The organism is Hyphomicrobium sp. 01T421 (assembly GCF_056398805.1).
This window is the reverse complement of sequence record NZ_JBFTQC010000001.1, coordinates 3,001,391-3,056,814: the sequence shown is the minus strand read 5'-3', so window position 1 is coordinate 3,056,814 and position 55,424 is coordinate 3,001,391. Positions and strand designations below refer to the sequence as shown.

58 protein-coding genes, 1 tRNA gene and 1 pseudogene (1 of these 60 cut by a window edge) are annotated in these 55,424 nt (G+C 59.2%); 29 read left to right on the top strand and 31 right to left on the bottom strand.

The annotated features are described in order from the left end of the window. On the top strand, window positions 1-258 hold a 258-nt coding region (locus tag AC1DK3_RS14270; protein WP_477192836.1), incomplete at its 5' end, for a hypothetical protein. Between the two features lie 26 nt (window positions 259-284). On the opposite strand, the gene AC1DK3_RS14265 is transcribed toward AC1DK3_RS14270, so the two are convergent. After that, the gene (locus AC1DK3_RS14265; RefSeq protein WP_477192835.1) at window positions 285-1,268 is read right to left on the bottom strand and encodes a GlxA family transcriptional regulator; all 984 of its coding nucleotides are present in this window, start codon (window positions 1,266-1,268) and stop codon (window positions 285-287) included. 177 nt (window positions 1,269-1,445) lie between these two features. Here AC1DK3_RS14265 and AC1DK3_RS14260 point away from each other — a divergent pair, with 177 nt between their 5' ends. The 6 genes from AC1DK3_RS14260 to AC1DK3_RS14235 all read left to right on the top strand — a co-directional run bounded on the left by AC1DK3_RS14260 (window position 1,446) and on the right by AC1DK3_RS14235 (window position 7,711). Continuing rightward, window positions 1,446-2,105 (top strand): HD domain-containing protein, encoded by a 660-nt coding sequence (locus tag AC1DK3_RS14260; RefSeq protein WP_477192924.1) that lies wholly within the window; start codon window positions 1,446-1,448, stop codon window positions 2,103-2,105. A gap of 96 nt (window positions 2,106-2,201) precedes the next feature. Then, the gene (locus AC1DK3_RS14255; protein ID WP_477192834.1) at window positions 2,202-2,840 is read left to right on the top strand and encodes an HD domain-containing protein; all 639 of its coding nucleotides are present in this window, start codon (window positions 2,202-2,204) and stop codon (window positions 2,838-2,840) included. Between the two features lie 117 nt (window positions 2,841-2,957). Beyond that, window positions 2,958-3,377: a cupin domain-containing protein gene (locus AC1DK3_RS14250; RefSeq protein ID WP_477192833.1), complete on the top strand. Its 420-nt coding sequence runs from the start codon at window positions 2,958-2,960 to the stop codon at window positions 3,375-3,377. A 9-nt stretch (window positions 3,378-3,386) separates the two neighbouring features. Further along, the gene (locus AC1DK3_RS14245; protein WP_477192832.1) at window positions 3,387-4,316 is read left to right on the top strand and encodes an NADP-dependent oxidoreductase; all 930 of its coding nucleotides are present in this window, start codon (window positions 3,387-3,389) and stop codon (window positions 4,314-4,316) included. A gap of 558 nt (window positions 4,317-4,874) precedes the next feature. Further along, entirely contained in the window at window positions 4,875-5,984 is a 1,110-nt protein-coding gene (locus AC1DK3_RS14240) for an alkene reductase (protein WP_477192831.1), read from the top strand. Window positions 5,985-6,280: 296 nt separating this feature from the next. Beyond that, window positions 6,281-7,711: an IS1182 family transposase gene (locus AC1DK3_RS14235; RefSeq protein ID WP_477192830.1), complete on the top strand. Its 1,431-nt coding sequence runs from the start codon at window positions 6,281-6,283 to the stop codon at window positions 7,709-7,711. A gap of 283 nt (window positions 7,712-7,994) precedes the next feature. Here the strand turns inward: AC1DK3_RS14235 and AC1DK3_RS14230 are convergent, their stop codons facing one another. Continuing rightward, window positions 7,995-8,741, bottom strand: coding sequence for a hypothetical protein (locus AC1DK3_RS14230; RefSeq protein WP_477192829.1), 747 nt, complete (start codon window positions 8,739-8,741; stop codon window positions 7,995-7,997). Window positions 8,742-8,971: 230 nt separating this feature from the next. After that, window positions 8,972-9,487, bottom strand: coding sequence for a hypothetical protein (locus AC1DK3_RS14225; RefSeq protein WP_477192828.1), 516 nt, complete (start codon window positions 9,485-9,487; stop codon window positions 8,972-8,974). Between AC1DK3_RS14225 and AC1DK3_RS14220 the strand changes: the two genes are divergently transcribed. Further along, window positions 9,392-10,156 carry a TIGR01458 family HAD-type hydrolase gene (locus AC1DK3_RS14220; RefSeq protein WP_477192827.1) on the top strand — a complete coding sequence of 255 codons (765 nt, stop codon included), beginning with the start codon at window positions 9,392-9,394 and terminating at the stop codon, window positions 10,154-10,156. The two genes, AC1DK3_RS14225 and AC1DK3_RS14220, sit on opposite strands and share 96 nt — an antisense overlap. 136 nt (window positions 10,157-10,292) lie before the next feature. On the opposite strand, the gene AC1DK3_RS14215 is transcribed toward AC1DK3_RS14220, so the two are convergent. The 7 genes and pseudogenes from AC1DK3_RS14215 to AC1DK3_RS14185 all read right to left on the bottom strand — a co-directional run bounded on the left by AC1DK3_RS14215 (window position 10,293) and on the right by AC1DK3_RS14185 (window position 17,006). Next, a complete protein-coding gene (locus AC1DK3_RS14215) occupies window positions 10,293-10,541 on the bottom strand; it encodes a hypothetical protein (protein WP_477192826.1) in 249 nt (82 codons plus the stop codon). 153 nt (window positions 10,542-10,694) lie between these two features. After that, window positions 10,695-11,123: a CBS domain-containing protein gene (locus AC1DK3_RS14210; RefSeq protein WP_477192825.1), complete on the bottom strand. Its 429-nt coding sequence runs from the start codon at window positions 11,121-11,123 to the stop codon at window positions 10,695-10,697. Window positions 11,124-11,407: 284 nt separating this feature from the next. After that, the gene (locus AC1DK3_RS14205) at window positions 11,408-13,471 is read right to left on the bottom strand and encodes an ATP-dependent helicase (protein ID WP_477192824.1); all 2,064 of its coding nucleotides are present in this window, start codon (window positions 13,469-13,471) and stop codon (window positions 11,408-11,410) included. A 125-nt stretch (window positions 13,472-13,596) separates the two neighbouring features. Beyond that, window positions 13,597-14,157: a hypothetical protein gene (locus AC1DK3_RS14200; RefSeq protein WP_477192823.1), complete on the bottom strand. Its 561-nt coding sequence runs from the start codon at window positions 14,155-14,157 to the stop codon at window positions 13,597-13,599. A gap of 14 nt (window positions 14,158-14,171) precedes the next feature. Beyond that, window positions 14,172-15,346: pseudogene (locus AC1DK3_RS14195) on the bottom strand (zinc-dependent alcohol dehydrogenase). Between the two features lie 268 nt (window positions 15,347-15,614). Continuing rightward, entirely contained in the window at window positions 15,615-15,899 is a 285-nt protein-coding gene (locus AC1DK3_RS14190; RefSeq protein ID WP_477192822.1) for a hypothetical protein, read from the bottom strand. Between the two features lie 456 nt (window positions 15,900-16,355). Next, window positions 16,356-17,006: an SOS response-associated peptidase gene (locus AC1DK3_RS14185; protein ID WP_477192821.1), complete on the bottom strand. Its 651-nt coding sequence runs from the start codon at window positions 17,004-17,006 to the stop codon at window positions 16,356-16,358. Window positions 17,007-17,115: 109 nt separating this feature from the next. On the opposite strand from AC1DK3_RS14185, the gene AC1DK3_RS14180 reads away from it, so the two are divergent. Together AC1DK3_RS14180 and AC1DK3_RS14175 are read left to right on the top strand one after the other, a co-directional pair. After that, entirely contained in the window at window positions 17,116-17,610 is a 495-nt protein-coding gene (locus tag AC1DK3_RS14180) for a hypothetical protein (RefSeq protein WP_477192820.1), read from the top strand. Between the two features lie 604 nt (window positions 17,611-18,214). After that, complete coding sequence (locus AC1DK3_RS14175; protein ID WP_477192819.1) at window positions 18,215-18,781, top strand: hypothetical protein; 567 nt, start codon at window positions 18,215-18,217, stop codon at window positions 18,779-18,781. Window positions 18,782-18,953: 172 nt separating this feature from the next. Here AC1DK3_RS14175 and AC1DK3_RS14170 read toward each other — a convergent pair. After that, window positions 18,954-19,028, bottom strand: a tRNA-Lys gene (locus AC1DK3_RS14170). Window positions 19,029-19,312: 284 nt separating this feature from the next. On the opposite strand from AC1DK3_RS14170, the gene AC1DK3_RS14165 reads away from it, so the two are divergent. Both AC1DK3_RS14165 and AC1DK3_RS14160 read left to right on the top strand, forming a co-directional pair. Then, window positions 19,313-19,510: a hypothetical protein gene (locus tag AC1DK3_RS14165; RefSeq protein WP_477192818.1), complete on the top strand. Its 198-nt coding sequence runs from the start codon at window positions 19,313-19,315 to the stop codon at window positions 19,508-19,510. 125 nt (window positions 19,511-19,635) lie between these two features. After that, a complete protein-coding gene (locus tag AC1DK3_RS14160) occupies window positions 19,636-20,538 on the top strand; it encodes a DMT family transporter (protein ID WP_477192817.1) in 903 nt (300 codons plus the stop codon). Here AC1DK3_RS14160 and tgt read toward each other — a convergent pair. The 10 genes from tgt to AC1DK3_RS14110 all read right to left on the bottom strand — a co-directional run bounded on the left by tgt (window position 20,507) and on the right by AC1DK3_RS14110 (window position 28,021). After that, the gene (gene tgt / locus AC1DK3_RS14155) at window positions 20,507-21,697 is read right to left on the bottom strand and encodes a tRNA guanosine(34) transglycosylase Tgt (RefSeq protein WP_477192816.1); all 1,191 of its coding nucleotides are present in this window, start codon (window positions 21,695-21,697) and stop codon (window positions 20,507-20,509) included. The genes AC1DK3_RS14160 and tgt overlap by 32 nt on opposite strands. Before the next feature lie 75 nt (window positions 21,698-21,772). Next, window positions 21,773-22,948, bottom strand: a complete 1,176-nt coding sequence (locus tag AC1DK3_RS14150) for an alpha/beta fold hydrolase (protein WP_477192815.1) — start codon at window positions 22,946-22,948, stop codon at window positions 21,773-21,775. Window positions 22,949-23,034: 86 nt separating this feature from the next. Then, window positions 23,035-24,135, bottom strand: coding sequence for a tRNA preQ1(34) S-adenosylmethionine ribosyltransferase-isomerase QueA (queA, locus tag AC1DK3_RS14145; protein ID WP_477192814.1), 1,101 nt, complete (start codon window positions 24,133-24,135; stop codon window positions 23,035-23,037). Window positions 24,136-24,157: 22 nt separating this feature from the next. Then, entirely contained in the window at window positions 24,158-24,565 is a 408-nt protein-coding gene (locus AC1DK3_RS14140; RefSeq protein ID WP_477192813.1) for a DUF423 domain-containing protein, read from the bottom strand. Then, the gene (locus AC1DK3_RS14135) at window positions 24,565-25,041 is read right to left on the bottom strand and encodes a peptidylprolyl isomerase (RefSeq protein WP_477192812.1); all 477 of its coding nucleotides are present in this window, start codon (window positions 25,039-25,041) and stop codon (window positions 24,565-24,567) included. The genes AC1DK3_RS14140 and AC1DK3_RS14135 overlap by 1 nt, the downstream gene beginning before the upstream one ends. A 78-nt stretch (window positions 25,042-25,119) precedes the next feature. Continuing rightward, window positions 25,120-25,659, bottom strand: a complete 540-nt coding sequence (locus AC1DK3_RS14130) for a peptidylprolyl isomerase (RefSeq protein WP_477192811.1) — start codon at window positions 25,657-25,659, stop codon at window positions 25,120-25,122. A gap of 140 nt (window positions 25,660-25,799) precedes the next feature. Further along, complete coding sequence (locus AC1DK3_RS14125; protein WP_477192810.1) at window positions 25,800-26,201, bottom strand: MGMT family protein; 402 nt, start codon at window positions 26,199-26,201, stop codon at window positions 25,800-25,802. A 9-nt stretch (window positions 26,202-26,210) separates the two neighbouring features. Continuing rightward, a complete protein-coding gene (coaD, locus tag AC1DK3_RS14120; RefSeq protein ID WP_477192809.1) occupies window positions 26,211-26,714 on the bottom strand; it encodes a pantetheine-phosphate adenylyltransferase in 504 nt (167 codons plus the stop codon). 168 nt (window positions 26,715-26,882) lie between these two features. Continuing rightward, window positions 26,883-27,281: a c-type cytochrome gene (locus AC1DK3_RS14115; RefSeq protein ID WP_477192808.1), complete on the bottom strand. Its 399-nt coding sequence runs from the start codon at window positions 27,279-27,281 to the stop codon at window positions 26,883-26,885. 146 nt (window positions 27,282-27,427) lie between these two features. Next, on the bottom strand, window positions 27,428-28,021 hold the full coding sequence (locus AC1DK3_RS14110; protein ID WP_477192807.1) for a PRC-barrel domain-containing protein: 594 nt from the start codon (window positions 28,019-28,021) through the stop codon (window positions 27,428-27,430). Between the two features lie 323 nt (window positions 28,022-28,344). Here AC1DK3_RS14110 and gyrA point away from each other — a divergent pair, with 323 nt between their 5' ends. Further along, window positions 28,345-31,089, top strand: a complete 2,745-nt coding sequence (gene gyrA, locus AC1DK3_RS14105; RefSeq protein WP_477192806.1) for a DNA gyrase subunit A — start codon at window positions 28,345-28,347, stop codon at window positions 31,087-31,089. A 167-nt stretch (window positions 31,090-31,256) separates the two neighbouring features. On the opposite strand, the gene AC1DK3_RS14100 is transcribed toward gyrA, so the two are convergent. Then, window positions 31,257-32,006 (bottom strand): Crp/Fnr family transcriptional regulator, encoded by a 750-nt coding sequence (locus AC1DK3_RS14100; RefSeq protein WP_477192805.1) that lies wholly within the window; start codon window positions 32,004-32,006, stop codon window positions 31,257-31,259. 261 nt (window positions 32,007-32,267) lie between these two features. Between AC1DK3_RS14100 and AC1DK3_RS14095 the strand changes: the two genes are divergently transcribed. Beyond that, window positions 32,268-32,948, top strand: coding sequence for an OmpW/AlkL family protein (locus AC1DK3_RS14095; RefSeq protein WP_477192804.1), 681 nt, complete (start codon window positions 32,268-32,270; stop codon window positions 32,946-32,948). Window positions 32,949-33,104: 156 nt separating this feature from the next. Then, window positions 33,105-34,088 (top strand): cation diffusion facilitator family transporter, encoded by a 984-nt coding sequence (locus AC1DK3_RS14090; RefSeq protein ID WP_477192803.1) that lies wholly within the window; start codon window positions 33,105-33,107, stop codon window positions 34,086-34,088. 444 nt (window positions 34,089-34,532) lie between these two features. Here AC1DK3_RS14090 and AC1DK3_RS14085 read toward each other — a convergent pair whose 3' ends face one another. Beyond that, the gene (locus AC1DK3_RS14085; RefSeq protein ID WP_477192802.1) at window positions 34,533-35,069 is read right to left on the bottom strand and encodes a single-stranded DNA-binding protein; all 537 of its coding nucleotides are present in this window, start codon (window positions 35,067-35,069) and stop codon (window positions 34,533-34,535) included. A gap of 448 nt (window positions 35,070-35,517) precedes the next feature. Between AC1DK3_RS14085 and AC1DK3_RS14080 the strand changes: the two genes are divergently transcribed. Beyond that, window positions 35,518-35,886, top strand: a complete 369-nt coding sequence (locus AC1DK3_RS14080; protein WP_092865282.1) for a YkgJ family cysteine cluster protein — start codon at window positions 35,518-35,520, stop codon at window positions 35,884-35,886. 657 nt (window positions 35,887-36,543) lie between these two features. Beyond that, the gene (locus tag AC1DK3_RS14075; protein WP_477192801.1) at window positions 36,544-36,936 is read left to right on the top strand and encodes a GFA family protein; all 393 of its coding nucleotides are present in this window, start codon (window positions 36,544-36,546) and stop codon (window positions 36,934-36,936) included. A 21-nt stretch (window positions 36,937-36,957) separates the two neighbouring features. Here the strand turns inward: AC1DK3_RS14075 and AC1DK3_RS14070 are convergent, their stop codons facing one another. The 3 genes from AC1DK3_RS14070 to AC1DK3_RS14060 form a co-directional block, all read right to left on the bottom strand. Then, the gene (locus AC1DK3_RS14070; RefSeq protein ID WP_477192800.1) at window positions 36,958-38,508 is read right to left on the bottom strand and encodes a DHA2 family efflux MFS transporter permease subunit; all 1,551 of its coding nucleotides are present in this window, start codon (window positions 38,506-38,508) and stop codon (window positions 36,958-36,960) included. Then, window positions 38,508-39,551, bottom strand: a complete 1,044-nt coding sequence (locus tag AC1DK3_RS14065) for an HlyD family secretion protein (RefSeq protein WP_477192923.1) — start codon at window positions 39,549-39,551, stop codon at window positions 38,508-38,510. Before AC1DK3_RS14065 ends, AC1DK3_RS14070 begins: the two co-directional genes overlap by 1 nt. A 482-nt stretch (window positions 39,552-40,033) precedes the next feature. Further along, complete coding sequence (locus AC1DK3_RS14060) at window positions 40,034-40,651, bottom strand: hypothetical protein (protein ID WP_477192799.1); 618 nt, start codon at window positions 40,649-40,651, stop codon at window positions 40,034-40,036. A 289-nt stretch (window positions 40,652-40,940) separates the two neighbouring features. Here AC1DK3_RS14060 and uvrA point away from each other — a divergent pair, with 289 nt between their 5' ends. The 6 genes from uvrA (at window position 40,941) to AC1DK3_RS14030 (ending at window position 48,732) form a co-directional block, all read left to right on the top strand. Then, complete coding sequence (gene uvrA / locus AC1DK3_RS14055) at window positions 40,941-43,907, top strand: excinuclease ABC subunit UvrA (protein ID WP_477192798.1); 2,967 nt, start codon at window positions 40,941-40,943, stop codon at window positions 43,905-43,907. A 198-nt stretch (window positions 43,908-44,105) separates the two neighbouring features. Continuing rightward, window positions 44,106-45,524 carry an AAA family ATPase gene (locus AC1DK3_RS14050; protein ID WP_477192797.1) on the top strand — a complete coding sequence of 473 codons (1,419 nt, stop codon included), beginning with the start codon at window positions 44,106-44,108 and terminating at the stop codon, window positions 45,522-45,524. A gap of 51 nt (window positions 45,525-45,575) precedes the next feature. Next, entirely contained in the window at window positions 45,576-46,448 is an 873-nt protein-coding gene (locus tag AC1DK3_RS14045; protein WP_477192796.1) for a DUF4435 domain-containing protein, read from the top strand. A gap of 384 nt (window positions 46,449-46,832) precedes the next feature. After that, a complete protein-coding gene (locus AC1DK3_RS14040) occupies window positions 46,833-47,132 on the top strand; it encodes a hypothetical protein (RefSeq protein ID WP_477192795.1) in 300 nt (99 codons plus the stop codon). A gap of 690 nt (window positions 47,133-47,822) precedes the next feature. Beyond that, the gene (locus AC1DK3_RS14035) at window positions 47,823-48,302 is read left to right on the top strand and encodes a VOC family protein (RefSeq protein ID WP_477192794.1); all 480 of its coding nucleotides are present in this window, start codon (window positions 47,823-47,825) and stop codon (window positions 48,300-48,302) included. Between the two features lie 37 nt (window positions 48,303-48,339). After that, the gene (locus AC1DK3_RS14030; RefSeq protein WP_477192793.1) at window positions 48,340-48,732 is read left to right on the top strand and encodes an ester cyclase; all 393 of its coding nucleotides are present in this window, start codon (window positions 48,340-48,342) and stop codon (window positions 48,730-48,732) included. Here the strand turns inward: AC1DK3_RS14030 and AC1DK3_RS14025 are convergent. From AC1DK3_RS14025 to AC1DK3_RS14015, 3 genes are all read right to left on the bottom strand, one after another. After that, window positions 48,729-48,962: a hypothetical protein gene (locus AC1DK3_RS14025; protein WP_477192792.1), complete on the bottom strand. Its 234-nt coding sequence runs from the start codon at window positions 48,960-48,962 to the stop codon at window positions 48,729-48,731. The genes AC1DK3_RS14030 and AC1DK3_RS14025 overlap by 4 nt on opposite strands. Before the next feature lie 190 nt (window positions 48,963-49,152). Then, window positions 49,153-49,437 (bottom strand): hypothetical protein, encoded by a 285-nt coding sequence (locus AC1DK3_RS14020; protein WP_477192922.1) that lies wholly within the window; start codon window positions 49,435-49,437, stop codon window positions 49,153-49,155. Between the two features lie 237 nt (window positions 49,438-49,674). Beyond that, window positions 49,675-49,914 carry a hypothetical protein gene (locus tag AC1DK3_RS14015; RefSeq protein WP_477192791.1) on the bottom strand — a complete coding sequence of 80 codons (240 nt, stop codon included), beginning with the start codon at window positions 49,912-49,914 and terminating at the stop codon, window positions 49,675-49,677. 127 nt (window positions 49,915-50,041) lie between these two features. Here AC1DK3_RS14015 and AC1DK3_RS14010 point away from each other — a divergent pair, with 127 nt between their 5' ends. Then, on the top strand, window positions 50,042-50,422 hold the full coding sequence (locus tag AC1DK3_RS14010; protein ID WP_477192790.1) for a hypothetical protein: 381 nt from the start codon (window positions 50,042-50,044) through the stop codon (window positions 50,420-50,422). A gap of 23 nt (window positions 50,423-50,445) precedes the next feature. On the opposite strand, the gene AC1DK3_RS14005 is transcribed toward AC1DK3_RS14010, so the two are convergent. Next, window positions 50,446-50,811, bottom strand: a complete 366-nt coding sequence (locus AC1DK3_RS14005; RefSeq protein WP_477192789.1) for a c-type cytochrome — start codon at window positions 50,809-50,811, stop codon at window positions 50,446-50,448. Between the two features lie 264 nt (window positions 50,812-51,075). On the opposite strand from AC1DK3_RS14005, the gene AC1DK3_RS14000 reads away from it, so the two are divergent. After that, a complete protein-coding gene (locus AC1DK3_RS14000) occupies window positions 51,076-52,248 on the top strand; it encodes a serine hydrolase domain-containing protein (RefSeq protein WP_477192788.1) in 1,173 nt (390 codons plus the stop codon). A 134-nt stretch (window positions 52,249-52,382) separates the two neighbouring features. Then, complete coding sequence (locus AC1DK3_RS13995) at window positions 52,383-52,577, top strand: hypothetical protein (protein ID WP_477192787.1); 195 nt, start codon at window positions 52,383-52,385, stop codon at window positions 52,575-52,577. Between the two features lie 64 nt (window positions 52,578-52,641). On the opposite strand, the gene AC1DK3_RS13990 is transcribed toward AC1DK3_RS13995, so the two are convergent. Beyond that, entirely contained in the window at window positions 52,642-52,929 is a 288-nt protein-coding gene (locus AC1DK3_RS13990) for a hypothetical protein (RefSeq protein WP_477192786.1), read from the bottom strand. Between the two features lie 199 nt (window positions 52,930-53,128). Between AC1DK3_RS13990 and AC1DK3_RS13985 the strand changes: the two genes are divergently transcribed. From AC1DK3_RS13985 to AC1DK3_RS13975, 3 genes are all read left to right on the top strand, one after another. Then, window positions 53,129-53,482, top strand: a complete 354-nt coding sequence (locus tag AC1DK3_RS13985; RefSeq protein ID WP_477192785.1) for a bactofilin family protein — start codon at window positions 53,129-53,131, stop codon at window positions 53,480-53,482. A gap of 165 nt (window positions 53,483-53,647) precedes the next feature. After that, complete coding sequence (locus AC1DK3_RS13980) at window positions 53,648-54,355, top strand: carbonic anhydrase family protein (RefSeq protein ID WP_477192784.1); 708 nt, start codon at window positions 53,648-53,650, stop codon at window positions 54,353-54,355. 242 nt (window positions 54,356-54,597) lie between these two features. Further along, window positions 54,598-55,424, top strand: the 5' portion of a protein-coding gene (locus tag AC1DK3_RS13975) for an SDR family NAD(P)-dependent oxidoreductase (protein ID WP_477192783.1). 19 nt of this gene lie beyond the right edge of the window; only the first 827 of its 846 coding nucleotides appear in the window; the start codon lies at window positions 54,598-54,600; the stop codon falls past the right edge of the window.

The window sequence follows — 55,424 nt, the reverse complement described above, 5'->3', positions numbered from 1 at the left end:
TCGACTGAAATCAATGGGGTTTTACACTTCCATGTCGTCACGAGCGCTCATCGAGCGTCAAGAGTGGTCACGGGCACTCAATCGTTTTACATCAATCGCAACGCAACCCCGAATTGGTCGACGTCCGTCCGCTTTGCCGAGAAAGCGGAAGTCGCATCTTTGAAATCGCATACTCTTCTGATGAGCGGATACGACGTCACGAAGATCGCCGAGAGCAGACATCGGAGAATTGCCACGATTGGCCAGAAGCAGAAATGACCATCGGGATGCGCGCTCCGTTCGTCTCACACCTGTCGACTTGCATTTCCTTGCCGGAAGCTCTCGCGATAGCGTTGCGGACTGATGCCAATTCGGCGCTGGAAAGCCGCGCGCATCTGCTCTGGACCGGCAAAGCCACAGTCGAATGCAACAGTTTTTAGCGCCAGATCGGTCGCTTCGAGCAAGTTGCGGGCGTGATCGAGACGCACCCCTTCTATGTAATCGTGCGGCGTCAGCGCGAGTTCTTTGACGAAGAGACGCGCGATTGTCCGCGAGCTCGTACCGGCGATATTTGCAAGCTTCTCCACTGGAAATGGTTCGCTTACATGCTCCAGCACATAGGCCTGCACCTTGCCTATCGGTGTCGCCGGGTTGCAGTGGGCGTGAAGCAATGGACTGAACTGCGATTGCCCGCCTTGTCGCTGCGCGACGACGACTAAGCGCTTTGCGCAGGCAAGTGCGATTGCCGCTCCATGATCTTCGCTGACCAGCTCAAGGGCGAGATCAATTCCGGCCGTGACGCCGGCCGAGGTGACTAGCGCCCCATCCCGCAGATATATCCGATCATGCTCGACGCGGGCCTTGGGAAACTCAGCAGCAAGACGTGCAGCAATCTGCCAATGGGTGGTGACGCACTTTCCATCGAGCATCCCGGCTCGCCCGAGAGCGAATGCACCCGTGCAAATCGATCCGTAACGAACGGACTCCGGCGCCCGTTCCTGAAGCCAGCGAGAAAGGGCCTCGTCTTTCGGCGCATTTGGTAAGGCAGGCCCGCCCGCCACCAACACAGTGTGAAACCGCCGGGCCGCCTCTGCAAAAGTCAGGTGCGCGCCGAGTGGCATCCCATTCGACGCCCGGATTGGCTTCCTGTGGGATGCTACGATGAAGCACGCGTATCCCTCGTCGGCCGGCAACAGAGCGTTGGCCTCGGCAAACACATCGAGCGGACCAGCGACATCCAGCGCCTGCACGCCCTCGTGGATGATCAGCGCAACGTCTTTTTTCGCCATCGGCGAACCTGCCTTGAGTGGTCACTAGTGATGACGTTTCGAATCCCGGGCAACGGGAGCTGTCCGGCCGGGCAGTATATCGCTGGCGGTTGGCAGGATTTCAATGGTCGTTCCGATTGCTGCCAACCGGCGACGGATTATCAAGAGGGGCGGAAGCATACAAGAGGAGCAACGAGCATGAGAGACGCTCTCCTTCCGGCCGCAAGCATCAAAGGCATCAAGGTGCCCGACAGCAAGCTCGGCCGCGCCATCACGGAATTCGTTCGCGACAGCGAAAACGAACTGCTCTTCAACCATTCAGTCCGGGTTTACTTCTTCGGCGCGATTGCTGGCCAGCAGCGCGAAGTGACCTTCAATCATGAGCTCCTCTACGCGGCCGCGATGTTCCATGACATCGGCCTGATGCCAGCCCATAGCAGCCAAAATCTGCGCTTCGAAGTGGATGGTGCGAACGCGGCACGCGATTTCCTAAGAAACCATGGCGTGGATGCGTCGGATTTAGAGAAAGTCTGGACGGGAATCGCGCTTCACACAACGCCGGGAGTGCCTGAATTCATGCACCCCATCATCGCACTCACCACCGCCGGCGTTGAAATGGACGTGCTCGGCCTGACATATGGCCAATATGACGATGACGTGCGCGAGGCGGTTGTCGCGGCTTTTCCGAGAACACCGAACTTCAAAGAAGATATCATTCAAGCCTTCTACGATGGCATCAAGCATAAGCCGGATACGACTTTCGGTAACGTCAAGGCAGATGTGATCGCGGATAAGGACGTTCACTTCCATCGCCGTAACTTCTGCTCAATTATTCGCAGTTCGTGTTGGAAAGCATGACAAAACCAGGACATGGATTGAAGCGTACTTGAGCGCGCCGGTGGCCAGTTGCCCTTAGTGGCATCGTGCTTGGTCGCGCCTGCAAAGGAGTTCCAAATGGAACAAGTGATCTCGGGCATTGCAATTCCCGATAGCAAGCTCGCGCAAGAAGCAGCCGATCTTGTGCGCCAATACGAAAGTGAGATGTTGTTTAATCACTCCGTGCGCGTCTACTTGTTCGGAGCGATGAAGGGCATTCGCCAGAAACTCAACTTCGACCGCGAATTGCTCTACATATCGGCTCTGTTTCACGACATGGGCCTCATCGCTGCCTACTCGACGAACCAGAAGCGGTTCGAGGTGGATGGCGCTGACGCCGCTCGCGATTTCCTCAAGACCCACGGTATCGCTGACGCTGACGCGGACTTGGTATGGGAAGCGATCGCCCTCCATACTACGCCGGGCATTCCTCAGTACATGCGGCCGGAAATCAACCTAACGAACGCTGGCGTTCTAGTTGACGTTGTCGGCATCGGATACGATGAATACTCATCCGAGCAACGCGATCAGGTCGTCGGCGCCTTTCCACGTGGCAATTTCAAAAACGAGTTCATTGAGGTCCAGGCGCGTTCCGCCCTTAAAAAACCCGAGACAACTTACGGTACGGTCAATGCCGGCTATGTTGAAGCTTTCGATCCCAATTTCCGCAGCCCTAACGTCTGCACTCGCATCCACGGCGCGCCTTGGCATAGCTAACGCGCACCTAACTGCATCTCGCTGCCCGCAAACATCATTGCCTCTGCCCGTGCCTGCCACGCGCACGCTGATGACTAACGCTTCCAAACCTATGAGGCTTTGAAAGGAGACATCGTGATGAATTATCCTCTTGCGATACTTACGGGCGCGATCCTTGCCCTCACCGCCGCTATCCTGAGCTTGCCAATTGCAGCGAACGAGACAGGCGACGAGACAGTGCAGCCGGTCATATCGGTCAAACTCCCGAACGTTCCCGGTAAAAGCCTGTCGGCGGTGCTCGTAAAATATCCACCAGGGGGCAAATCGAACAAACATCATCACGCGGGCAGCGTATTCGCCTTCGTTATATCAGGCGCTATTCGGTCGGAGAACTCAGCCACTGGGCCAGACAAAGTTTACAAAGCCGGCGAAGCATTCTTCGAGCCTGCGGGCAGTCAGCATCTCGTCAGTGAAAATGCCAGTGCAAGCGAGCCGGCGAGCCTCCTTGCCGTCTTCGTAGCTGATGATGGGGCGAAACTGACGACCCTCGACAAGTGAGCACGCACCATGAAGGCCAACATCATCCATCGCTTCGGGCCGCCGGACGTGATCATGTTCGACGAAGCCGAACTGCCCCGTCCTGGCAATGGCGAAGTGCTCGTTCGCGTCATGGCGAGCGGAGTGGGCCCTTGGGACGGCTGGATCCGGGAGGGCAAAAGCGTTTTGCCCCAACCGCTACCTTTGACACTCGGCTCTGATCTTTCGGGCATCGTCCAGGAAATCGGAGAAGGCGTTGACGATATCAGAGTTGGTGACGAAGTTTTCGGCGTGACCAATCCGAGGTTCACTGGCGCCAACGCGGAATATGCCTTGGCGTCGGCGGGAATGATTGCAGCCAAACCTGACGACATCACCCATATCGAAGCTGCATCGATACCCGTTGTGGCGGTAACGGCTTGGCAGATGCTGTTCGATCACGGCGGTATCCAACCGAACCAGAAAGTCCTCGTTCTCGGCGCGGCGGGTAATGTCGGAAGTTATGCCGTTCAACTTGCACATGGAGCCGGCGCGCAGGTCTTCGCAAGCGCCGCACACGATAAAGCGGACTGTGTGCGCGGCCTTGGCGCAGCCCAAGTCTTCGATGGCCGGACCGAGGATTTACCGGCCGAAATAGGAGACATTGATCTCGTCATCGACGCTGTCGGTGGTGAGGCGCAGACGCAAGCACTGGAAGCATTGTCTCCGGGTGGAGTCCTGATCTCAGCGGTATCTCAGCCTGATCAAAATGCGGCTAAGCGGCTTGGCGTCAAAGCCACGTTCATGCTCGTTGACGTCACATCCGCCGCGCTAAAGTCGATCACAAAGTTGCTCGACGCAAAGGAACTCAGAACCAACGTCGGAACTGTTCTGGGCCTTTCTGAGCTCCGACGTGCTCACGAAATGCTTGAGAGTGTGCGGGCACACAAAGCTGGAAAGATCGTTTTAGAAGGTTCGTGAGACGTCTGGCGTCGCAGCCTCTACTCGGGGTTAAGGCCGCACATTTCGGTCAAGCCGACACCGTGATCCAGCGTCTGTTCCGCTTCTCGTTTAAAACCAGACATCTGATTTATCTCTCTTATGACGTCTTCGCGCATTGAAAGTCAGCTTTTGTAAACGAAGGGACATAGTGACGAGCGAGCCGGCATTTGAGCTGAGGTCTGTTATGGCCCAGAAGCTGACATGTTTGCTGCACGCTGCATTTAGCGGATCGACTACTTGATCTCAGTAACCGAGATTGCCCCGGCGTTCGAAAACCTGAGCCGGCTAGAGCTTCCAATTCTCGATTTGGATTCGCAAGCGCTTCGCGGCGGGTAGGATGCCACCGACGTTAGGTCAAATTGCAGAGACCCTTGCGTCAAGGTCGGTCAAATTGCCGTCCTTCTCATGTGTCTGGTGCCCTTCGGGTAAAACGGCCGGAGGAGGCAAGATCGTCTCCGACGGACGTCCGCCCAAACTCCTGGGGCGCCCGCTCATCAGGTGTGGAAACGCCGCTAAAATTGAGAAAAGGAAGTCGGAATGTCGGAGAGCAATGCCACGAATGAAGCGGCTGAAATCGGTCTGTTTCAGCCTATGTCATTTGGTCGCCTGACGCTGAAAAACCGCATCGCGATGGCGCCTCTCACCCGGTCGCGCGCGCATGAAGACGGCACTCCGAGCGAACTTCAAACCACTTATTATGCCCAACGTGCGTCCGCCGGCATCATTGTTACCGAAGCAACGAATATTAGCGCGCAAGGCAGGGGTTATATTCGAACACCGGGCATCTGGACACCAAGCCATGTTGCTGGCTGGAAAAACGTGACCGAAGCGGTGCACGCGCGAGGCGGTCGGATCTTCTTACAGCTCTGGCACGTAGGCCGCATCTCCCACTCAGAATTACAGCCCAATGGCGAGCTTCCCGTGGCGCCCAGTGCGGTGCGCGCCGAGGGCGTTCAAGCCTATACCCCGGCGGGCTTCAAGCCGCTCGAGACGCCGCGCGCCCTTGATCTCGATGAAATGCCGGGAATTATCGAACAGTATATGCACGGCGCGATATGCGCCAAGGAGGCTGGTTTCGATGGTGTCGAGGTTCATGCAGGGAACGGCTACCTTCTTCAACAATTCCTCTCGGACAAGACGAACAAACGGACCGACCGTTACGGAGGCTCTATCGAGAACCGTACCCGCCTAGCGATCGAGGTCTTGGACGCTGTCACGAAGGTGTGGAATTCCGATCAAGTCGGCATTCGCCTGTCTCCTCTCACCAAATTCGGCGACATCGGCGACTCCGATCCGGAGCCAGTCTACCTGGGTTTGATCTCTCGATTAAATCCCCTCAAACTCTGTTACATTCACCTGATCGAAGGCGACACAGGAGCCGAACGGCAGCCAGCCGGAAGTTTCGATCTGCAGAAGTTGCGGGTCGCGTTTAACGGTTTCTATATCGCGAACAACGGTTATGACCTCGAGCTCGCAATTGACGCCCGAGCGAACAACCGTGCGGATATCATATGTTTCGGCCGCCCTTATATCGCCAATCCCGACCTCGTTGAACGGTTGAAGACTGGCGCGACATTGTCGAGACCGGATCCGGAGACATTCTATGCCGGCGATGCTCACGGTTACACGGATTATCCTTCGCTATGATCGGCGCGCGGTCGGAGAGTTCGCACACGCCGACCGCTTCCGTCCGGCGAATAGCGCTGACAATCCACCTCGGGCTTTTCCAGTGGCGCCGAAATTTGGTGCGCGAAGGTTTGAGGTCGGCTTCGGGTCAAGAGTGGATGCCGTCTCGAGCCGCAGCACATCTGCATTTCCATTGTAAGCAGACTTCGCACTACTGCAATCATCACGGTTCATAACGCCTACGTCCGCTTATGGGAGTGGCTGTGTGAAAAGAGCAAATCAGTCCATGCTTTTCGCAACCGACCGGGGAGGCTTGGATGGGCCGATTTGTGGAAGGAGAAAACCGGCGTCAGCAGACGATGCTGCCCGCCTGCCTCGAAGACTACATTGCCGAAGATAATCCGATCCGCGTGGTCGATGCCTTCGTAGAGGAGCTCGACTTAGCCGCTCTTGGGTTCGAGCGCATTCAGCCAGCGGCGACCGGTCGTCCAGCCTATCATCCAGCGACGCTTCTGAAGATCTATCTTTACGGCTATCTCAATCGCATCCAGTCGAGCCGTCGGCTGGAGCGCGAGGCCGCTCGCAACGTCGAGCTGATGTGGCTAACCGGTCGCCTTGCACCCGACTTCAAGACCATCGCCGACTTTCGAAAAGCGAATGGCATTGCCATCCGCGCGGCCTGCGCACGCTTCATCGTGATCTGCGGCCAGCTCGGTCTCTTCTCGCATGCGGTTGCCGCCATCGACGGCGCTAAGTTCAAGGGCGTCAACTCTCGGGACCGCAACTTCACGAGAGGCAAGCTGAAACGGCGTGTCGAGCAGGTGGAAGCGAGCATCGAGCGTTACCTCGCTTCGTTGGAGGCCGCCGACCTTCAGGAGGGCGAGAACGCGGAGGCGAAAGCCACGCGATTGAGAGACAAGATCACGGCGATGAAGGCGAAGCTTGCTGAGCTCAAGCGGCTGGAGACGGCCGTTCAGGAGGCGCCGGATCAGCAAATCTCACTCACCGATCCTGACGCTCGATCGATGGCTACGAGCATGCGTGGCGCCGGCGTTGTCGGCTATAATGTGCAGGCGGCGGTCGATACCGAACACCATCTGATCGTTGCCCACGAGGTTACCAACGTCGTCGTCGACCGAACTCTGCTCTCTCCCATGGCGCGCCTGGCAAAAGAAGCGATGGCCGTCGAGAAGATCGATGTCCTGGCTGACCGCGGTTACTTCAGCGGCGATGAGGTTCTTGCCTGCGAGGCCATTGGCGCCACGCCTCACGTGCCCAAGCCACTTACATCGAATGCCAAGGCAGCCGGCCGGTTCGGCAAGGACGACTTCGTCTACCTTGCTGATCAGAATGCCTATCGCTGCCCGGCAGGCGAGATCCTCCCCTACCGGTTCACGCGCTTGGAGGAAGGGCGAACGCTGCACAGCTACTGGACAAACAAGTGTGGCGCCTGCGCGCTGCAGGCGAAGTGCACGACAAGCAAGGAACGCCGTGTGCGATGGGAGCATGAAGGCGTCATCGAAGCGATGCAGAAGCGGCTCGACGCTGGCAACGCCATGACCGTCCGCCGAAGGACCGTGGAGCACACGTTCGGCACGATCAAAGCGTGGATGGGCTACACGCACTTCCTGACGAGAGGCCTGGAGGGCGTGAAAGCCGAGATGAGCCTCTGCGTGTTGGCCTACAACATCAAACGGATGATCGCGATCCTGGGCGTTCAGCCGCTCATCGCTGCGGTGCGCGGTTGAGGTTGAGAAGGGCGGCGCACTTCACTTGCACTGGCGTCCGGCAGGACGGATGGTTCTCACACAGCCACGGGATTGAGCAGTCGCTCTCGCCAGCAGACCGCGTGCAGTCTCCATATCCGCATCTGGCCCATATGGGACGTCGCCGGGACATTCGCTCGGTCGAACTTTATGCCCCCTTCAGAAGCTTCGGAATGTCCGCTTTCGCGTAGTCAGCCGTCAAGCCGCGCGAAATCCAGATCGTCCGTGAACGCCTCGAGTGGCTCTGCGGTCGCATCGCAGAAAGTTACAAAGTTACAATGTCGCTCCACAATGGCCAGCCGCTCTTGAGGTTCCGGATGCGCACGGCAGCCTTCGGCCCCATGTCAGTGTCAATCTGGTCGACGTCGCCGAGGCCATAGGCGTCAAGTTGGTTCGCGCGCTCGGCAATAGCATGTTCGCTAAGATTAAACGCGCCTTTCAGATCGGCAGTAAGAATCAGGGTGGCGTGCCCGGCGGTTTGGACAACCCGACTATTGACCATCTTCACGGCCCGCCTCATGACGGCCCCGAGAAACTTGCGAAGCTCGATCGGCACGTTCCGCAGGCCGGCGACATAGACGTTTAGCTCTCCAAGTACCTCGTCTAGGCGCTTGAGATTCCGGACCTCAGTCGGGGCGTCAAGCTCGGTCCAGTCGGTGAGGGTTTCGAGGATGGCGCGGTCGGGGCGCGAGAAGCGGCGCTCGTGATCGGCCTTCATCTGCTTGAGCTTCTCCGCCGGAAAGGCAGCAACGTCGTTTGTCTTCTGGTGATGCGGGTAACACATCAGCATGAGGTTCGGGGTCGCCCGCCGGTCCTCGTTACTCATCGTTGGATTGAAGCGCTCGCCGTCCTCTTCGGCCGCCTCGATGTGGCACACTTGGCCGATGAACACGCCCTCTGCGTCCATCATCAGCTGACCGCAGCCGGGAAAGGCCCACAGATTGCCAGATTTCAGGAATGGTTCCCGCAATGCAGCGGGCTTCGGCGCAAGTCGTTTTGCCTCCTCGAGCATGGCTGGCCTTTCTGAGTTGAAGCGACACCGGTAGAGACGCTGACCTTCCGACCAGTGTCCGTTGTCCGGCAAGTATCTGAGATCCGCTCCTGGTGCCAACCAGAGGAAAATGGCCGGAGCCGCCGACCTCAGATTAACGGTGAGCCAAAATCCATCGCGCTGCCTCTTTGAGATTTTCGGCGACAAGGTCGGGCGCAGAGGGCAATTTGGATTCATCTCCAGGACGATACTTACCGGAAAATCGAGTCGCCGGTTTCCGCAATGACCGTCGTGGTCTCACCGATGAAGGCATTGATCCGCTTTGCGACGTGGCTCACCGTAAGGGCGCGGCCGGGCTCGACAGTAAAGCTAGTATCCAATAAGCGCGAAACGCTCGTGAAGGGAGGATGAGATAGACCGCCCTTTGGCATGCGGTCCGCCAACCCCGCGACCACATCGCCGATCCACACTTGTTCGTATACATGTTGGCTGATCTTCAAGCGCCCGGAGTTCGCGAGGATCATGTGACGCCCCTCAAGTCGGCCGGTGTACACGCCGAAGTTGATATCACTGATCCAGGCACCAAGGCACAGCAAGACATCACAATTCTCAACAATGTCTCGGATCGTCGGACGCGAGGTTCCGCCCTCGTAGACACCGATCGCCTGCGGATGAAGTTCGGAAATTACCGTCTTTCCGAGGAGCGTAGTCGCGACCGGCAGGGCGCTCGCGAAGGAGCACTTGCGGCTGTCGAGCGGCTTCGCCATGCCGGTCTACCGCTCCGCTTCATCACAAATACGACCAGACGCTCAAAGCGTCAGGTGACGGACGATTTGTGCCGAATGGGTCTGCGTGTCTCAAACGACGAGCTGTTTACGCCGGCCATTCTAGTGCGGGCATACTTGGAAAAGTATATGCTATCGCCATTCCTGGTCGTTCATCGCGAATTGGAAGAGGACTTTGCCGATCTCCCTTCTGACCGCGCAGAGGCTGTCGTCGTCGGAGACGCAGGAGAATACTTCACCTACGACCGTCTCAATTGCGCTTACCGAAAGGTCACGGAAGGCGCAGCACTTCTAGCGCTCGCAAAGAACCGAAACTTCAAGGACGCAGATGGCGAATTGAGCCTCGACGCCGGTCCATTCGTGGCTGCACTCGAATTTGCGACTAACAGCAGGGCCTTACTTTTTGGCAAACCGTCATCGGAGTTCTTCAGTGCTGCCGTCGAAGATCTCGGATATCCCGCGAGCAAGATAATCATGATAGGCGACGATGCAGAAGCCGATGTTGAAGGCGCGATCTCTGCAGGCTTGATGGGCATTCTCGTTCGAACCGGTAAGTATCGTCCTGGAGATGAATCCAAATTGCCCTCTGCGCCCGACCTTGTCGCCGAAAATCTCGAGGAGGCAGCTCAATGGATTTTGGCTCACCGTTAATCTGAGGTCGGCGGCTCCGGCCATTTTTCCTCTCGGATGTGAAGTGAGAATCACGCTGACGATGTGGCTAGAACAATCGCAAGAGGACGCTTCGCGGGCGAACCCCTGTCGCCCATGATCTGAACCGAACCTCCCGTCACGGCACGCCCATTGCCCACGCACTTTTCGCATCGCTTGGGAGGGCTTCTAGAGCCAAAATCGCATTGTCGACAAAACGATCAATCTCGTCTGCCGTCATCAAATGCGGAGAAATGGGAAGATCAGCCACCCGGCTCATGGAGCTGGATTTCACATAGATTTGGACGAACGCCGCTGACGGACGGGCGTCGTCATCGAATGCTGAAAAGTGAAACCCAAACCGGCCTTTTGTTTCTTCGATTTGCATGTCGGATCTCCGACAATCTAGGTACGCCAGTGCTTCGGACGAACCGGCCGGTATGCTTCAGCTCGACATCTGTCCGCACTTACGCGACCACTGCGGGTAGCCCGCCTCCATTGTAGAACAATAGCGCCCGCCTCCCGCTCACCCGCTTGTGAATCAGCGGCCGCCTTGGATGAAATGTTCGAGCTGCTCGATAATGAATTTTTGATCTGCGATGACGTTTTTGACGGGATCGCCGATCGAAACCAAGCCAATAACCTTCGTGTGCTCAAGGACCGGGAGATGGCGAACGGCCTTCGCGGTCATGATTGCCATGCAATCTTCGACGGCTTGATCGAGTCGGGTGCAGATGACTGTAGTGGACATGATCTCCCGTACCAGCGTCCTAGGAGAGGTCCGCCCCTTCAACACGATCTTTCGAACGTAGTCTCGTTCGGTGATGATCCCGGTGAGATTGCCACCGTCGAATACGACTAACGCCCCAATCTGATGCTTCGCCATCATCTCAAGCACGGAAGCGTCTGGATGAATGTGATAGACGCCGCGCCCTTTCTGATCGAGTACATCTCGTACGGTTGCCATCATCGAAGCAGGTCTCGGACGCGCAACAATGAAAGGCCGCAGATCTCTTCGTTCCAGTCGACACGCATGCATTTCGCTTTTACACGCGATCATCATCGCGCCTACCGGCGGCGTGCATTTGACTCTGGCGCGTTCGAGACGTGACCAGGTAGGCGCATTGCTGATTGACCATCGCCATGATGCTCTTCAAGATTGAAGGGGCAAACCTGCTCATTCCCAAGCCGAGGTCGGCAAGCGCTCAGCTGATGCGTTGGAAAATCAGTGGCCAGCCCGCTGTCGGCCTCCAGCTACTGCCACCGTTGTCGCATTTTGGCGGCTGGATCCACAGGTTGAATGTTGTCGGCTCGTACTGCGGTGTCGGCGACACTTACCCTCGGCGATGCGACGCTCTCAAAACACCCAAGGAGGGCGTTCGGAATGAAACGCGATCGCGATGCGTAGACGTGACGGTCGCCCTTGGCGCTTTGACCGTGCGTATAGAAGCGCTGCGGTATGATAAGGTGCAAATCATCTTTTGCCCGTGTCATCGCGACGTAGAGAAGTCGCCGCTCTTCTTCGAGTTCTGCTGTCGTGCCGGCGCCCAGGTCTGATGGAATACAGCCGTCGACGACGTTCAATATGAAAACAGACTTCCATTCCTGACCCTTGGCCGAATGGATCGTCGAGAGGATCAGATAATCTTCGTCGAGTGTTGGCACACCCGCCTGGTCGCTTGTGGCGTCTGGTGGATCGAGGGTCAATTCCGTCAAGAACCGTTCACGAGAAGGGTACCCGCTCGCAATCTGTTGCAATTGAACGAGGTCCGCTTGTCGCATGACCGCATCCTCCTCATGGATACGTTCAAGGTGCGGTTCATACCAAAGCCGTGCGCGTTCGATCTCACTTGGCCAACTGCTGCACGCCTTGGCTAGGTCCACTACGACGTTGACGAAATTTGACCAGTCGTCACCAACACGCGGTGGCGGAGGCGCCAACGGAAGTGCGGCGATGGGATCGGGCGCCCCCGCGATATAGTCTAGCACCCGCTGCGCAGAGGTCGGACCTACCCCCGCCATGAGTTGCATCACCCTAAACCCAGCAACGCGATCACGAGGGTTTTCAGCAAAACGCAAGATTGCGAGCAGGTCCTTGACGTGCGCGGCGTCGAGGAATTTGAGAACGAACGGGATGTTGCGGCGCGTGAGTTCGATCTCTAGAGGGCCACTGTGCGAAGAAGTGCGGAACAAGATCGCCTGCTGCTTGAGGGCTGATCCGGCTTCCCTGTTTTCAAGAACCCGATCGACGATGTATCGGGCCTGGATGATCTCGTCTCTGACGTTGACCAGGCGCGGCAGTTGTCCGATTGCGCGCTCAGTCCACAGGTTCTTTGTAAACCGCTCTGCGGCGAGTCCAATCACAGCGTTCGACGCCGAAAGAATAGCCTGTGTTGAACGGTAGTTGCGTTCCAGCGCAATGACTTCTGCTGATGGCGTGAAAGCTGAAGGAAACTCCAGAATGTTTCGAACGGTCGCGGCGCGAAACGAATAGATTGATTGCGCATCATCCCCGACGACGGTCAGACCAGCGCCATCAGGCCTTAAGCCCAGCAAGATCGAAGATTGAAGGCGATTGGTGTCTTGGTATTCGTCGACCATGACGTGATCGAAGCGGCTGGACATGTTCGCCGCAAGCGCGGACTCGTTGATGGCCTGGGCCCAATAGGCGAGCAAATCGTCGTAATCGAGAACGTTTTGACTTTGCTTTGCCTCGACGTAAGCACCGAATAGCTTCTTGAGTTCAGGCGCCCACATCGCGCACCACGGAAACGCTAACAGAGCTTCCTCGACCGACACTTCGGCGTTGACGCAGCGAGAATAGATCGCAAGGCACGTGCCCTTGGCCGGAAAGCGGGTTTCAGTCTTCGAAAACCCAAGCTCATGGCGAACCAAGCTTAAAAGGTCGGCAGAGTCTTCGCGGTCGTGGATTGTGAATTCTTTTTTCAATCCGATTTGTTCGGCGTAGTCGCGCAAGAGGCGAGCGCCGATGCCATGAAACGTACCTGCCCATGTGAGGGCGTCGGTGATGCTGCCGGCATTTTGGCCCATGACGCGGCGAGCGATGCGCTCGACGCGTCGTGACATTTCCGAGGCTGCGCGGCGAGAAAACGTCATCAGCAGTATGCGTCGTGGATCGGCGCCGTTAACAACCAAATGCGCAACGCGATGTGCAAGTGTATTGGTCTTGCCCGACCCGGCGCCGGCAATTACCAGCAGAGGGCCGTTCGTCGAGCCTTCGCCAACGCCGACACCGTGCTCGACTGCGCGGCGTTGTTCAGGGTTGAGATGGTCCAGATAGGTCGCTTGAGCGCCCATGGCGGAGATCCGAAGCTGAGAGAAGCTTCCAGAGTCCGTGATTCGTCCGGGATCCGCAACTTCGCACAGAGAGCCAAAGGCCGCGTGCTCGTGGCCATATCTGGACTCCTTTACAGATCGCTTACTCAGCATCCTTCGGGATAATGCGCCGTCACTCGAGGTTCTCGCGCCCCCAAGCGGAGCGACTGCCGGGCCCGATCCAAGCCTTGAGGAAAGCCGGAGCGGTCCGAATAAATGCGTGGCGGCTCACTTCTCAGGGATCGCGCAGACACTCGTCGAGCGGCGAAAAGATCTAGTGCTGCCGCTCCCAGAACCGTGAACAGCGCGAGCTTTACATTGCCGCGCATGCCATTGGACGCCGGCAGCGCCGCAAGGAGAGCTGCTGTATCCATTCCGTCGCCGGCGACCCGCATCCAAAGGCCGAGTTTTTTCTCGGTCGAAAGCGTCACGACCCCGGCCCCGATCTCGCGTGCGCCAAAAGCGCGAATCGTTGCCTCCGAACCCGTTCCCTCGACTCCGAGAAATCGCGAAATGCGCTTCGCGGCCACAAGTTCTAACACTCCGAGCCCTATTCCGAACCACCCCAAGGATTTGGCAAGGCGATCGACTCCTGTCGCGCTGCTTGGACCGGTCTCGATGACTTTGGGATCGCCTTTTGCTCTCGTGTAATTGATCATTTTATTCATCGGAAGGTTCTCAGTTATGGCTTCAAGACGACCTTGATGCAGCTGTCACGCTTGTCACGGAACACGTTGTACATCTCGGGTCCGTCCTCGAGATTTGCTGTGTGGGTGATCACGAAGGAAGGATCGATCTGCCCTTCCGCGATCCGGTTGAGAAGATCGTCGGTCCAGCGCTTGACGTCGGTCTGACCCATCTTGAACGTCAGCCCCTTATTCATCGCAATTCCCATTGGAAATTTATCTATGAGACCGCTGTAAACGCCGGGAACGGAAATCACCCCGGCCGGGCGACACGCGTAGATCATCTCGCGCAATACATGGGGCCGATCGCTTTCCAGCATCATCATTTGTTTTGCGCGATCGTAGATTGTATCGGGTTGCGAGAACGAGACATGGCTCTCCATCCCTGTCGCATCGATGCATTTTTCTGGGCCTTTGCCGTCCGTGAGGTCGTTCAGTCTCTCAACGACACTCTCTTCCTCGAAATTTATCGTTGTGGCGCCCCCTGCTTCAGCCATGCTGAGACGCTCGGGCAAACGGTCGATGGCGATGACTTGTTCGGCACCCAGCAGCATAGCGCTGCGGATCGCCATCTGGCCGACGGGGCCGCATCCCCAAATCGCGACTGTGTCCGTCTTCTGAATGTCGCACTGTTCGGCGGCCTGCCAGCCGGTGGGAAAGATGTCGCCGAGGAAGAGGACCTGCTCATCGCTTAGGCTGTCCGGGACCTTGATGTGAGTAGTATCCGCGAACGGCACGCGCAAATACTCCGCCTGTCCGCCGGGGTAGCCGCCGGTCAGATGGCTATATCCGAAAAGCCCGGCGGTGCCGTGGCCGAATACCTTATTGGCAACTGCCTTCGATCGGTTCGATCGCTCGCAAACGGAGTAATGTCCCGCTTTGCACTGATCGCATTCACCGCAGAAGATCGTGAATGGAACAACGATCCGTTCGCCCTTCTTGAGACGCCCGTTTACGCCGTTTCCGGTCTCGACCACCTCCCCCATCATCTCGTGGCCCATGATGTCTCCGGGCATCATGGCGGGAATGAAGTTATGAAAGAGGTGAGGTCCGAGCCACAAATCGCGCAGCTCGTCACTTTGATGATCGCGTCGCGCGGATCTTCGATTTCTGGATCCGATACCGTATCGCAGCGAATGTCTTCCTTACCGTGCCAGACTAATGCTTTCATGTGATCCCATCGCGTTTGCCGTTTTTCGGAATCGGTCAACAAGCCCACTGGGGACGACGCGAGGAAGGGTGCAGTGCGAAAACGCTCGCAGTTGCAAACCAAAATCGAAGGTGAAGAAACCTGGACGAAGCACAGCAAAGAAGACGGGACAATTCATGGATCAGAAAAAAGCCCCTTCCGACAAGCCCTACAAGGGCGTTCGCAAAGAGCGATAGTTTCTCCTAACTCGGATGATGGGGAACCGCTCGTCGCGGCTCCCCGATGTAGCTTAATCCATTGATTTCTGCTTGCTGGGGTCTGGGGTACGGGTGGACGTACCTTCCGGTGTCTTGGCGGCACCGGTGCCAGCGGCGCCCGACGTTCCGGCTCCTGCTCCGCGGTCAGGTGTTTCCGTCCCTGGCGTGCGATCCGAAGTCTTACCGCCAGGTTGGTTAGTTACCGCGCCATTCTCATTCATCTTCAGTTTGTCACTACTGTCATCAGCCAGGGCTGAGCCTGCGAACAGCGATGCTGCGAGCAATCCCGCATAGATGCAGGGAGTAGAAAAGCGCATCGAACATCTCCTTGGTTGTTGTTGACGGACAGGTGCCCGCCAATCGGGAAATGAACCTGACGCGCTTAGTGTTCCCGCTGAGACGACCCGCTAAGAGTGCTGCAACGCCACATCGGTGATCACGCGAGGGACATTGAAAAGGGAGGGCGGCCCGTCTGGCCCCGAGGAATTGGTTTAAGCCGCAATTGCACCTCGACGAGCGCCCAATGGCAATTTTGCAGTGCAAATTTGACAAGCGCGAGGCCAAACTTTCAACTGTCGGAAACAATACCGACACAACAGTGCCGCCCGCGTCGCGCTTGATCACGCGGGATTTTAATTGCTTGCGCTGCTCTGTTGGACCGTTCTCAAGACGGGTGATCGAGCTCGAGAAGAGGAAGGCTCACGCTATCTCTCGGTGCAGGCCGCAAACGTGACCTCTCAGAGCTCGGAGTTTTGATCCGCTATGCCCATACGCTAGGCAACCAGAAAGTCTTTCTTTTCAAATCCGGACTGTACGACACGCATCGCGCCGGGATCGTAGCTCCGCGCGAGCGCGAAGGCGTCAACGGGCGAACCTGAGAGCCACGTTTCGAAGTCCGCTTCTTCGCTAAGCAGCACCGGCATCCGTTCGTGGTTGATCGAGTCCGTGAGGGCGTTCGGCGCCGTCGTCATGAAGCTGTAGACGTCTAGCTCGACATTGGGGCCGTCCTTCTTCACCGGGCCCTTCCAGCGCTGCCAGATGCCCGGAAACGCGAACAGACGGCGATCCTCGTCGCCATTGACGGCGAACCAATGCCACTTCGCGGGCGTGCCGCTATCGGGCTCACAGTAACTCGACGCCGGTACGAGGCAGCGCCGCTGCTCGAATGACGGCTTCCAGAACCGGCTCGTAAGGATCTTGTCATCGCGGACGTTGGTGACACGGCGCGGCGCCTTGCCCGGCTGCAGCAGCACGAAGCCCCAGCTCATCGTGACCAGCTCGCGCTCGCCGTCCTCGGCTTTGCGGATGACGCTGCCGTTCCAACCCGGAAAAATCGCGGGCTGCGGCTCGATCGCGGTCGCGCGGTTGTGCGCCACGCGGAAGAGCCGCCGGATGGCTTCGACGTTCCGGGTTTGAGAATACAAGTTGCACATAATTGGAGATGTAGCCGCGGCGAGGGTTGATCGCAAGGCGATGGCCAGGTTAGACCGTGGCGGGGAATTTAGGGAACGGCAGCACCGACAGGAGCTGACCGTGAAAATCTATCTCGACGAGACCGACGCGCCTAATCCACTCGATCGTGAAGCAGCCGAGCGCGTCATCACCGAGATCGTGAGCAACGACGTCATCACCAAAGGCTCGTTCGTCATCGAAGGCTACAGCGCCGCCCGCCGGATCGCGGGTGCACTTACAGCGGCGCGCGCCGACGAGCGGCGTCTGGGCTTCGAGACCCCCATGCCGATGCGGGACCTAGCGCCAGCGCCAGGGGCTCCTGCCGTGATGGCGAAATGGCCGACGCTGCATCCGCTCTATCATTGGCTGACCGTGGACGGTGTGCGGCTTCAGAGTTACCGCGAGGGCGTACACCGCACGCCCCTGATCTCAGATGATGCCCGGATCAGAATCGAGCACCACGGCGACTTCTGGATCGCGCATGTCGATGGTGCTGAGGTGATCAGTTGCGGACTTGTGCGGCGCTTCGACAGCGAGGTCGAGGCCATCCAGGCTGCGTTCGGCAAAATCACCTAATCGCGCCTCAATTCCAGCGGCGAACGCAGATCAAAACGCGTGGCCCAGATTACAAGTCGGTATCAATTTCCCGGGTGCGACATAATGCAAATTTGTATCCGCCAACTTTGCGAGAGCAGAGCCGGAGAGGGCTTGCACAGCTTTGATCGAGATCAAATGATTCGTAGACTGACGAACTAGGCTTCGGATTGTGAACGGTCGATCGACGGCAATATTTCTGCATAATTCCCTTTAATGGACGCCGGTCTGATCGTTCACGCAAGTTCCCGTGCAATAGGAAGCATGACATGCGTGTGCGTCAGATCTACGGAAATGGAGATATAGCTGTCGGCGGCAAACTTGAATATCATGGGTGTTGTTCCGACCGTTGGTGTTCCGGTTGTTCCGCCGATGGGCGTTTAGATAATGCGTCTGCAGAGCCCGGTACAGAACCGAGATGAGATAGCCGGAGCCCACGCGATGGCCCTCACCGCCGCAACACGCGGCGGGCCTTATAGCTCAAGCGGCTCTCAAAACCTCCACTAAATAGCATGGCGGAACAATTTACTCGCGCGTCGGAGACGAGATGTTTGCGCAAAGCAAATTTTGTGAAAGGTCAAGAGATATGAAAAAAGCAGAAATAAAGATTTGCGGCGAAGCCTGGAACGTTTGGTTTCACTGTTTGGGGGATGATGAGATCGCCCGGCTTAAGAGCGAAACCGGACTGCCAGCGGATGATCTCTACTTCATGGAAGAAGAAATCATTTATGATGCCTGGGACGTCACGGGGCTGAATGTCCCGGACGCCGGATGGTCGGCCTACTTTGACTATCCGGCTGAGGACTCCTGTGAATGCGAAGATATAGCGGAATACCCGGCGCTCCTTGTCGTTGATTGGAGTAAAGTGTCCACCAGCACTGAGATAGACGGGCCATTCGATCCCGCTAAGTTCGTGGTAGAATGGCAGAGCCGACGCTTTGCAGGCTTTGAGTTCACGCTGTGCAAACTTCGCTACGATGGCCGCCCCTTGCAATATCCATGGGGCTTCGGCGGTGATCGCGACTACTACTACTACGTGGACAAGGATGGGCGGGCGACGGAGGTTTATGTCTCCTTTGACGAGCAGCAAACCTTCCATCTTGGCGAGCCGATCGACGACGAGTCTGCCTCTGTGGCTGCTGTCAACGCCTGATGCGCCGAATAGTGCGTGCAAAACAGGTGAGGCAACCGCACCGCCGACAGCCGATCGGTCGACGCCATCGGACGATGGTGCAGCCGGAGAGCGGCCGCAGTTCTTGGTTGTTACTATGTGCTTACTGAAACGACGTCTCCCCGATTGCCAATTTCGTAACTCCTTGATTTGGTGGTGAGCCCGGTTGGGATCGAACCAACGACCCTCTGATTAAAAGTCAGATGCTCTACCGCTGAGCTACGGGCCCTTTTAACGCACCAAATCAATAACTTGGACGAAAGCATTCCGTCCGGCGCCATTCCGGCCCATGCCTCGCCGCACCCCTTTGAAGGATGCGCCGCGTCGCGCGCCGAAGCGAGCTTATAGAAACGGTGCTCGGAACCCGCAACCCTCATTCCGCCAGCTCTTCTGACGGATGGTCGCAGCCCTGCATAAACGTGGGTGGCTCGCGCTCGGCTTGAGCGGTATACCTCCTCGAACAAGTCGCCTCGCCTTTTCGGCGCTCGCGACCGGCATCGAACAGGAATTGCCATGGCTGACCCCGAAGCCCTCGCCGAAATTGAACAGCGCATCGCGATCATCCGCGACAATCTTCGCGAGCTTGTCGAACAGGCCGCCGGCTATTCAGGCGCAGCCGATGACGAACTCAATTCCGATCGGATCGCAACCCAGCAAGCTCAACTCGACGCCCTTCTCAAGGAGCGAGACACCCTGCTCAAGAAAAAGTAGCCCTCGCTCCGCCGCACGACTCTTCGAACGATATAAACCGCCATCCCTCCCGCTAAGCGGCTCGCGCGCCGCCGGCCTCCTTCTATGGCCGCGTGCTCGCGCACCGCTATTGAAGCTTCGCAAACATGCCCGATCGGCTAAAGGCCATTCTCTTGATGTGCATGGCGGTGACGCTGTTCGCCGGCCTCGACACGTCAGCAAAGTATCTCTGCACGACGACCGCAATTCCCGTTTCGCAGATCGTCTGGCTGCGCTTTGCGGGCCAGATCTTGTGTATGGCGCTAGTGCTTGGCCCGGCGACGATCCCGAGATTGTTGAAAACGAAAAATCTCAAACTTCAGCTGACCCGGTCGACGCTGATGCTCGTCACGACCATCGCCAATTTCGTTGCGGTCACGTATCTGCGGCTCGACCAAACGCTATCGATCACGTTCTTGACGCCGCTTATCGTTGCAGCGCTTGCCGTGCCTCTGCTTGGCGAACACATCGGCTGGCATCGCGCCGCGGCCATCTTCGTCGGATTCCTCGGTGTTTTGGTCGTCGTACGGCCGGGTGTCAGCACCGTCCATCCCGCATTCATCGCGGCGTTTCTCTCGACGCTCGCTTATTCGGTGATGATTATCGTCACGCGCCGCCTTTCCGAGTTCGATACCTCGCTCGTGACGCTGTTCTACGGAACCGTCGTCGGAACCATCGCCACAGCCCCGTTCGCCATCAGCGAATGGCTATGGCCAGACAACATTTCAACATGGGTTCTGCTGTTGGCGCTCGGCGCACTCGGCGGCGGCGGTCACTATTTGATCATCAAGGCATACAAGTTCGCGCCGGTCTCGGCCGTGACGCCGTTTCTCTATTTCGAGCTCATCAGCATGATCACGCTGAGCTACCTCGTGTTCGGCGATCAGCCGGATCGTTGGAGCTTCGCCGGATCGCTGGTCATCGTCACGTCGGGACTTTACCTGATCCATCGCGAACGCATCGCGCACAGGGAGAGCCTTATGGCTCTTGAGCCGGTGGAGCAGCGGTGATGCGCGCCTTCGTCTCTGCCGCCCAAGCGTCGAAGCGGCCGTCGTCGATCGCCGACCGCATCGCCGCCATCAGGTCCTGGTAGAACACGGTGTTGACCCACGACAGGATCATCGCGCCGAGATATTCGCCCGATTTGATCAGATGATGAATGTAGGCGCGAGAATACTCGCGCGCCGCCGGACACGAGCTTGCTTCGTCCAGTGGAGACGGATCCTCGGCATGCTTGGCATTGCGCATGTTGACCGGACCGTTCCACGTAAAGGCATAGCCGTGGCGGCCGTTCCGCGTCGGCATCACGCAATCGAACATGTCGACGCCGAGCCGTACGGATTCGATGAGGTCGAGCGGCGTCCCGACGCCCATCAGATAGCGCGGCTTATCGAGCGGCAGATGCGGCAGCGTCTCGCCGAGCGTCGCGATCATGGCCTCATGGCCTTCGCCGACCGCGAGCCCGCCGACCGCGTAGCCGGGAAAATCCATCGCGACCAGCGCCTCAGCCGACCGCCGGCGAAGCTCCACGTCCGTACCGCCTTGCACGATGGCGAACAGCGCTTGCCCCGGCCCCGCACCGCCTGACGCAAGTTGCATCTCGAAGGCGCGTTTAGACCGCTCGGCCCAGCGAAGCGACAATTCCATCGCCCGCTCGACCTCTTTGCGCTCGGCCGGAAGCTCGATGCATTCGTCGAACTGCATCTGAATGTCGGAACCGAGCAGACACTGAATCTCGATCGAACGTTCCGGCGACAGCATGTGGCGCGAGCCGTCGATATGCGATTGGAAGGCGACACCCTCTTCCGTGATCTTGCGGATCTTGCCGAGGCTCATCACCTGGAAGCCGCCCGAGTCGGTGAGAATAGGCTTCTCCCAGCGCATGAACTTGTGCAGGCCGCCGAGTTTAGCGACGCGCTCCGCGCCGGGGCGCAGCATCAGATGATACGTGTTGCCGAGCAGGATATCGGCGCCAGCGTCGCGCACCTGCTCCGGGTAAAGCGCCTTCACGGTCGCGACAGTGCCGACCGGCATGAACGCAGGCGTGCGGATCACGCCGCGCGGCGTCACGATCTCGCCCCGGCGCGCGCTGCCGTCTTGCTTCAAAAGGCGATAGCCGAATGCCGGCGAAGGTTTCTCAGTCACGTGTTCGGGTGTCGCAACGTTCATCGATCTCAATTCAAAAAACAGTGGCCGCCGGCAAGGCAAAAATGCCCCGGCCGGCGGCAAGACTGGATGTATCTCTTACTTCTCGATCTTCACGACGACGCCCTTGCCCGGCTCGACGATAAGCTTGCTGAAGTTCGGCGCCGCATCGCTATGCACCAGATCCATCGTCGGAGCGCCCGTCGTGATGAAGGCGTTGATATCCTTCGCTACGGTCTCGGCCGCCGACCATTGGATGTTGTGGCCGATGTCGCTCTCCTGCGCCCCGGATGCCGGAAGCGGAAGCTTCCCATATTCCTTCCAGTAGAACGTTAAGCCCGACTTGGCGGCAGCCGCCTTGAGCGCCGCTTTGATCTCATCCTGATCCTTCGCCAGATAGATGCTGTCCTGCGTCGCCCACATGACGAGGGTCGGCACCGACATGCTCTCTAGTCGCGCGGTATTGTCCTGCGCGAGAAGCCCTTTCGTCGCGCCGATCCACGTGCCGAGCTTCGTCTTCGCCGTTTCCGGCGTGTAAGGCTCGAGGAATGAGGCCTCTGCGGCCGGATCGATGGTCCAGTTTGCCGCAATCCATTCGCTGGCCTTCGGGTCGGCATCGAGGGGCGTCAACTCATAGACATCGGCGGGAAACGCCTTGCCTTGTGCCTCGAGCGATTTCTTCCATGCGCCTTCGATCGTTTGATTGAGAACGAAATCGCCCAGCGCCGCATTGCCGACGCTCTTGGCGCCCGTCGCATTCAAAATCGCGTGGCTCACCATTTCGGGGTGCGTGAGGGCAATCTCTTGCACCACGAACGAACCCATCGAATGTCCGGCGAGATCGGCTTTGTGAATGCCCTTCTCGTCCATGAAGGCGATCACGTCGCCGGCGAGATCCGAGATGCGATAGCAGGCCTCGGGAGCCGGCGCGCACGTCTTGGCGTCGGGCATGCTGCTCTGGCCATGGCCGCGCAGATCGACCGCAATGATGCGCAGCTTGGGATCGAGCTTGTGCAGCGCGTCCATCGCCAGCATCCAGGACCGCGCGCTGTCGGTCAAACCGTGGATGAGAATAACGGGCTTGCCGTCGGCTGGCCCGACCTCGACGTACGCCATGTCGATGCCCGTCGGCAGCTTTTGCACGCAGCGCGGAACATTGACCGAAGTGCAAGCCTCGTCGGCCTTTGCGACGTCCGCTAAGAGAGGAATGAGTGGTGCCGCCGCGAGCCAAGCGCATGCCGCGAAGGCCCGTGTAATACCGGTTCTCGATGTCATGGGAACACCCAGCTATCTGATGACGCGACGCAATGAGCGGCTTCGACCGGATCGCGCGGTCTTTCCTCGCAGCCGGTTCAGCTATATCAGCCGGGCGTGCGGAATAGAAGCGAAGCGTCGCCGTAGGAATAGAACCGGTAGCCGGAGCGGATCGCATGGCCGTAAGCTGCGCGCATCGTGCCGAGCCCCGCGAACGCCGAGACGAGCATGAAGAGCGTCGAGCGCGGCAGATGGAAATTGGTCATCAGAATATCGATCGCCTTGAAGCGATAGCCCGGCGTTATGAAGATCGCCGTTTCACCCGACCAGGGCGAGATTGCGCCATCGTCCTTCGCCGCGCTTTCGAGAAGACGGAGCGACGTCGTGCCGACGGCCACGATCCGCCCGCCGCGCGCCCGCACGTCGTTGAGCGCCGCCGCCGTTTCCGGCGAAACCTCGCCCCATTCGGAATGCATCACGTGCGCGTCGGTATCGTCCGCCTTGACGGGAAGAAACGTTCCGGGCCCGACGTGCAGCGTCACGAAATGGCGCGAGATCTCCCGCGCGTCGAGCGCAGCCAACAGCTCGGGCGTGAAATGCAAGCCGGCCGTCGGAGCCGCAACCGCGCCCTCCTTGCTGGCGTAAACGGTCTGATAGCTTTCGCGGTCGCGAACGTCGGACTCGCGCTTCAGCGCAATGTAAGGCGGCAACGGCATCAGCCCTACGGCCTTGACCGCGTCGTCGAGCGCGCCGCCCGTCAGATCGAACGCAAGTTCGACCTCGCCGGCTTCGCCCTTAGCTGACACCGTCGCGTCCAGCGCGCCGAGCATGCAGCTATCTTGGTCGTGGCCGAAGTGCACGCGGTCGCCAGCCTCGAGACGCTTCGCCGGACGCGCAAAAGCCCGCCACGAATTTTCGCCCGTCCGCTTCGTCAGATTGAAATCGACCTTCGCCCGCGTCTCGCCGCGAATGCGGACGCCGGAAAGCGCCGCCGGAATAACCTTTGTATCGTTGAAGACGAGAGCATCGCCTGGGCGCAACAGGCTCGGCAAATCGCGTACGCTCTGATCGCCAAGATCCGCGTCGTCACGCGCGCAACTGCCTTGAACCGGATGCACGACGAGGAGACGCGCAGCATCGCGCGGCTCCGCGGGATAAAGCGCAATGGCGCTGTCGGGCAATTCGAAATCGAAAAGATCGGTACGCATCAAAAGACTTTAGATGAGCAGCTCAGCGCTTGGCGAGCGCCTCCGCAATGGCGAGAAGAGCGACGAGCAGCCAACTGAGGATCATCAAGCTCCCGCCCACGGGCGCCAGCATCTGATACGTCGCGTCGTTCGTAAACGTATGAAACGCGATCTCGCCGGTGAAGAGCGAAGCAGCAAAGAGCATCAGAAGCGCCGTCGCGTTCCAGAGCTTCCGCCAAGCCGCACGCAGCGCGACGGCAAAAATTCCGACCGACGCAGCAGCATGCAGCGTCAGCAACGTTGCCGACGAAGCGAGTGCCGGACTGTCGACTTTATGCGCCGCCGCCGCGGCAAGTCCGACGCCCGCGGCACCCGCGAGACCGGCCCATACCAGAATGAGAAAAGGCGCGCTTTGAGGCGCGCCTTGACCGTTATTGCCGATGTCGCGCATCAGGCCGCATCCGCCGCGACGCGAACCTTGACCATCTTGTCAGGGTTCTGCGGCGGCTCGCCCTTGCTGATCTTGTCGACGTTGTCCATGCCGTCGATCACCTTGCCCCAGACCGTATACTGCTTGTCCAGGAACGTAGCATCATCGAAGCAGATGAAGAACTGGCTGTTCGCCGAATTGGGGTTTGCCGATCGCGCCATCGAGCAGACGCCGCGCACGTGCGGCTCGGCGTTGAACTCGGCCGGCAGGTTCGGCAGATCCGAGCTGCCGGTTCCGCGTCCCTGCGGACAGCCGGTCTGCGCCATGAAGCCAGGGATCACGCGGTGAAAAGCGATGCCGTCGTAGAAGCCGTTGCGAGCCAGCGTTTTGATACGCTCGACGTGCTGTGGCGCGAGATCGGGGCGCAGCTCGATCGTGACTGGCCCTTTCGTTGTCTCGATGACGAGCGTGTTTTCCGGATCTTTGATTTCGGCCATGAGACCATCCTTTCTTGAAGTCTTCTCTATCCCTGCGTCCCCGGGGGATATGGCCAGGGATATGGGGAAGGTCGGAAGTTATTGCACGTAGACTTTCTGCATGACGTCCGGGTTGGTTACCGTTCCGGAACCCGGTGCGCCGCGCTTGATCAGATCGACGAACTGCATGCCTTCGACCACCTGGCCGAAAATCGTGTAGCTGCCCTTGAGGCTCGCGCAGCCGATGCTGTTGAAGCAGATGAAGAACTGGCTGTTCGCGGAATTCGGGTCGGACGTGCGCGCCATGGCGACAGTCCCCCGCTTGAACTCTTCATTCGAGAACTCGGCCGGAAGATCGGGAAGCTTCGAGCCGCCAGCGCCAGTTCCCGTCGGATCGCCGGTCTGGGCCATGAAGTCCTCCATGACGCGATGCCATTTGATGCCGTTGTAGAAACCCTGGTTGGCGAGCGTCGTGATCTGCTCGACGGTCTTTGGCGCGAGATCGGGCCGGAGCTGAATGACGACCTTGCCGTTCTTGAGCTCGATGACGAGCTTGTCGCCAGCGGCGCGCGCCGGCATATCTCCAAACGCGGTCATCGCAAGCAACGACGCGAGAATTACCGAAAGAAGTCTGACCATTGGCGCTCCTCGTGGATTTATGATTTCGCCGGCGTTTCCATTTGCCGATCACGGCCACCCGTTGTGGCGGCGGGCAGTGTTGCCGCCCTTATGGCGATTTGACGGCTGACCCGCAAGTGACCGCTTGGCCGGCCTGCAGACTACGGCCGGAGCTTCATGCCCCGCGAGCGGCCCGCGGGCTTGCCCTCCGGTGGCGGGGGCTCCACCCGGGACGCTTTTAATAGTGACGCATCGTCGAGCGTCGCCAGCAGATGCCGGGCAAGATCCTGCACGATGCCCGCCGGAGAAACCATGACACCTTCGCGAACGAGCCTCGCGAACTGCTGATCGCGATGCGGACCGCGGCCAATGCCGCCGCCTTTCGCAACCACCCGGTGCCACGGAACGAAGTCGCGTTCATCTTCGGAAAGCTGAGACAGCATCGTGACGGCGAGAGGCGCCGGAATGCCGGTCTCCGCCGCGAGGCACTCCGCCGTCGTAACGCGCCCGACTGGAATTTTGCGAAGAAGCGTCAGCAGCTCGGCTTTTGATCGTAAGGCCATGACGTCGGCCTATCGCGTTTTCGGCCCTTTTGCCTTGAGACGCTTCAGCACGGCTTTCGACACGAACGGCGACGGATCGCCCCCCATCGACGCGACCGCGCGAACGAGGTTCGCAGCAATATGCCGGACGGACGGCGAAGCCGCCACGTAGACCGTCTGAATCTCCGGCGCCATTTCGCCGTTCATACCCGCCATCTGCATTTCGTAGTCGAAGTCGGTGCCGTCGCGAAGACCGCGGATAATGATCGACGCCTCGTTGGCGCGCGCCGCCTCGACGGCGAGCCCCGAGAACGTAACGATCGCGATCTCCGTCTTCGTCGCCTCGGCGATGGAGCGCACTTCATCTTCGAGCATCGCGACGCGCTCGGCTTCGTGGAACATCGGAGCCTTGCCCGGATTGACGCCTATGCCGATGACGAGCTTGTCCAGAAGGCCCGCCGCGCGCCGGATCACGTCCGTATGCCCGAGCGTCACTGGATCGAAAGAACCGGAATAGAAGCCGATGCGGATCATGGGAGCCTTCGCAATTCAGGAAACTCCTGAATAGCGTCGGCCGTGCGAAATGCCCAGAGGGATCGGCAAGCAACGGGGAGACTTTAACCGGTAGGATGAACGAGCAGCCCGGCCGGGCTCTCAACGCGCCAATTCCCAAGCAGCCGGAATACAGTCGGAATAACGTCCTCAATCCGGATTCGATTTCAGAAAATCCACGATATCCTTGCGCGTCTTGATGTCGGAAATGCCCGTAAACGGCTTCATGCTGTTGTTCGGCACGACACCGTCCGGATTGGCAATGAACTTGTCGAGCGTGCCTTCATCCCAAGTGATGTTGGCTTCCTTCATCGCGGCCGAATAATTGAAGCCTTCTACGGCGCCGGCCTTTCGCCCGACAACGCCATGAAGGCTCGGTCCGAGGCGATTATCGTCTTTCTTCCACGAATGGCATGTCCGGCAGTTGTTATTGAACACTTCGGCACCCGAAGTGCCCGTGGCGTCATTTGCAATATCGGAATCGGCCGCAAATGCCGCTGGAGCGAAAGCAAAGGACAGCACGCCCAGTCCGATAAAAAGAATACGCACGAGACCTCCTCCCATGGCGATTAGGAATTCGCCGGGTAAATTTCTTTTTGAAGCGGTTCTTGAGCATTTAACGCAAAAAGCCCCGGCAGCGTTCCCGCCGGGGCTTTCATCAAAGCAATGTTCGAATGTTTTGAGCGTGCTCGCGGTCAGTTGGCCTTCGGCGGGTCCGATGGATGCGTCACGTCTTTTGCCTTGTCGAGAGCTTCGCGAGCCTCCTCCTTGGCCTTTTCGAGCGCAGGCCCTGCCGCCTCCTTTGCGGATTCGTAGGCTTCCTTCGCGGCTTCCTTGGCCTTTTCGTAAGCGGGGCCCGACTTGTCGCGGATCTCGTCGCTCTTGTCGGCTGCGCGTTGCAGCCAGCCGATCGGCGGATGGGCGCGCTTGTACTGAGGTGCAGCGTTGAGCGAGTCTATCGTCGCCGAGGGCATCGTGACGTTGATTTTGCCGCCGGCCGCTTCGATCCCGAGCGACGGCAGGCTGACGGCGACCTTCTTCTCGCCGACGCCGAGCAACCCGCCGACGCCGATGATCACGCCGACGATCCTGTTTTCGCTATCGACGACGAGGTCTTCGACGTCACCGATGATCTTGCCATCCTTGTCGTGAACGTTCGCTCCGAGTAGACGGTCCTTGGCGAGATATTCCGTGGGCTTCTGTTCGGCGAAAAACGTCTCGTCGGCGAGTGCCGGCATCGCGCCGGCGATCAGCGCGCCAAGCGCCAGAGCCATGATCTTGGGAGTCATTTGCATGTCCTTTTGGGGTAACGGGCGGGCTCGATAAGGTGCCGCGCCGCCCGCGCTGGCGAGCGAATCTGTTGCCACCCGCGTGGGGCTCAGCCTGTAGATCGCGAGTATGTCTGCAGCAAGTCGTCCACATGTTCCGATCCGGGCCCCGGACGCTCATGCAACGCATTGTTTTGACGAAGTTTTTTTGACCGCTGAGGGGCCGTGGCACGACGCCGCGCGAGTGGCTTTCACAATTCATTTCTGCTAGAGTATAGCTACGATTTTTGCACCGGCCGCCGGCGCATCCAGCCCGCCCGATTTTACCCCAGAAAGAGCTCACTTTGACCGACCGAAGCGACGACGACCAACCGGCTGGCCGCGAGCCGAGCGACATCCGTCCAATCTTGATTTCGGACGAGATGAAACGCTCCTATCTCGACTATGCGATGAGCGTCATCATCTCCCGCGCGCTGCCCGACGTGCGCGACGGTCTGAAGCCCGTGCACCGGCGCATCCTCTTCGCGATGAACGAGCTTGGGCTCGCCTGGAACAAGAAATACGTCAAGTCGGCGCGTATCGTCGGCGAGGTGATGGGCAAATACCATCCGCACGGCAACCTCGCGATCTACGACGCCCTCGTCCGCCTCGCGCAGGACTTTTCGGTCCGCGTTCCCCTCGTCGACGGCCAAGGCAACTTCGGCTCCATCGACGGCGATCCTCCGGCAGCCGAGCGCTACACCGAATCCCGCCTCGCCAAAGTCGCGACCTATCTGCTCGATGATCTCGACAACGACACGGTCGACTTCAAGGACAACTACGACGGCCAGCTGAAAGAACCGTCCGTCCTACCCGCGAAGTATCCGAACCTGCTCGTCAACGGGGCCGGCGGTATCGCCGTCGGCATGGCGACGAACATTCCGCCGCACAATCTCGGCGAAGTCATCGACGCCTGCATCGCCGAACTTGAAAATCCCGAGATCACGCTCGACGAGCTTGCCCAGATCATCCAGGGGCCAGACTTCCCAACGGCGGGTATCATCCTCGGCCGCGGCGGCATTCTCTCCGCCTATCACAAGGGCCGCGGCTCGATCATCATGCGCGCCCGCGTTGTGACCGAGAATATCCGCAAGGATCGCGAAGCTCTGATCGTCTCGGAAATTCCCTATCAGGTCAACAAGCGGACGCTGATCGAAAAGATCGCCGACCTCGTGCGCGACAAGAAGATCGAAGGCATCTCCGATCTCTGGGACGAATCGAACCGCGAAGGTATCCGCATCGTCATCGAATTGAAGCGCGATGCCGTCGCCGATGTCGTCCTGAACAATCTCTATAAGTACTCGGACCTCCAGACGACGTTTGGCGCCAACATGCTGGCGATCAACGGCGGCCGTCCGGAAAGCCTCAATCTCAAGGACTTTATCGTTGCGTTCACCCACTTCCGCCAGGAAGTCGTGACGCGGCGGATCAAGCACCTTCTCAACAAGGCGCGCGATCGCGCCCACGTTCTCGTCGGCTTGGCGATCGCCGTCGCCAATATCGACGAAGTCATCAAGCTCATCCGCCACTCGGCATCTCCCGCCGAGGCGAAAGAAGGATTGATGGCCCGCGACTGGCCGGCGAGAGATATGATTCCGCTGGTCCAGCTCATCGCCGATCCGCGCCATACCGTTTCTTCCGATGGCACCTACCGCCTCTCCGAGGAGCAAGCGAAAGCAATTCTCGAATTGCGGCTCGCCCGCCTCACCGCTCTCGGCCGGGATGAAATCGCCGATGAATTGAACAAGATCGCGACCGAGATCAGGGAATACCTGGAAATCCTCGCCTCGCGCGCCCGCGTCGTCGATATCGTCAAGGGCGAGCTGACATCGATCAGAGACGAATTCGCGACGCCGCGTAAAACCGAGATCATGGATTTCGACGGCGACGTCGACGACGAAGACCTGATCCAGCGCGAAGATTGCGTCGTCACGGTGAGCCACAAGGGCTACATCAAGCGGGTGCCGCTGGCGGCCTATCGCGCACAGAGGCGCGGTGGCAAAGGCCGCTCCGGCATGTCGACGCGTGATGAGGATTTCGTCACTCAGCTTTTCGTAACGTCGACGCATACGCCCGTGCTGTTCTTCTCATCGCGCGGCATGTGCTACCGCATGAAGGTCTGGCGTCTCCCCGCCGCATCTCCGCAATCGCCCGGCAAGGCTCTCGTCAACCTCCTGCCGCTCGCAGAAGGCGAAGTCATCACGTCGATCCTGCCGCTGCCGGAGGATTCCACCACCTGGGGCGAACTCGAGCTGATCTTCGCGACGCTGTCCGGCAACGTGCGCCGCAACGCGCTCGCCGACTTCGAGAGCATCAACCGCAACGGCAAGATTGCGATGAAGCTCGACGAGGGCGATCGTATCGTGCAGATCGCCATCGCCAAGCCCGGCCAGGACGTCCTGCTGACGAGCGCGGAAGGCAAGTGCATCCGCTTCCTCATCGGCGATGAAATCCGTCTCTTCAAGGGACGCGACTCGACGGGCGTTCGCGGCGTCCGGCTCGAAGAGGGCGACGTGCTGATTTCGATGGCGATCCTCGACCACTTCGATGCCTCCGCCGAAGAACGCGCCGCATACCTGAAGCAGGCGAGCGCACTGCGCCGTTCGGAGGAAGCCGAGGACGCCGAGACCGTGCCGGAAGCGGACGCGGAAGAAGTGAGCGCCGACGCCGTGACACTGAGCCCCGAGCGTTTCGCGGCCATGCAAACGGCCGAGCAGTTCGTGTTGACCGTTTCGACCAAGGGCTTCGGCAAGCGCTCGTCGTCGTTCGAGTTCCGCACGTCGGGACGTGGCGGCAAGGGCATCGTCGCGATGGTTGTCAACGATCGCAACGGCCGTCTGCTCGCATCCTTCCCGATCGGCGGCAACGATCAGATCATGCTCGTGACCGACGGCGGTCAGCTGATCCGCTGCCCCGTGCACGACATCCGCATCGCCGGACGCAACACCCAGGGCGTGCGCATCTTCAAGACGGACGCCGATGAAAAGGTCGTCTCCGTAGAGCGGATCCCCGAGGATGAGGCGGAAGAACGGGAAGTCGTCTCGGAGTGACCGTCACGATCACTCTGTCGTCATCCCGGCGTAGGCCGGGATCTGTCCAAGCTTGAAAGTTGCGAAGAACTTCTGTTTGAACGGATCCCCGCCTTCGCGGGGATGACGTGGTGCGAGAGCTTTACTGACCCGGGCATGAGCGTGAGCCGAAACGAAGAATTTGTCCGTCAGCGAGTAAGAGCTGGCTTTCCCGCTTCGTGCAACTTGATGATCGACTCGCTGAGCGGACATTTTGCTGCGAGCGCCGACCAGTCGCGAACCAATATTTGGAAGCGGCCTCGGCGCTCGATGATGTTCGCTGCGGCGAGCGCCGAAAATGTGCGCGAAACCGTATCGGCGTTGAGTGAAAGATAATCGGCAATACTGTAGCGCGATAGCGGCAGCTCGAACGAGATCGACCGGCCGGACGGAATTCCGAGCCGGGTTCCGCTCTCCACGAGGAACGCCGCTACCCTCTCTTCCGAATTCAGCGCCGCCATCGCCGCCGCATGCATCTGCTGTCGCGCATTCTGAGCGTTGAGACGCAGAAAGATCGTTTGCCAGAGCTGATTGTCACCGATCGATTCTTCGGCAAACGCCGTCGTCGTGATCTTCCAGAATTCGGCCGACCGTTGCGACGTCAGCGCAAGCCCGGGCAGCGGCGCCTGAAGTTCGGGAACGAAAACGTCGCCGGGATAGAGCAGCGCAGTGATGACGCGGACGCCGGAAACAACCGCGCATTCGATGCCGACCACGCCTTTGGCGACGACGTAGACGAAGCCGCTGCCAAGCGCCGCAAGCGCGGAGAAATTGCCAAGGCGCACGAACTGCGCGCGCCCTTGAAGCCTCATCAATGGCATCAGTTCCGCATCGGCTCTGACGCGCTCGCCGGCGCGTTCGCCGCTTCTGGGCGCGGAGTTGTAGGCCATCATGGACATGCAGCTATCGACTCCGGGGCGCTCGACTTCTTGATTGGCCGTTATCGCCCGGACAAGCGGAGGGGCATTTGATGTGAATCAATAAAGGCCGTGTCGCGCGTGTCACAGACATCGAGATCGCGACATCGATCTGACGCCGGTCAGAAGACAGCGTCCGAGGGCTCTGTGCGCTCGGCGGCGAGGCACCGATAACCCCATGAGAGACCGCTGAGTCGACAAATGTCTCGGCGGGACAGCAGGAACTCTGAGGGGAGCCGACGGATGCGAAGAGTGGGAATAGTTGTACTTCTGGCGCTTGGGCCATCGCTGAACGTCGCCAAGGCAAACGCCGGCGACTATAGCGGCGACACGCTGGTGCGCGTGCAAGGCACGCTCGTCGCGCCGGACTCGAGCGCGAAGGTCAATATAGATCCGGGTGCCGATGCCCACGTCAGCACCGAGTGGATACCGACCCTGACGCTTACCCACTTCTTCACGAAAAACGTCGCCGCCGAGCTCTTTTGCTGCTTCGGGCGCTTCGACGCCAAGGGCGAAGGCAATCTCAAAGGTGCAGACCTCGGCAGCTTCTGGGTGTTCCCGCCGATCCTGACACTCCAATATCACTTCGATCCGGTCGGCGGCTTCAAGCCCTACGTCGGCGCCGGCGTTCAGTACATTCACTACTTCGACGGCGGACGCAGTGATCTTGGGGGCGCCAAAATCAGCCTCGACGATTCCTGGGGTTTCGCGCTGCAAGGCGGCGTCGACGTTGAAATCGGCCGGGGCTGGTACCTCAACGCCGACATCAAGAAAGTCTGGCTCGATACCGACGCGTCTTGGAAAGACACCGGCGTCAAGGCCGACGTCGCGGTCGACCCGCTCATCGTATCCGTCGGCGTCGGCTACCGCTTCAATTTGGCGGACCTCCTCGGCTCTCGGGCAGCCCCTGCCCCGCTCAAATAGCGCTCGCGCGCCGACCACGCGATCGCTCGCCTTGAGGCCTGGAGAAATCCGGGCCTCTTTTTTGTGCGTGCACGACGCATGCGTTTGAACGGCCTGGACGCTCCAGCCGCGTTTCAGCTAGGGATGGGATAGGGCTCGAAAACGAGGAGACCGAGAGTGGAAGCAGGCGGATCGAAGGGCGTTATTTTCGTCGCGTTCGCGTGCAATCTCGGCATTGCGATCGCGAAGTTCCTGGCGGCTGCCTGGACCCAGTCATCGGCGATGCTCTCGGAAGCGATCCACTCCGTCGTCGATACCTCGAACCAGCTGCTGCTCCTCCTCGGCATCAACCGCGCAACGCTGCCGCCGGATGCGCAGCATCCCTTCGGCCACGGCAAGGAAATCTACTTCTGGAGCTTCATCGTCGCGATGGTGCTCTTTTCGCTCGGCGCCGTGGTCGCGATCTACGAAGGTATCGATAAGGTCCTCCACCCGCATCCGCTCCAGAACGTTTTCATACTTTACGCGGTGCTCGTTGTCGCGATGCTGCTCGAAGGCTATTCGACCGTGAAGGCGGTCGGCGAATTCAATAAGAGACGCCAATCGTCCGGGCAGGGATTCGTTGTGGCGCTGCGAGCCTCGAAGGACCCGACGCTCTTCGCAATCGTGCTGGAAGACCTGGCTGCGATGATCGGCTTGACGATTGCGCTTCTCGGAACCATGGCGGCCCATCTCGGCGGATACGATTGGGCAGATGGCGTCGCTTCGATCCTGATCGGCTGCGTCCTCGCCTGCGTCGCGATCTTCATGTCGAGCGAAATCCGCTCGCTCATCGTCGGCGAAGCGGCATCCCGCCCCGTTCAAACCGGCATACGCGAAATCATCGAAACGGAAACAGGCTCCGGCAAACCGATCCGTAGGATCAACGAGATTCGGACGATGCACCTCGCACCTCAGGACATCCTGGTGACGGCGAGCGTCGATTTCGATGATTGGGTGAGCGCGAGGACCGTCGAGGAAGTGACGGCGCGACTACAGAAGGCGATCAAATCACGCTACCCGGACGTGCATAATCTCTACATCGAGGTGCAGTCGGAGCAGACGTTCGCAGCGAGCAAGAACGCGTCTCATGTCCAAGTCGTTGGCAGCGCCGCCCACTGATACGCAGAACGCTGCGATTCCGCCAACGACTGTCCCTCTGTCCAAATCCGAAAACTCCGCCCGTCGCGGCCCGCGCCCGGGGGGAATTAAGAGGCGACATCGCGTCAAACAATAACGGGCTGACTAAACGCCCATGTTGACGCCAATTCAAAACAAACTCGCGTGACGAGCGGTTCCTCTACATCGCGCAAAGCCCACGCGCAGTTGGCGGCTCCCCAGGGGAGTCGCCAAGTTCAAACCAAACCATCGTCGCCTGCGCGAATTAGAAATCTGGCGTTGCCACAAGACCGTGCGTGACGGCCGGCTCCGCGAAGCGGAGTCGTCACGCACCAACTCAAACTTCCGCTCGTGGCGGCCGGCTCGCAGAACGCGAGTCGCCACGAGCAAACTCTATCTTCCGCACTTGGCGGCCGGCTCCCCAGAGGGGAGTCGCCAAGTGCAAACTTAAAACGGAATCTCGTCGTCGATCGCCTTGTCGAAGCCGCCCTTCGGAGCGCCTGTCTTGGCGACGCGGCGCGTCTCGCCACCGCCTGAGCTGCCACCACCTGAGCTGGAGGAGCCGAAGCCGCCGTCGTTACCGTAATCGGCGCCGCTCTCCTGCATCCCGACCGATGCGCCACGACCTCCACCGGCGCCATCGAGCATCGTCAGCGTGCCGCTGAAGCCCTGAAGCACGACCTCGGTCGAATACTTCTCGGCGCCGCTCTGATCGGTCCACTTGCGCGTCTGCAGCGCGCCCTCGATGTACAGCTTCGCGCCCTTCTTGACGTATTGCTCGATGACCTTGCAAAGCGGCTCGCTGAAGACGACGACGCGATGCCACTCGGTCTTTTCCTTGCGTTCGCCGGTTGCCTTGTCGCGCCACGTATCGCTCGTCGCGATGCTCAAGTTGGCGATCGGGCGACCGTCTTGCGTGCGGCGGATCTCAGGGTCCTTGCCGACATTGCCAACCAGAATGACCTTATTGACCGACCCTGCCATTCGTTCGTCTCCTTAAATGAAATGCGACGACCGCCAGACCGCAAACGCGATGGCCGCCAGACCGCAGCGCCGACGGAGTTTCTACACGCCGGCACCAATTGAGTTGCATCGACACGCCGCTCAAGGAAGCGGAATCTCTCCGCCGATATTAAAGGCTCGTCGACCGGCCTTCTTCCAATCATTTACCGTTGTCCACGGCCTTAGCGTCTGAAGTCTAGACGCCCACCAGACAGCGGCTCGTTCTCCAATTGTTCTATACAGGAAACCGCCCCATCCGCGCAAGTGGGGTCGTGCAGAGCCCCGCAGTGACACTGCGAATCCTCACCCCCCGCCCCAGCCGCCAAATTGTGTTGCGGCGCCAGGAATGTCTTCTTGACTGACATGCAGCATCGTCTAGGCCGTTGTAGATAATAGCGCGAGCGCGCGCCGTCGGAGCACCACGCCGCAAATGGCTCACTACAATTGCCTCAACTGTCCGGGATATTGCTGTTCGTATCCGGTTATCGCGCTGAACAAGCGCGACGTCGAACGCCTCGCCAAGCATTTCACGCTGAAATACGAAACGGCGAAACGGCGCTTCACGCGCGAAGGCCACGGCCATAAATACCTGATGCGTCGCAAGGGCGATAAAATCTACGGCCGCATCTGCCAGTTTTTCGACACCAAGGAACGCCGCTGCACGATCTATAAGGCGCGACCGGCCGCCTGCCGCGATTATCCGGGCCACGGCCGCTGCGGATATTACGATTTCCTGATGCACGAGCGCCGCTGCCAGAACGACCCGACGTTCGCCGCGATCACCAATCATAAAGACTGAGAGAACTCCCCGCGCGTGGCGGCCGGCTCACCGCAGGGGAGTCGTCACGCGCAATCAAAAACACTTCGCGTGGCGGCCGGCTCGCGGAACGCGAGTCGCCACGCGCAATCAAAAGAGAAAACCCCGCCGAATCCTCAGATCACGCGCGGGGTTCTAACCTTCGATGGATGGCCCAGATTATAACCGGACCTTGATTAGGGATGCGGTTTCCGTCAGGTCGCCGCCCTCACAAATAATCCAAATTGTTGTGGAAACAGCCCAGCCAAGCGCGGCCAAGTTCTCGAGAGCGCTCACCTTAGCTGCTGACCTCGCGAACGTCCTCGAGGTCTCGCCTGATAACCCGGTGGAGTCATCTCCTCTCCTCGCAAGATTGCGCCGTCACGCCTGCTACCTACCGCGTCAGTTCGGGGCCCTTACGCGCTCACGAACAGACGCGGCTCGCTTTCCAAACCGCAGCTCATCGGCCCATCGACCGAGACGCATTTACCGGAACGGTCGACGAAAGCAGCACCGTCACAATACAAATGTGTGCTTCAAAACTCTTGTCGTCAACCCGTCACGAAGCGGAAATCGATCACAATATCGCCCGCGCATATTTCCTCTGTTATGTAGCCGTACTCGCGTCAGGACTGAAATCATCAACGAAAGACGACAACAATGACAGCAAAGAAAAGCGGCGGTTGCCTCTGTAAAAGCGTGCGCTTTGAAGTCAACGGCGCGCTCAATCCCATTCTGGCATGCCACTGCTCGCAATGCGCCAAAACGAGCGGTAACTTTGCGACAATGACGAGCACCGCTGCCGGCAACGTTTCGATGTTGTCCGACGAAGCGCTGCGTTGGTTTCAATCGTCCGAGACGGGGAACAGGGGCTTCTGCTCGCGCTGCGGCAGCAATCTGTTTTGGAAGCAAACAGATGCCCCCGACATCTACATCACTGCCGGAACACTCGACCAGCCGACGGATCTCAAGATCAGCGGGCACATATTCGTCGCGTCGAAATCCGACTACTACGACATCACCGACGGCTTGCCGCAGAAAGACGAGTGGTGACGATCGGCTGACGGGGGCGCGTCACGTCGCGCGCTCCTGGGCTCCAGTGGGATGCGCCTTCACCGGCTTCGTATGGCGCAGCAGGAACACGAGCGGCATCGACAGGATGGCCAGGTACATCATGAGCCGGAAATTATCTTCATAACCGATGTTCTGCGCCTGGGCGTTGACCAGCTCATTGACGATCGCTTTTCCCTTCTCCGTATGCAGATCGATGACCGAACCGAGATCTTGGACGCCGCGGCTGTAAGGCGAGATGTGGCTGGCGAGGTCCGAATGCATGATGTCCGAATTTCGGGTCAACAGAACCGACGTCACCGAGATCCCGACACTCGATCCGACATTACGCATCAGGTTGAAGAAACCGGTGCCTTGCGCGTTGAGCGCATCGGGCAGCGTCACAAAAGCCACCGTACTGAGGGGCACGAAGACGAAGCCGAGACCGAAACCCTGGATGATCCCGGTCTCAATGATCGTAGCTTGCGAGATATCCGCCGTGAACTGACTCATCTGATAGAGAGAGAGAGCGGTCGTCGCGAAACCGAAGAGCAGTAGATACTTGCTGTCGACGACAGACATTAGCCGTCCAACCAACAGCATCGCCACCATTGTGCCGAGCCCCCGCGGCGCGAGCACCAATCCGGCCGTCATCACCGGATAGTTCAACAGATCTTGGAGGTAGGGCGACAGCAGGGACAGCGTGGCGAACAGCACGGCGCCGACGATAAAAATCAGCACATTCCCCATCACGAAATTGCTGTCGACGAATAATCGGCCGTCGAGGAACGGCTTTCGCGCCGTCGCCGTGTGAACGATGAAGAGATAGAAACCGAGGACGGCGAGCGTGAACTCGGTCTTGATTTCCGTCGACGAAAACCAGTCCAGTTGCTGGCCACGGTCGAGGAAAAGCTGCAGCGCGCCGATCCCGAGGGCAAGCATTCCGAAGCCCATCCAGTCCAGCTTTTCGGAAGGTATTTTGTCCCTTTCCGCCAGAAAGAACCAACTCAGCACAAACGCCAGGGTGCCGAACGGCAAGTTGACATAGAACACCCAGCGCCAGTTGTAATTCTCGGTCAACCAGCCGCCCAACGTCGGGCCGATTACCGGCCCCAGAATTACGCCGAGGCCGAAGATGGCCATCGCCGGTCCCCGCTGAGAGAGCGGATAGCTATCGAGCAGAACAGCCTGAGACAACGGGACGAGTGGCGCGCCGAACACGCCTTGCAGCGAGCGGTAAGTGACCATCTCGCCGATGCTCGTGGCAGTCCCACACAGCATTGAAAAAGTAATGAAGCCCGCGATGCAGGTGAGAAACACCGGGCGGCGGCCGAAACGCGCATCGAGCCAGCCCGTCGCCGGCGTCATGATCGCAGCCGCGACGATGTAGGAGGTGAGCACCCATTCGATCTGGTATTCGGTCGTTGCGAGACTGCCCTTAATGTACGGCAGCGCGACGTTGGCAATCGTCGAATCCAGCGCCTCCATCAGCGCCGCGAGCATCACGCAAAGTGTTACGAGGGCACGTGTCGAACCCGTCAACGGTGCAGGTGCTGCTGCGGCGGTGCCGGTCATCAGCTGAACCCCACCAATCCGGTCAGGTAGCGCCACAGCGTGCCGAGCGTGCGGTGATAGCCGGTATCGATCGTGACCGTCGCGCTGGCGCCGGCGCGCATCACGACGTTCGGGTCGGGCTTCGTGACGACGAGCCGAACCGGCATGCGCTGCACGACCTTGACCCAGTTGCCCGACGCATTCTGAGCCGGGATCAACGCAAACACGGATCCGCTTGCCGGCGTGATGCTTTGAACATTCGCCTGCAGCGTCTGCCCCGGATAGGAATCGAGAACGATCGTCGCCGGATCTCCGACCTTGATGTGCGTGAGATCCGTTTCCTTGATGTTCGCATCGACCCAGGTATCTGACCCGATCAACGAGAAGGCCGCCGCCCCGACGGTCAGATAGCTCCCCGGCTGGATGTTCTCGACCCTCGTGGCGGTACCGGCGAAGGGCGCGAGGATACGGGTCAGACGCACATTGCGCTCAGCCAGAGCCACCTTCGCTTTCGCCGCCAAATAGCTGGCGTGCTGCTCGATGGGCACGTCGACGCTACCGCCGAGGTCCGCCAGAGTGGCGGCGGCAGTGGATTCTGCCGCACGCACCGACTGCTGGGCCACGCGCAAAGACTTCTGCGCCTGATCGAACTGCGCCTCCGTTGCCACGGCATCCTTCACCAGCGCACTGATGCGATCGAATTCCTGTTTGGCGTAGACGACGTCAGCCTTCGCCTGCGCCACATCCGCTAGATTCTGTTTGTAGGTCGCGACGAGCGCGCTGAGCTTATGGCTGACGGTTAGGAGATTGGCCTTGGCCTCATCCAGCGTGATCTGAAACGGCTCCGGATCGATCACGAACAGCAGCTGGCCTTCCTTCACGACTTCGTTCGGCCCGACGGCAACCCGGCTCACTTGGCCCGCGACCTGCGGATTGATGGTGACATTGGCGGCGTGGACGTAGGAATCTTCCTCGCTGACATACGTGCCGCCGGTCAGATAAAGCCAAAGCCCGATGCCGATGGCGACGAGCGGACCCAGGATCAGCAATGTACGCCGTATCACCGGATGCTTCGGCTTTGTGTCGTCATCCGCGACGCGTTTGGCTTTGAGATCGGTCGAGCTCACAACGGCGCTCCAGCGGTCGCCCCCTAAGGGTAGCCCCCCAAGACACGTCCCCCTGAGACACGTTCCCCTGAGACACGTTCCCCTCACCCACGCATCGCGACGGCAGTTTCGGCCCCACTGAAGGCTGGCTTCCGCCTAGAGCGGAACACAAGGCAAGCAGAAATCCGCGCTGCCTCGAAGGAACAACCCTACCCAGCCATTATGAAGCTGGCAGGAAAAGAGCAATGTTCCATTGAGAGAGTATCAGTCCCGGAGTCTTGCGGGACGACTGCCTGAGTTGCTGGGTATTTGCTAAAACGAGGCGCAACTTCGTTGCAACGAGAGCCGAGGCTTCTAGCGGCTCGCCGCTCCCATCATCTTCGGCGCCGGCGGCCGGCTCCGCGAAGCGGAGTCGCCGGCCGCCCAACTAAGACTCCCGTTTATCTGATCGGGCACGCCTTATCGCACGGCACCGGCTCGCTCTTCTCGACCGAGCCGCGGAAAATGGAAACCGTTTCCTTCACGCATTGCCCGCCCGACTGAACGACGCGAACAATGTTATCGCCAGCCTTGCCCTGGCAAAGCACGGCGGCATCCTGCGCGACTTCGAAAGGCTGAACGCTCGACGCCTGCGCATCATCGGCAAAGGCGCGCGATATCAGAAGATCGACGAGGCTTCCCGTTTTCGCGGCCGGCTTCGGCAATTGCTCGAACGCGATCCACTCGTAGTTCACTTGGCCATCGGGGCTCTTCACCCGGATCGAGATGTCGCCGGTCTTCGAACACGAGCCGACATCGACCCGCCCGTTGCCTTGCGTCGACAGCGACCTGTAGTCGATCTTGCAATCGAAATTCTTCTCGAGCAGCTTGGCTTGCGCCAGCCGGTGATCGACTTGGTTGAACGGCACGTCGTTCTTCCACGAGAAATAGAGATTGCGAGCGGTCGGAACCGCGGCCGCAACGGAAACCGCGAGCACGAGCAGCTTGACGACCGAAATGCTCCGGTTCACCGGATGCGCCGGATGCGCAAGATTCAGCAGAGATGGAGCTTCGCTCATTGATATGCCCTCCCGGTAGCGACGCTTGACTGGTTTCGGCGAGCCTTACAGTGACGTCAAGGCTGAATGCTGACGGCTTGCTGACAGACCCGTGAACGGACGCCCGGGAGGAAACATTCTCCGCGGGCGGGGCCGAACCGCGCTTCCCGGCCGCCGGGGATTGCCGCCCCACCGGCAGCCGGCCCCAAAAGCGTGTTAAAGCCTTGAAATCCCGACGCCCGCGCATCATCTGTGAGCGCTTGCTCCGGTCGCATTGCCGCCCCAGCCCCCCTCGGGTAGACGTTACCTCATGAAATCACCTGCGAAAAAGACGCCCGCCCGCGCCGGGTCCGAATTGATGAAGACCATCCACGTGCGCGGCGCCCGCGAACACAATTTGAAAAACGTCGATCTCGAGATCCCGCGTGACGCGCTCGTCGTCTTTACGGGGTTGTCGGGCTCGGGGAAGTCGTCCCTGGCGTTCGATACGATCTACGCCGAGGGCCAGCGCCGCTATGTCGAAAGCCTGTCGGCGTATGCCCGCCAGTTCCTCGAGATGATGCAGAAACCGGACGTCGATCACATCGACGGCCTGTCGCCCGCCATCTCGATCGAGCAGAAAACGACCTCGAAAAATCCGCGCTCGACCGTGGGCACGGTCACCGAGATCTACGACTATCTTCGGCTTCTGTTCGCGCGCGTCGGCGTTCCGTATTCGCCCGCGACCGGGCTCCCCATCGAAAGCCAGACCGTCGCGCAAATGGTCGACCGCGTGCTGGCGCTGCCTGAGGGCACCCGCCTTCTGATCCTCGCGCCGGTCGTGCGCGGCCGCAAAGGCGAATACAGGAAGGAAATCGCCGAGTGGCAGAAGAAGGGCTACCAGCGCGTCAAGATCAACGGCACCGTCTACGACATCGGTGACGCGCCGAAGCTCGACAAGAAATACAAGCACGACATCGACGTCGTCGTCGATCGCGTCGTCGTCAAGAAAGACCTCGGCACGCGCCTCGCCGATTCCTTCGAGCAATCTCTGAAGCTCGCCGACGGCCTCGCCATCGCCGAATACGTCGACAAGCCCCTCTCGAAGTCCGAGACCGAAGGCGCGAACAAATCCAAAAACGATACGCACGAGCGGATCATCTTTTCCTCGCGCTTCGCCTGCCCGGTTTCCGGCTTCACGATCGACGAGATCGAGCCCCGGCTCTTTTCGTTCAACGCACCGGCCGGTGCCTGCCCGGTCTGCGACGGCCTCGGCTCCGAACTCCGCTTCGAACCGGACCTCGTCGTGCCGGACGGATCGCTGAGCCTCGAAAAGGGCGCGATCTATCCGTGGGCGAAAACCGGCGTCTCGTCTCCCTATTACGAGCAGACGCTCGACAGCCTGGCGAAGCACTACAAGATTTCGATGAAGACGCCGTGGGAGCGGCTGCCGAAGCACGTGCAGCTCGCGATCCTCTTCGGCTCCGGCGACGAAGACATCGTCTTCACCTACTGGGACGGCACGCGCAATTATTCGACCGAAAAACCCTTCGAAGGCGTCATCGGCAATATCGCGCGGCGCTTCAAGGAAACGGATAGCGACTGGGTCCGCGAAGAGCTGTCGCGCTATCAGGCGGCGCACCCGTGCGAAGGCTGCGGCGGCTACCGCTTAAAGCCGCAATCGCTCGCCGTGAAGATCGGCGGCAAGCACATCGGCGAGGTCTGCGATCTCTCGATCAAGACCGCCAACGACTGGTTCGCCGAAATCCCGAAGACCTTCACCAAGCAGCAGTCCGAAATCGCGACGCGCATCCTCAAGGAAATCCGCGACCGCCTGAAATTCCTGAACGACGTCGGCTTGACGTACCTCACGATGTCGCGTGCATCCGGCACGCTGTCGGGCGGCGAAAGCCAGCGCATTCGCCTCGCGTCGCAGATCGGCTCCGGCCTGACCGGCGTGCTCTACGTCCTCGACGAGCCGTCGATCGGCCTGCACCAGAAGGACAACGACCGCCTGCTCGAAACGCTCAAGCACCTGCGCGACATCGGCAACACCGTCATCGTCGTCGAGCACGACGAGGACGCGATCATGCACGCCGATTACGTCGTCGACGTCGGCCCCGGCGCCGGCATCCACGGCGGCCGCATCGTCGCGCAAGGCAGCCCGCAGGACGTCATGGACAACCCGGCGAGCCTCACCGGCGAATACCTGTCGGGCGTCCGCTACGTGCCGATCCCGAAGAAGCGCCGCGCCCCCGACAAATCGAAAATGCTGACCGTCACCGGCGCGCGCGAAAACAACCTGAAGGACGTCACGGCCTCGATCCCCGTCGGCCTCTTCACCTGCATCACCGGCGTCTCCGGCGGCGGAAAATCGACGCTGCTCATCGACACGCTCTTCAAGGCCGTCGCGAGGAAGCTCAACAACGCCAAGGAACATCCGGGCGAGCACGACAAGATCACCGGCATCGAGCACTTCGACAAGATCATCGACATCGACCAGAGCCCGATCGGACGCACGCCGCGCTCGAACCCCGCGACCTACACGGGCGCCTTCACGCCGATCCGCGAGTGGTTCGCGGGCCTCCCCGAAGCGAAAACGCGCGGCTACGAGCCGGGACGCTTCTCCTTCAACGTCAAGGGCGGACGCTGCGAAGTCTGCCAGGGCGACGGCGTCATCAAGATCGAGATGCACTTCCTGCCCGACGTCTACGTCACGTGCGAGGAATGCAAGGGCAAGCGCTACAATCGCGAAACGCTCGCCGTCACCTTCAAGGAGAAGTCCATCGCCGACGTCCTCGACATGACGGTCGAGGAAGGCGCAGAGTTCTTCAAGGCCGTGCCGTCGATACGCGACAAGCTCGAAACGCTCGCGCGCGTGGGACTCGGCTACATCCACATCGGCCAGCAGGCGACGACGCTATCCGGCGGCGAAGCCCAGCGCATCAAGCTCTCGAAGGAATTGAGCCGTCGCGCGACGGGACGCACGCTCTACATCCTCGACGAGCCGACGACGGGCCTCCACTTCCACGACGTCGCGAAACTGCTCGAGGTGCTGCACGAGCTGTCCGACGCGGGCAACACCGTCGTCGTCATCGAGCACAACCTCGAAGTCATCAAGACGGCCGACTGGGTTATCGACCTCGGCCCCGAAGGCGGCGACGGCGGCGGCACCATCGTTGCAGCCGGCACCCCCGAGGACGTCGCCAAGACCAAGGAAAGTTACACCGGGCAGTATCTGAAGCCCGTCCTCGCGCGAAAGCCCAAGCCCGCAAACAAGAAACTGGCAGCGGAGTAAGTTACCCTCCCCCTTGCGGGGAGGGTGGCGCGGCGTGTTGGGGGCCTACTCGTGAGGATGGGATCATCGAAAAGATCCATCGCTAATTAATCCTCTGTCCAGCGTTCTCACGACTCCATCTGTGGTTGCAATATGTTCCATCTTATGATGTTAGTTCTTCGCAAAGTCATATTGCTTAGCATTTGAGGGAGGATGTCTGTGGCAAATGGAGCTGAACCCCTCATTAGCTTTCAACTCATTGGACTTCACGGATACAAAAACATCCGGCTCGATTTTCAGAGCAAAGCAAAAATCGTAATCGCCGAAAATGGCGCTGGAAAAACGATATTTCTGTCATCTCTAGACGCATTTCTCTCCCGAAATTTCACCAAACTTTCCAATCTTCAATTCGATCGAGTGGAATGTGAACTCGCGGGATTATCGGGCCCGCTGATACTTCATCGAAATCAATTACAAACAATCAGCGATGAAGCCCAAAACGAACTTCGAGAATTTGCGGGGTATGCAGACGCGGATGTAGCCGACGTGCGCGACGCCATCCTTCAATATCAAGACCAAGATTTTCGTGAAGTGCCAATTCTTCAGCGAGTATGGGCAAATTCGCCGTGGTCATCTGACGAGACAATAGATCGTATTCATCGGCTTCAAACGAACCTCAATGTTGAACAATCGGATGAAGCAAAGAGCGTCAGTTCCACGCTCAAAACCGTCTTGGGATCGACTGAAATACTGTATTTACCCACATATCGCCGTGTAGAACTTTCTCGATCCAAAAGCGAGAATCGTCGCCACCGCGCCCGCCTACAACGCTTGCGTAGGAGATCTTTTCCAGAGGAACCATTTGAACAACCTCTGTCTACGTCGGGCATCAACTATGGCCTAGCTGACGTCGAAGACAGATTAGCCCATCTTACCGAATACATTCAACGTAGGTCCAATATCGGTTACCGCGAAATTAGCGCGGCTATTATCGATGATTTGCTCGCAGGACGCTTTGCAGTTCCTGGCGCGCAGAATGAACCTCTTCCAGAAATTGATTCGCTGCGATTATTTTTCTCTCGAATCGAGCAGTCACCAAACGACGCAGAGCAGCGACTCGAGGCTATTGCGGAGCTTTATAACAGCGACCAAATAAATAACTTTGGCAACGAACCCTTGCGTTATTTCCTGACCAGACTCGCGAAGGTGGTGAACCAAACTAAAGAGCTCGAATCGGACATAGAAAAATTCGTTCAGATTTCGAACGAATATCTCAGCCACTCTGGTGACCAGAAGCTGCTTCAATACGATTCAACTCAGATGAAAGTTAAAGTCATCAACGTGTGGACAGAATCAGAAATCCGGCTCGACGATTTATCCTCAGGAGAGAAGCAGGTCATTTCTTTATTTGCTCATCTTTACCTCAGTCAAAAAAAGAAAATCGTTCTGATCGATGAACCAGAGCTGTCATTGTCAATAGAATGGCAGAGACGGCTATTACCAGACGTTGTTCACTCGCCGACTTGCCTCCAGCTGTTAGCGATTACACATTCTCCCTTTGTTTTTGAAAACGAATTAGATGCGTGTGCGAGTCCGCTAGACGTGACAAAAGTCAAAAAAGAGAAAATGGGCAACTGAATGTCGTCCTTGGTCTCAGCTTTGAGGCAGAGCAGGAAGAGCCCTGCGGTATTGAAAGCGGAAATACTTGGTGTTCGGTCGCGTGAAAAGACGAAACCGATCTTTGTCTTCGAAGGATCCGAAGACATCGGACCTTATAGTGTTTGGATTTCGAGATGCGACGATTCAATCTCTTTCGAGCCTTTGACGGCAAACGGGAAAGATCAAATACTTACTTTTAGATCAAAAATTGCACCGCAAGAAACCTTCCTCAGCACCGGGATATATTTTTTCGTCGATCGGGACTTTGATGATTTGAAAGGATTCGAACAATCTCCCGAAATTTTTATGACCAGCATGTACTCCGTTGAAAATTACCTAGCATCGCAAAGCGTCTTGGAAAGCATTCTTTTAGATGAATTCAAATGTGCCGGTGAACAAATAGACAAGGCAATTTCTACCTTCTCGGTCGCCATGCAGAGTTTTTTTGAAGCAATGACGGCGGCAAATAGGCGTATTTTCTACGCACGTCATCTTTCAATTGGGGTTTCGGGCAGCGGAATCGATAATCAGTTGTCAAAATACGTCGTCACAGAGCTTAAATCTGCTAAGACGGTTGCAAATTCCGACGCCTTAAAGGGCCTTATCCCGCTTAATCGTGAGCCCGACGCCGAAGAACGGAGTAAATTGGATCCATTGTTCAATAGATTGGACCCACCTTCACGGCATAGAGGAAAATTTATTCTAGCGTTTTTTTTGAAATGGATCGATCTATTAGCCAAGGAAAGATCCGAAGGGACAAATCAAATATTCGGGAAGTCTGTTCGACTTCGCTTTTCAACACAGCAGCTCAGCATGCGTTCGCTTGCGACTAGGTCCCGAATACCGGACGGCTTAAATAATTTTCTGATGCTCGTTAGCAAGGAAATTGCGGCGTCTCGCTGAGAGCTATGGCGCGAATTCAGACTTCAGTTGCGTTCGCCGCGCGGCTCCCTACAAACGCTATCACACTCAAAAATCTTATCCCCGCCCTCCGTACACACCTCATAATCCCCTCACCCATCCGGCAAGGGCATCGCGCGAGGATTCTCTGAAGGCGCTTCAGATGCCCACACGCATCCGCGCGTGCGCGGCGCTCGGATGGGGCAGCCTCACCCGCGAGCCCTTACTTGTCTGCTTCTGACCCAAATCGAACACGCATCGATGGCATGCGGTGCGCCCCATAAATCGCAGTGCGGAAAATATCTGTGCCGGCAACGGTCCTTTACTTGGCAACTGCCAAGCACTCGACTAGCGTTCGAGTAGATTTGTCCGCACCGGGGGGTTGCAATGCAGGTTTTCAAGTCAGGCTTCGTGGCCGCGATTATGGCGTTCGCACTTTCGGCGACGGCTCAGGCGGCCGAATGTACCAAGGTCGCAGCCATTGGCGATAACTTCACCCACGATTTGGCGGTGCTGTTCTCCCACAACGCACTTAAGAATACGATCGCCGGGAAAGGGCTTATACCGAAGGGGCCAGTGAAAACCACCTGCAATTCAGGCTCGGCGATGATTGAGTGTTACTCCTCGCAGATGGCCTGTAAGGGCGGGACGCCCGCGGCCTGCTTAGGCCCCTGGCTTTGCTTCTGAACCCGGCACTAGACCGTGCCCTCGTTTTGAATCTGTTCTTGCGGCGCGAGCCTCGCAGTTATGCCGGCCACTATCCGAAATGATGCATCGGGCGCTCTGGCCCGAAGCGGACCACTTAACCCCGCGCTCTCTATTTGCACCCAGCACCTTCTACCTCCCCCCAAAAAAAATCTTATCCCCGCTCTCTCACTCTCCCACATAATCCCCTCACCCATCCGGCAAGGGCATCGCGCGAGGCGTCGCGTGGCGTTCGGATGGGGCAGCCTCACCCGCTCGCGTCACGCGCGCGATGCGGACAAGGCGGAAGGCAGGCCCGCACGGCATGAGAGAAACCGTGTGCGGACCATCCCGCTTCCTTAAGTGACCTGCCGGAACCCTGTTCTTTGGCTGTCACGGAGCGGACCGGTTCCGAAACGAACCTTGCGAAGACCCTACGCCGCGGAACCCGTCCGCTTCGTGCTTATCTGTTGGTGCTGGCGACTCCCCTCCGGGGAGCCGGCCGCCAGCACACGCCTATTGCGTCGTTCTTCGCATCTGAACACGAACGAACCCACAAGCCACGCGCAACCGGCCGGCTCGCGGAACGCGAGTCGGTTGCGCCAAATAAAATGTCGGAACCGGCCGGGTGAGACCGTCTTAAGAAAACCAAGCGCTTGCGCAAATAGAGACGTCTTCAGGGAGGATAAACGCATGACCAAGCCCAAAAACACAATTTGCGTCTGGTACGACAAGGACGCCGAAGCCGCCGCCCGCTTCTACGCGGCGACGTTCCCAGACAGCACGGTCGGCGCCATCACCCGCGCGCCAAGCGATTACCCGTCGGGCAAGAAGGGCGACCCGCTGGTGGTGGAATTCACCGTTGCCGGCATCCCGTGCATGGGCCTCAACGGCGGCCCGGAGATAAAGCACAACATAGCGTTCTCGTTTCAGATCGCGACCGACGATCAGGAGGAAACCGACCGCTATTGGAATGCCATCGTCGGCACGGGCGGTAAGGAGAACGCGTGCGGGTGGTGTAGCGATAAATGGGGCGTCAACTGGCAGATCACGCCGCGCGTGTTGACCGAGGCGCTGGCAGTCGGCGGCGACGAAGCAAAGCGCGCCTTCGAAGCCATGATGACCATGCGGAAAATCGACGTCGCCGCCATCGAAGCCGCCCGGCGCGGCTGATGCCATTGCTGAAGGGCGCGAACGAAAGGAACACTTGATGTCCCCAGCCGAGACCAGTGAGCACTACCGCAAGTACATCGATGCGCTCAACACCGGCCGCTTCCGCGAGCTTGCGCCCTACCTCAACGACGAGCTGACCTACAACGGCCGCAGGCTGACGCGCGAGGACTACCAGAACATGATCGCGAATGACCACGACGCGATCCCCGACCTGCACTTCCACGTCGACCTGCTCGTCGTCGACGGCGACGACATAGCTTGCAAGCTCGACTTCAACTGCACGCCGGAAAAGGAATTCCTGGGCCTGAAGCCTAACGGCCGGAAAATCTCATTCTCCGAGCACGTCTTCTACCGCCTGCGCGACGGCCGTATCAGCGAAGTCCGCTCCCTCATCGACCGCGACGCCGTCGCGAGGCAATTCGCGAATTAATACCCGCCGTTCTGGATATGGCGATGGCTGCGGCCGCTCTGAAGGTCATGGCCGCTGCTCGTGCCCCATCTGCGCAGCATCGCGCGATCGCGCGGCGACAAAGGCGATCCCGTTCGCGCCTTTGCGCGAGCCGCCTCGACACTGGCAATCGTATCCGCTTGAACCGTCGGAGCGAAGAACGATGCCAAGATCAACGCGGCGCCCGCAGCAGCTGTCCAATTCCGTTTCATCACTGAACTCCTTATCGCGTGGCCGGCCACGTTTTGTCAGGCCGGAGTGCCTGCGCATGTGTGCTCTTGATAGCGTTGCCAACTCGAACGCCTCGCGACCGTTCCAACCAAACGGACGGGCCGTCGCGCAAACAAAAGAAAAGCGGCGGACCAGAAGTCCGCCGCCTAGATCAATTCAATTTCGATGCAATTAGTAGTCGTACGGTCCGTAATATCCGCGCGGACCAACGTACACGCTGACGCCCGGACCATCGTAGCCGTAGCTGTAGTCGTAACCGCGATAGCCGCGCCAGGAATCATCGTTGCCGCCGTAGCGGCGCAGCTGCTCGCGATCCTGCCGGTTCAAATATCTGCCCTGGCGCTCCTTCGCACGCGCACCTTCGACGCCTGCGATCGAGTCCGCCTGCGCCATAGGGGCAACGAATGCCACCATCAATGCGGCCGCTGCCGCAGCTGTCCAATTCCGTTTCGTCATTGCGCTCACTGTGTCTCTCCGACTGTTCGGTTAAGCAGGCGTTGACATGCCCGCGCATACTGTTGGCAACGCGATGCGCCCGCCCCTGTTCCAGCCACTCGGGCGGCGGAAAGACACACCAGCGATGCGGAATGACTATGCCCCCGCATTTGCGCGAGAAATTACCGGCGGAGCAATCGCCACCCCGCTCGGAACCTCGCCGCCATTTCATTGAAAAGCGCTATATCTGTCGACGTACTATCTGTAGCCGCGTTCGGCGGCATGGCGACGGGCCCGGCGATACTCGAAATCACGGTCGCCGCCGCGCCAGGTCTCGTGCTGGCCACTGAAACGCTCCGCGGGGTGACGGTACCGGTGCTGATACGCCTTAGCGCGCGCAGCGCGCGCCGCGCTTGCACCCGTCGCCGCCTGCGCGGCGGGTGCAACTAACATGACGATCAACAGGGCACCCGCCAAAAGCCGCCAATTCCATATCATCACTGAACTCCTTGTCGTATCTATCAGCCACGGCTAAGCAGGCGGCTGAAAATGTCGTCGCCAACCGTTTCCGCAATGGCATTTGGGCACTACTGGCGGAAAAGACAGACTTAGGGGGAGAACAACAATGACCGGATTAGCAGGCCGCTTCTTCGCATCCGCGCTGATTTACGCCGTGCTCGGCATGACGCTCGGCCTCGTGATGGGCATGACGGAAGACCATTCTCAAATGCCGACGCACGCGCACATTCTCGTCGTGGGCTGGGTCAGCTTCGCGCTATTCGGATTTTTCTATCATCTCTTCCCCGCCGCAGCTAAGAGCCGCCTCGCAGCCGCCCATTTCTGGCTGGCAGAAGCGAGCCTGCTGGTCATGCTCGTCGGCCTCGTCCAGATCTTCATGGGACGCACCGAAGCGGGCCAGCCCTTCGCTGCGGCAGGCTCCACCGGACTGTTGGCGTCGATGATCCTTTTCGCGATCGTCGCCTGGCCGTCCCTGCGCCGCGCCTAAGGGAAACTCCTGAGGGTAACGCGCTATTTGGCGTTCTCTTTCGCCTTCAGGCTGTTGAGGTAAGTCACGATCGCATTGACCTCATCCGCCTCGAAGGTGAATTCCGGCATGTCCGGATGCCCGGAGACGATCCCCTCGGCGAGCGATTCCTCGAGGTCTTCGACCGGATAGCGCTCGACGACGTCGCGGAACGGCGGCGCCTGCGGATGCGGACTGGCACCCGTCAGTCCGAGCGCGTGGCATCGCGCGCAATTCTTCTCGAGGATCGCCAGGCCTTTTGCGGCAGCGTCATCATCATCATCCGGCGGCGCGGCAAAGCCTGGCGATACCGCGGCGAGCGTGCCGAGCGCCATTACGGTGATCAGGATACAATTGCGAAGATTTCCCATGCCTGCCCCCTGTTTTCCCTCTGTCAGGTTGCGTTGCCCTTTGTCGAGGTGACCCTAACCGCGTCGCGCCCGACACATATTGATCTTGGACAATCCATATAAGACCCCGTCGCATATCCAAGGCCGTTTCTGGCATTCCTCGCGTTTCAGATACCCTCGAACGATGTCGTTTTAACCGGCGCTAAACCAAACCCCGATCGGACCGGCCGTCGGCCGGGACAGCGTGTAGCATTCCGAGCTATCGTCACAAAAAACGGGTGTTTCATGCGCGTCATTTTCACCGTCCTCGCAATGCTCGTCGGCTTGAATTCCACGGCACCCGCGCTCGCCGAAGAGAACCTCAACACGATCCTCGATCCCATCCGCACCAAATATCAGCTGCCGGCCCTCGCAGCCGCGGTGGTCAAGGACGGAAAGATCGTCGCGGCCGGCGCGGTCGGCGTCCGCGTTTCGGGCAGGGACGCGCCGGTGACGGTCGACGACCGCTTCCATCTTGGCTCCGACACCAAGGCGATGACGGCGACGCTCGCGGGCATGCTGGTCGATGAAGGCAAGCTTCGCTGGGACTCGACCGTCAGCGAGGTGCTGGGCCCCGTCATCCCCGGTCTCCGGCCAAAATTTGGCGCCATCACGCTCGGCCAACTTCTCTCGCACACGGGCGGCGTGGCAGCTGACAACGACGAGATCGGCAGGCTCTACTTCGACGCGGACGCGCACGACCACTCGCTCACCGATTGGCGTTTGCGAATGATCAAGGACTGGGGCTCGAAGCACGATCCGAGCTTTGGAAATTCGGGCAAATTTCAGTACGCGAACCTCGGCTATGTCATCGCCGGCGCTATGATCGAGAAGGCTTCCGGCAAGCCTTGGGAGCGGCTGATGTTCGAGCGTATTTATATGCCGCTCGACCTCAAGACCGCGGGCCTTGGCGCGCAAGCGACGTTCGGCGAGTACGACGCTCCGGTCGGCCACCGCGTCGACTACAAGGGCAAGGTGACCCCATTCCCCTGGGGCCAACCGGCGGATCTTCCAAGTTCCCTCGGCCCCGCCGGGCTCGCGCACATGAGCATCAAGGATTTCGCGACCTGGGCCGGATGGAACGCAGGCGAAGGCAAGCGCGGACCGGCGCTCGTCAAGCCGGAGACGCTGAAGCGCATCCATCAGCCGGTCGTTGACATGGAGATCAAGAACCCGAAGCCCGGTACACCGAAGACCGGATCCTACGCACTCGGCTGGGGTCTGTCGAAGTTCGACTGGTCAGATAAACCACTGCTGACGCACAACGGCTCGAACGGCATGAACTTCGCGTCCGTCATTGTTGATGTCGATCGTGACTTGGCGATTGTTGTGGCGACAAATATCGCCGGTCCCAGAGCCGATCCCGCCACGCTGGAGGTGATGAAGACGCTCTATGCGAAATATACGCGAAGTATGTGAACGACAGGGCGCGTGCTAAACGAAGATAACCAGCCGAACGCGGACAAATGTCCCGATCTAAGATAGAAATGTCCCGCCGTTGCGCATCGACGGGCCGCCTTGCAATATTTCCTCAGCCATCTCGGACCCACGCCATGTTCCACCTCCCCTTCTGGCAGCGGCTTCTCATCACCGTCATTGCAATGCTGTTCGTGAGTTGGATTGCCGGCCGCGTGTGGCTCGCCATTCTCAACTTCCCGTTGCCGAGCTACATCGGAGGATTCGTCGGCGGCCTGACCGCTCTGCCGGTATGGGAATTCCTAAAGCGGATCAGACCCCACGAGGCCTAGCGCGCGGCCAGCGACGGTCGCGAAACGCGACAGAGAACCGGGCCGCCGCGCGCCACCAAAATTTCTAATCCCGAAGCACCGAGCGGATCTGCTCCTCGTATTGCTTCACCGCGTCGAGCGCCCGCGCTTTCATCACAGGATCTGACCCCGCTTTCGAGGTGAAGCCCTCGATTGCCGCGCGCGCGTTGGCCACGATCGTGGTGGCGGATGCCTGTGGGTTCATCTCGCGGCTGGCGATTTTCTGCAGGAGCTGCGTGAGGATGACGCCCGTGGCGAGCGACAGCCCCGAGAGCTCGGCGATCTCGCGCTTCAGATCCGCGATTGCCGCGTTCGTATTGGTGTTGTCCGCCATGACTATCAAGACTCCTTTTAGTGCCGGTTTCCGGGCGGTTGCTAATACGATTGGCTGCGAGCGCGCAAGCGGAGTTGCAAGCGGCCGCGAAAACAATTTGAGGCGAGACGTCACATCGTTCAGTCAGGCCCGAAATTCGCCACCAATCTTTCCAAAAGTGCCCGTGCGGAAAACGTGATCAGCTAATGGGGCGATATCAATGAACGAGCGAAAGCCGGGAAACATCGGCCGCACGCTTTCCATCCCACGCACCGCGACGATTGAAGGCGGCGTAGATTACCCGGGACCCGTCGTCATCGATGGGACCGTCCTCGGCGACGTTAATTGCCTCTCGCTCATTGTCACAGAACGCGGCGTGATCGAAGGAACGATCAAATCCGAGGAGGTGACCGTAATGGGCGAGGTCACGGGCGAGATTTTCGCAAACCTGCTGACGCTCAAGGCCGCCTGCTCGGTCAACGCTGACATCGTGCACAAGAGGCTATTGCTGGAAAACGGCTCGTTCTTCGAAGGCAAATCGCGCCGTCACACGGACCCGCTGCGATTGCTATAGCGGCGCCAGCCGGCGGCCGGCTCGACCAAACCGGTTGGCACTTAAGCTCAATCTGACAAAAAGAACTCACCTGCCGCCGCGAACTGGTGCATACAGTGCTTCGGGGCAGCGGCGCACCGTTCAAGCTTATGCGGGCTGATTCCTCTTCGAACCAAGGGGGATGCCATGTTTTCACGTCGCCAGTTCTGCCGCAGCGGAGCTATCGCTGCGAGCCTGCTTACACTCGACCGGGCCTTCGCGGCGGGGCAGTGCGAGGCGTTTACGAAAGCCCGCCAGGCGGCGATCACGCCTGATGAAGCCTTGGCGGGGCTGAAAGCGGGAAACCAGCGCTTCGTCTCCGGGAAGACGCTGAATTGCAATCTCATGAAGCAAGTACACGCCACGGCAACCGGGCAATACCCGGCGTCCATCGTGATCGGATGCATCGATTCCCGCGTACCCCCTGAACTCGTGTTCGATCAGCGCATAGGCGACATTTTCAGCGCCCGCGTCGCCGGCAATGTCGTCAACGACGATATCATCGGCAGCTCGGAGTTCGCGACCAAGCTCGCAGGCGCCAAACTGATTGTTGTGCTCGGCCACAGCGAATGCGGCGCCGTCAAAGGCGCGATCGACGGCGCCAAACTTGGGATGTTGACGGAGCTGCTCGCAAAGATCGCTCCCGCAGTTGAAGCCAACAACGATGCGCCGGGGGAACACACGGCGAAGAACGATGATTTCGTCCAGCGCGTGGCCGTCTCGAACGCCAAGCTCGGAGCCGAAAATCTCACGAAAAAGGGCAGCGTCCTCGCTGATCTCGTCGCCGCAAAAGAGTTGAAAATCGTCTCCGCGATGCACGACATCGCAACCGGCCGCGTCACCTTTCTCGACTAAGGCCGGCGACTGGGGCCAGCCATCGCGCCGGGGAGTCGGCCGCTTCACACCCAACCTGTGAGCCGGCGGGTCCACAGTCAAGGCGTTTCGCGACCGACACCGCGACGCGGAAGCCAGTGAGCCAGACTTAAGCACGTGTGCGACGCGGGCCTCTGTTCCCCAGGTAACAGCGCGACCTCGCCCCCGACCCGTTGCTGACGTAATCTCTTGGACGACACTAACCCGCGAGAGGTCTTTCGATCATGCCAACAGTTCTCGTCACCGGAACGTCGTCCGGCTTCGGTCTGGTGACGGTTGTCGAGCTTGCAAAACGCGGTTGGGACGTCGTCGCCACCATGCGCGACCTCACGAAACGCAACGAGCTCGACCGTGCGCTGGCTGCCGCGGGTGCGAGCGCTAACGTCCGGATAGAGCAGCTCGACGTAACCGATCCGCAGTCCATCGACCGCGCGGTCGCGAGCCTCGGCCTCCCTGATCGCACGCTCGATGCCGTCGTCCATAACGCCGGCGTCGCGGTCGGCGGCGTGTTCGAGGATTTGGACGAACAGCACGTGCGCCACGTGATGGAGGTCAATTATTTCGGAGTACTGGCGCTGACGAAACGCTTGCTCCCGGCGTTCCGCGCTCAGCGGCACGGGCGGATCGCCATTATCTCGAGCGAAGCTGCCTTCGCTGGCATGCCAGCCAACTCACCATACACGGCATCCAAATGGGCGATAGAAGGATGGGCGGAGTCCCTCGCCTACGAGGTCGAGAACTTCAATATCGATATTATATTGATCGAGCCCGGAGCGTACAAAACGAGCATCTGGGAAAGTTCGCCGCGCATCTTGCCAAAGACGAGCCCCTACTTTCCCATGCTGCACCATCTCGAGGTTACGGTTGATGCATATGTCGCAAAATCTGCACGGGACCCGGTAGAGGTCGCCAAAGCTGTCGCCAATGCTCTTGAGACCCCGCGGCCCAAGTTTCGCTATCCGGTCGGGCCGACGGCGAAATTCATGCACTTCGCGCGTGGCAAACTGCCAAGCACGCTCGTGCGTAAAATCTTCAACCGGTTTTTTTCTCT

Excerpts from the sequence above, each read along its gene's own strand:
- AC1DK3_RS14265 (WP_477192835.1), bottom strand. The coding sequence starts at position 1,268 with ATGGCGAAAAAAGACGTTGCGCTGATCATCCACGAGGGCGTGCAGGCG.
- AC1DK3_RS14260 (WP_477192924.1), top strand. The coding sequence starts at position 1,446 with ATGAGAGACGCTCTCCTTCCGGCCGCAAGCATCAAAGGCATCAAGGTG.
- AC1DK3_RS14255 (WP_477192834.1), top strand. The coding sequence starts at position 2,202 with ATGGAACAAGTGATCTCGGGCATTGCAATTCCCGATAGCAAGCTCGCG.
- AC1DK3_RS14250 (WP_477192833.1), top strand. The coding sequence starts at position 2,958 with ATGAATTATCCTCTTGCGATACTTACGGGCGCGATCCTTGCCCTCACC.
- AC1DK3_RS14245 (WP_477192832.1), top strand. The coding sequence starts at position 3,387 with ATGAAGGCCAACATCATCCATCGCTTCGGGCCGCCGGACGTGATCATG.
- AC1DK3_RS14240 (WP_477192831.1), top strand. The coding sequence starts at position 4,875 with ATGTCGGAGAGCAATGCCACGAATGAAGCGGCTGAAATCGGTCTGTTT.
- AC1DK3_RS14235 (WP_477192830.1), top strand. The coding sequence starts at position 6,281 with ATGGGCCGATTTGTGGAAGGAGAAAACCGGCGTCAGCAGACGATGCTG.
- AC1DK3_RS14230 (WP_477192829.1), bottom strand. The coding sequence starts at position 8,741 with ATGCTCGAGGAGGCAAAACGACTTGCGCCGAAGCCCGCTGCATTGCGG.
- AC1DK3_RS14220 (WP_477192827.1), top strand. The coding sequence starts at position 9,392 with ATGAAGTTCGGAAATTACCGTCTTTCCGAGGAGCGTAGTCGCGACCGG.
- AC1DK3_RS14225 (WP_477192828.1), bottom strand. The coding sequence starts at position 9,487 with ATGGCGAAGCCGCTCGACAGCCGCAAGTGCTCCTTCGCGAGCGCCCTG.
- AC1DK3_RS14215 (WP_477192826.1), bottom strand. The coding sequence starts at position 10,541 with ATGCAAATCGAAGAAACAAAAGGCCGGTTTGGGTTTCACTTTTCAGCA.
- AC1DK3_RS14210 (WP_477192825.1), bottom strand. The coding sequence starts at position 11,123 with ATGATGGCAACCGTACGAGATGTACTCGATCAGAAAGGGCGCGGCGTC.
- AC1DK3_RS14205 (WP_477192824.1), bottom strand. The coding sequence starts at position 13,471 with ATGGGCGCTCAAGCGACCTATCTGGACCATCTCAACCCTGAACAACGC.
- AC1DK3_RS14200 (WP_477192823.1), bottom strand. The coding sequence starts at position 14,157 with ATGAATAAAATGATCAATTACACGAGAGCAAAAGGCGATCCCAAAGTC.
- AC1DK3_RS14190 (WP_477192822.1), bottom strand. The coding sequence starts at position 15,899 with ATGCGCTTTTCTACTCCCTGCATCTATGCGGGATTGCTCGCAGCATCG.
- AC1DK3_RS14175 (WP_477192819.1), top strand. The coding sequence starts at position 18,215 with ATGAAAAAAGCAGAAATAAAGATTTGCGGCGAAGCCTGGAACGTTTGG.
- AC1DK3_RS14165 (WP_477192818.1), top strand. The coding sequence starts at position 19,313 with ATGGCTGACCCCGAAGCCCTCGCCGAAATTGAACAGCGCATCGCGATC.
- AC1DK3_RS14160 (WP_477192817.1), top strand. The coding sequence starts at position 19,636 with ATGCCCGATCGGCTAAAGGCCATTCTCTTGATGTGCATGGCGGTGACG.
- tgt (WP_477192816.1), bottom strand. The coding sequence starts at position 21,697 with ATGAACGTTGCGACACCCGAACACGTGACTGAGAAACCTTCGCCGGCA.
- AC1DK3_RS14150 (WP_477192815.1), bottom strand. The coding sequence starts at position 22,948 with ATGACATCGAGAACCGGTATTACACGGGCCTTCGCGGCATGCGCTTGG.
- queA (WP_477192814.1), bottom strand. The coding sequence starts at position 24,135 with ATGCGTACCGATCTTTTCGATTTCGAATTGCCCGACAGCGCCATTGCG.
- AC1DK3_RS14140 (WP_477192813.1), bottom strand. The coding sequence starts at position 24,565 with ATGCGCGACATCGGCAATAACGGTCAAGGCGCGCCTCAAAGCGCGCCT.
- AC1DK3_RS14135 (WP_477192812.1), bottom strand. The coding sequence starts at position 25,041 with ATGGCCGAAATCAAAGATCCGGAAAACACGCTCGTCATCGAGACAACG.
- AC1DK3_RS14130 (WP_477192811.1), bottom strand. The coding sequence starts at position 25,659 with ATGGTCAGACTTCTTTCGGTAATTCTCGCGTCGTTGCTTGCGATGACC.
- AC1DK3_RS14125 (WP_477192810.1), bottom strand. The coding sequence starts at position 26,201 with ATGGCCTTACGATCAAAAGCCGAGCTGCTGACGCTTCTTCGCAAAATT.
- coaD (WP_477192809.1), bottom strand. The coding sequence starts at position 26,714 with ATGATCCGCATCGGCTTCTATTCCGGTTCTTTCGATCCAGTGACGCTC.
- AC1DK3_RS14110 (WP_477192807.1), bottom strand. The coding sequence starts at position 28,021 with ATGACTCCCAAGATCATGGCTCTGGCGCTTGGCGCGCTGATCGCCGGC.
- AC1DK3_RS14100 (WP_477192805.1), bottom strand. The coding sequence starts at position 32,006 with ATGTCCATGATGGCCTACAACTCCGCGCCCAGAAGCGGCGAACGCGCC.
- AC1DK3_RS14095 (WP_477192804.1), top strand. The coding sequence starts at position 32,268 with ATGCGAAGAGTGGGAATAGTTGTACTTCTGGCGCTTGGGCCATCGCTG.
- AC1DK3_RS14085 (WP_477192802.1), bottom strand. The coding sequence starts at position 35,069 with ATGGCAGGGTCGGTCAATAAGGTCATTCTGGTTGGCAATGTCGGCAAG.
- AC1DK3_RS14080 (WP_092865282.1), top strand. The coding sequence starts at position 35,518 with ATGGCTCACTACAATTGCCTCAACTGTCCGGGATATTGCTGTTCGTAT.
- AC1DK3_RS14075 (WP_477192801.1), top strand. The coding sequence starts at position 36,544 with ATGACAGCAAAGAAAAGCGGCGGTTGCCTCTGTAAAAGCGTGCGCTTT.
- AC1DK3_RS14070 (WP_477192800.1), bottom strand. The coding sequence starts at position 38,508 with ATGACCGGCACCGCCGCAGCAGCACCTGCACCGTTGACGGGTTCGACA.
- AC1DK3_RS14060 (WP_477192799.1), bottom strand. The coding sequence starts at position 40,651 with ATGAGCGAAGCTCCATCTCTGCTGAATCTTGCGCATCCGGCGCATCCG.
- uvrA (WP_477192798.1), top strand. The coding sequence starts at position 40,941 with ATGAAATCACCTGCGAAAAAGACGCCCGCCCGCGCCGGGTCCGAATTG.
- AC1DK3_RS14040 (WP_477192795.1), top strand. The coding sequence starts at position 46,833 with ATGCAGGTTTTCAAGTCAGGCTTCGTGGCCGCGATTATGGCGTTCGCA.
- AC1DK3_RS14035 (WP_477192794.1), top strand. The coding sequence starts at position 47,823 with ATGACCAAGCCCAAAAACACAATTTGCGTCTGGTACGACAAGGACGCC.
- AC1DK3_RS14030 (WP_477192793.1), top strand. The coding sequence starts at position 48,340 with ATGTCCCCAGCCGAGACCAGTGAGCACTACCGCAAGTACATCGATGCG.
- AC1DK3_RS14025 (WP_477192792.1), bottom strand. The coding sequence starts at position 48,962 with ATGAAACGGAATTGGACAGCTGCTGCGGGCGCCGCGTTGATCTTGGCA.
- AC1DK3_RS14020 (WP_477192922.1), bottom strand. The coding sequence starts at position 49,437 with ATGACGAAACGGAATTGGACAGCTGCGGCAGCGGCCGCATTGATGGTG.
- AC1DK3_RS14015 (WP_477192791.1), bottom strand. The coding sequence starts at position 49,914 with ATGATATGGAATTGGCGGCTTTTGGCGGGTGCCCTGTTGATCGTCATG.
- AC1DK3_RS14010 (WP_477192790.1), top strand. The coding sequence starts at position 50,042 with ATGACCGGATTAGCAGGCCGCTTCTTCGCATCCGCGCTGATTTACGCC.
- AC1DK3_RS14005 (WP_477192789.1), bottom strand. The coding sequence starts at position 50,811 with ATGGGAAATCTTCGCAATTGTATCCTGATCACCGTAATGGCGCTCGGC.
- AC1DK3_RS14000 (WP_477192788.1), top strand. The coding sequence starts at position 51,076 with ATGCGCGTCATTTTCACCGTCCTCGCAATGCTCGTCGGCTTGAATTCC.
- AC1DK3_RS13995 (WP_477192787.1), top strand. The coding sequence starts at position 52,383 with ATGTTCCACCTCCCCTTCTGGCAGCGGCTTCTCATCACCGTCATTGCA.
- AC1DK3_RS13990 (WP_477192786.1), bottom strand. The coding sequence starts at position 52,929 with ATGGCGGACAACACCAATACGAACGCGGCAATCGCGGATCTGAAGCGC.
- AC1DK3_RS13985 (WP_477192785.1), top strand. The coding sequence starts at position 53,129 with ATGAACGAGCGAAAGCCGGGAAACATCGGCCGCACGCTTTCCATCCCA.
- AC1DK3_RS13980 (WP_477192784.1), top strand. The coding sequence starts at position 53,648 with ATGTTTTCACGTCGCCAGTTCTGCCGCAGCGGAGCTATCGCTGCGAGC.